Genomic DNA, 55,674 nt, shown 5'->3' with positions numbered 1-55,674 from the left:
CGGGTCGATGCAGAGCCCAGTGCCAGATGGCCCATGGACTTGCTGGCATTGCCGCCCGGCTGCGCCCAATCCGCATTTGCGCGCGGCGCGGGAACGATAACCGAAATACCGGCCAGCGCCGGATCAACTTCTGCACCGGTTTCCGCACCAAGGATGCTCGTACGCTCACCCAATGTCGGAGTGCTTTTTTTATCGTCTTTACCGCCCAGAATAGCGCAACCGGACATGAGGGAAACAGCCAGTAATCCAGCGCCAATCTTTGCAACACGTTTGTTTTTAGCCGAAATCATTAGTTTGCTTCTCCCTCACTCGCCGCTGTATCTGCTTCTTCCGCCGCGGGATTATTTTCTTCGTCCAGATCGGATTCGACAGCATCAATCCCCTGAATTCCGGCCATCTGCAAAGCACGTGACCGGATCGTAGGCGGAACGCCATCATCCTTTGCAAGCTGCGCAAACAAAGGTCCCGCCAGGTCCGCTTTCTCCATATTCAGATATGACAGCGCAACCATTTCTCCGGCGCTGCCAAACCACGGATTGCCAGGAACAGCCAGCGGTTTCAGCCGGTCAATAATTTCCTGGGGCTTCAATGTATCAAATTCAGCGGTGGTTTGCCGGACAAGCGCCAGATCGCGAAAAGGTTGCGGCAAGGATTTATCCGCCACAATCGTTTTATATCCGGCAATGGCAGCTTTCAGGTCCTGCTTTTCCAGCGCGATATTGGCCTGCATCATTCTGGCCGAAGCCCGATAGCCTATCTGATCCGCATTTTCGAGCTGTTTCAACGCACTTGCAGCGCCGTCCAGATTATTGCGCTTCATGCTGTCGATTGCGGCAACATATTCCTCGCTTCGCACTCCGGATTCTTCTTGCAGGTTGTTATTATAGAATATCCAGCCGGCAAGCGCCGCCAGAGCGACAACAAGGCCCAGACCGATCCAGATACCATAGCGATAGCCGAAGTTCTTGAGATCATCCTCACGAACAGCGGCATCGACCTCCTGCATGAACACTTGTTCTGAGCGATCCCCCTGTGGTTCCGGTGCTTTTTTATCGTCTTTGGCCAACTGGGCTTCCTTCAATATTGCAACTTGCTGGGGAACATTCATTCAATTCCCGAAAATACATCGCGTGTCTTTACCGATGATGTATGAAATGTCCAAGTATATCGTCCATTTCCAGATGCTGAACAACGGATGGTGATTACAGGCTGTCGGGATCAATCTTTGGGTTGATAAAGCTGGTCAGGCCCCGGAAAACTCCGGCTGCGGACTTCATGGGCATAGTCGGCCGCGGCTTGTTCGATATTTTCGGAAATATTATGATAGCGCTTCACGAAACGCGCCGTGCGATCAAACATGCCAAGCATATCATCCACCACCAATACCTGGCCATCGCACTTGGCAGAAGCGCCGATTCCAATGGTAACCGCCCCTACTTTTTCGGTGGCCTCTATCGCAATCGGTTCCAGAACACCTTCCAGCACAATCGCAAACGCCCCTGCCTGATCGAGAGCGACCGCATCGCCGACAATCTTTTTCGCCTCGGCATCACTGCGCCCGCGGGCAGCATAGCCGCCAAGCACATTGATAGCCTGAGGCGTCAAACCGACATGGCCGACCACCGGAATACCGCGATCAACCAGAAAACGGACGGTCTCCGCCATCACTTCGCCACCCTCCAGCTTTACAGCCGCAGCGCCGGTTTCCTTCAGGATGCGGGCTGCGTTTTCATAGGCTTGTTGCGGAGATGCTTCGTAAGAACCGAACGGCATGTCGATAACCACGACGCTGTGATAGCTGCCCCGCACAACCGCCGCGCCGTGATTGCACATCATTTCCACAGTCACCGGGATTGTGGACGGCAAGCCATAAATCACCTGGGCAAGGGAATCACCAACGAGCAGCATATCGCAGTGCGCGTCCAGCAACTGCGCCATCCGCGCGGTATAGGCTGTCAGCATCACCACGGGCTCTGCCGTCACGCCATCGACCTTGCGGCGCTGGATTTTGGGGACCGAGAGCCGCTTCATCGGCTGCGGCGTCGGGTTGGCACGGCTTGTTGACGTATCGAGTGTGTAAGTCGTGGACATAGATATTCTAATAGCCTCCATGTAACATTAAAACCAGACTAACATGAAATCACCATTTTCCAGACGCAAAATCAAATATTTATTGGCTGGAGCAAACTCGCCGCTTCATTGCCTGGCTGCGGAAACGGCTTCGCGCGGATTATCGCTGAAAAAACCGTCAATTCCCGTCGCCAGAAAGGCCTCTATCTCCGCCTTCATATCTCCCACGGTAGAGTCTGAACCATCGCTTTGAAAATCCTTTGGCAGAAAGGCATTTTCCGCCCGGAATGTCCAGGGATGCACCACCAGTCCCGCCCGATGCGCCGCAGCGACCAAGCCGGTTGGCTCGCCCAGATAGCCTAGGAGCGAGCGCGCGATGACCAGATCCTTGGCCGGTCCGATGCCATCTGCATAGCTTGCGATTTCTGCCAGCCCGTCCGCTGTCAGCATATCCGCATAGTCAAGGTCCGGCATGTCCGCTGGCCCGCCGCGTTCGGAAACAAGCTGCACCAGCCGGATATCGGTTATCTTGTCGATCGCGCGCAAATTGCCGACTTCGAATGACTGGATAAACACCGGATCGTCAGCGCCGCTAAACCCATATTTTCCAAGCAGTTCCAGCATCGGTTTTTCATGTGGCAGACCGATTGACGCGAAATAGGAGGGGTGCTTGGTTTCGGGATACACGCCCACGCGCTTACCAGTCTTTTCCTCATGCGCCTTGATGAGTTGCAACACTTCTTCAAAGGTCGGAATCTCAAACTGCCCGTCATGGCCGGTATTCGCCGCCCGCAACTCCGGCAGCCGTTCTTTGGCGCGCAGGGTTTTTAACTCGGCAAGCGTGAAATCCTCGGTAAACCAGCCGCTATAGTCGGTCCCGTCAATGGACTTGGTCGTTTTGCGGTCCGCAAATTCCGGCTTGTCGGCGACATTTGTCGTCTCGCTGATCTCATTCTCATGGCGAGCGACCAGAACGCCATCTTTTGTCAGCACCAGATCGGGTTCGATAAAATCAGCGCCCAGATCAATCCCCCGCTGATAGGCTTCCAGCGTATGTTCGATAACATTACCGCTCGCGCCGCGGTGCGCGATCACGATGGGCGGTTCTCCGGTCAATGTCGGCATCGGCTTTACTGGTCCATCATTAGCGCGGGATTGCATGTTGCAGGCGGTTGTTCCCGTCACAAGAAACAGGATCAGGAAAAACCGCTGCATCACATCCCTTCCCTAGCCGCCCGCTATCTATCCGTTACGCGCGGTAAGCCCGGCCGCTTCATAATCTGCGGCCTTGAACCCGACGACCAGTTCATCCCCATGCTCCAGCACAGGGCGTTTAATCATGCTCGGATTTTCCTGCATCAGCATGATCGCGGTATCTTCGCTGACATTTTCCTTCACCATATCCGGCAGTTTTTTGAAAGTCGTACCGCGCTTGTTTAACAAAGGCTCCCAGCCAACCTGCATCACCCACTCTTCCAGCTTGTCCTTGGTAATGCCGGATTTCTTATAGTCATGGAAAACGTAATTAATGCCGTTTTTCTCCATCCAGTTGCGCGCTTTCTTGATCGTGTCGCAATTGGAAATGCCATACATTTTCGTTTCGTTACTCATGAATCTGGTCCTGTTAATTGTCTGCACCGAGCATTTTTTCGCTCATAGATGCGGCTCTGCAACGGACTTAGCCCGCTTTATATTTTGCGCAAGAGGCAATCGATTCATGCTGATTGGAATTGGGTCCTTTTGCCCCCGTAAAACCAGGGTAATTTGGTTCTTAATCCAGTCTCTTGCCGATCGTGATGACAGGCTGCACTTCATAGCCTATCGCCTCGTAGAATTCGATAGCCTGTCGATTATCATCGCGTACCATCAACTGGATTTTCGGTGCATCGCGTTCCCGGAGCCATTTTTCTGCGGCTTCCATCATCATCCGCCCCAATCCTTGTCGGCGGCTTTCCGGCAAAATGCCGAGATAATAGACCCATCCGCGATGACCATCATCCCCCACCATGACCGTTCCGCTCAACTTTCCTTCCTGTTCAAAGCACAGGATCTCAGAGGCTGTTCCACCGACGGCGCGCCTGAAATCAGCAGTGGCATCATTCCACGGACGCGTAAGGCCGCAAACTTGCCAAATCGCCACAACTGCACCGCAATCAGCCTGGGTAGCGAAGCGTATCATCAGATATCCACAATGATCTTTCCGAAATGCGCGCCCGATTCCTGATGCCGGAATGCATCGGCCAAATCAGAGAGCGGGAAATGCTTGTCGAGAACCGGTTTGATACCATTGACCTCAATGGCCGCGATCATGTCGAGTTGATGCGCGCGGCTGCCAACGGTCAGGCCCTGCACCCGCAGGTTTTTGCCCATTAGCAGTCCGGTCTGTACTGGTCCGGCAAAACCGGTCAGCACACCGATCAGCGCAATATGACCGCCAATGCGCGTGGCCATCATTGATTGGTCGAGTGTTCCGGGTCCGCCAATTTCAACGACGCAATCGACACCGGTCCCGCCGGTGAGTTCCAACACTTTCGGTCCCCAGGCTTCAACCTCTTTATAATTGATCAGATGGTCCGCGCCCAAATCCTTGAGCCGGGCCAGTTTTTCATCCGAAGATGATGTCGCAATGACCTTCGCCCCAGCCGCCTTGGCAAATTGCAGGGCAAATATCGACACGCCGCCAGTCCCCTGCACCAGCACGGTATCACCAGGCTTCACGCAGCCATCAACAAACAGCGCGCGCCAGGCGGTAAGGCCCGCGCAGGTCAGCGTCGCCGCCTCTGCTGCGCTATATCCCTTGGGCGCACGGGTCCAGAAAGACGTCTCTCCGACCGCCTGTTCACAGGCATAGCCGTCAATTCCGTCGCCGGGCACTCGCTGAAAGCCGCTCTCTGGTGGCCCGCCTTCAAGCCAGTCGGGGAAGAAGGTCGAGACAACCGTGTCTCCGACTTTAAATTCTGTCACGCCCTCACCAACCGCCGTCACTTCGCCCGCACCATCAGACATCGGAATACGATTCTCGGCTGTCGGAATCATGCCCGTGACCACGGCATAGTCATGATAGTTAAGCGACGATGCACGCAGCCGAACCGCAATTTCACCCGGACCGGGGGCCGCAGGATCGGGGAGATCAACAAATGTAAGATTATCAAGCGATGCGGGCGCGTGAAGTTGGATGGCTTTCATGCTGGATCTCCGATTAATGATTTAGTACGCAATATTAGAGATCAAATATAGTATGATCTGTGTACTAAAACGCTGAACTGTCACTGGTACATATTCGTGCAGTCAAACCTTACTTACGTAACTTTCGAGATATATTTAACTAGATCGTCAAGTCCTTCTTGCAGCTCGTTAGAGTCAAATTTTGTGGCACGGTGAACGATTGAGTTTCTCATATTCAAAATTTCGTCCAATCGCCATCTTTCGTTTTTCGATATAACATTGTCCTTTACTAACTTTTCTAAAGTATCCCTTATAGATGGATTCAGGTCTAACTCATCAGCATTAAAAGCCATATTTTTGCTCGCTCGTTCAAAACTTTGCCAAGCATCGATAAAATTTCCCTCAGAAAAACTATCGCTGTGCTGCACCAGCGTAGAACTAACTAAATTTTGTTTCCGATAATACACCAGTAATGTTGATAACACAGCCAACAACAATCCAAAAAGAGACGATAACAGTGCTAATCCTTCAGAAGTTGAGAGATCAATATCCAGCCTGAGAAAGGTAAAAAATAATATGCCGCCAAAAAAGATTAATAACCCGGCGTAGCTATAAGCACGTAGAACTGTTTCAAGTCTGCTTGAGCGACCAAAAGTCTTGTTCTCATTCGTCGTTTTGGCATCTTTTTCCAAGCTAATCCCTCACATAAGCCATAGTTGTTGATAGTACAGCTAAGAGCAAACAACCGATAAAAAGGAGTACATGAATAATTTCTGTCATTTTTGCGACATCAAATAACAAACCAGTCGCTAAAACTGAAATCACAGAGACTATTCGCCAAACCGCCGAAATGCGTTTGGTACTTTTAAACAAAGAGCCTCGTGAGAAAAGCTTCTCAGCTTCTTTAACCATCGTGCTGGTAATTTCTGGGTTACCGGAGCCGCTGTTTTGGCCGGTTTCGATCCTTCCAATTTCAGCCAGTAGCTCTTTCTTGTGATCAGAAATAGAAGCAATAAAATCCAACTTTGCTTGCTCTGAAAACCCAACCAGCTCATGATCTTTTATTTCAACTAAATTAGGCATGTCATTCTGTTAGCACTATAAATTGGGAGTTAGCAATTCTTTACTCCCACTCAATAGTCCCCGGCGGTTTGCTGGTATAATCATAAACCACGCGGTTTATGCCCTTTACCTCGTTGACGATCCGGGTCGAAACGCGGGTCAGGAAGCCTGCGTCGAAGGGATAGACGTCAGCGGTCATGCCGTCGGTGCTGGTTACGGCGCGCAGGCCGCAAACGCTGTCATAGGTTCTTTGGTCGCCCATCACGCCGACTGTTTTGACAGGGAGCAGGACGGCAAAAGCCTGCCAGATCGCATCATATAATCCGGCATTTCTGATTTCTTCCAGATAGATAGCGTCGGCTTTGCGCAAGATGTCGCAGCGTTCCTTGGTCACCTCTCCGGGGATGCGAATCGCAAGGCCCGGACCGGGGAACGGATGGCGGCCAACGAATATTTCGGGCAGGCCAAGCTCGCGGCCAAGCTCGCGGACTTCATCCTTGAACAGTTCGCGCAAAGGCTCGACCAGCTTCATGTTCATGCGTTCGGGAAGACCGCCGACATTATGATGTGATTTGATCGTAACACTCGGCCCGCCGGTAAAGCTGACGCTTTCGATCACATCGGGATAGAGCGTGCCCTGTGCGAGGAAATCCGCGCCGCCAACCTTTTTCGCTTCAATTTCAAAGACATCGATGAAAGTCTTACCAATGAATTTGCGTTTCTTTTCCGGGTCCGTCTCGCCTTTCAGGCCGTTCAGGAACAATGTCTCGACATTCAGGTGCACCAGCGGGATATTATAATGCCCCTTGAACAGGCTCACTACCTGATCCGCCTCACCCATCCGCATCAATCCGTGATCGACAAAGACGCAGGTGAGCTGGTCGCCGATCGCTTCGTGGATCAGCACCGCTGCAACAGCGCTATCGACGCCGCCGGACAGGCCGCAAATGACTTTCCCGTCGCCAACCTGCTCGCGGATTTCCTTGATCTTGGCTTCTTTGAACTCTGCCATGGTCCAGTCGCCGGAACAGCCGCAGACGTGGCGCACGAAATTGGCAATCAAGCGACCGCCATCGGGTGTGTGCACAACTTCGGGATGGAATTGCATGCCGTAGAAGCGCTTTTCATCATCCGCGATAATCGCAAAGGGCGCGCCTTCGGTCGTTGCGACGATGCGAAAGCCGGGGGCAAATTCTGTTACCTTGTCGCCGTGGCTCATCCACACCTGGTGCTTCTCGCCGACTTTCCACAGGCCGTCGAACAGGACGCAGCTTTCCGAAATCTCGATAAAGGCACGGCCGAATTCGCCGCTCTCGCCGCCTTCCACCTGACCACCCAATTGCGTGGTCATAACCTGTTGGCCATAGCATATGCCAAGCACCGGAATGCCGGCATCCAGAAACGCCTGCGGGATGCGGGGGCTGCCCTCATCGGTGACGCTGGCGGGGCCGCCCGAAAGAATGATTCCCCTGGGCTTCAACCGCTCAAACGCCTCCTCGGCATTGTTGAACGGGGCGATCTCTGAATAGACCCCCGCTTCACGGACCCGCCGGGCGATAAGCTGCGTGACCTGAGAGCCAAAATCAACGATCAGGATGGTTTCTTCATGAGCTATAGACATGGCTATGCGCTTAATCTCGCGCGCGGAAAGAGTCTATAGCCTGCGTTGATGCGCGGGCGGTTATTTTGGATTTTGCGCCTCGGCCAGCTCCCGCAAGTCGGTTTTCAGGATCTTGCCAATATGGCTACGCGGCAGTTCATCGATCAGATGCAGCTCTGACAGGCGCTGTGTCTTGCCAAGCTGGGCATTGGTCGCCTCTCTCAGCGCTTCCAGATCAAGCGATGCGCCTGCCTCTGCCACAACAAAGCCGACGGGTGTCTCGCCCCATTGCCTTGACGCGATACCGACCACCGCAGCATCGGCAACATCGGGCTGGGCCATCAATGCTTCTTCCAGATCGCGAGGATAGATGTTGAAGCCGCCGGAAATAATCATATCCTTTGACCGGCCCATCAGGGTGATGAAGCCATCCTCGTCCACCTTGCCAATATCGCCCATGCGTTGCCAGCGATCACCATTTTCATCATACCAGCTCGCCTCCTCGGTTTTTTCCGGCTGGTTCTGATAACCGCTCATCATCGTTTGCGATCGCCCGACCAGCTCGCCTATTTCGCCGCGTGGCAAACGGTTCAGATCTTCATCCACGGTAATCACTTCACTGCCGCCCCAGGCAATGCCGACGGTGTGCAGCTTGTCCGGATGGGCATGGGCGAGCAATATGCAGACCACGCCGCCTTCGGTCATCGAATAAACCTCGATCAATCCGCCGGGCATGCGTTTTATGACTTCGGCCTTTAATTCGGCGGAAAATGGTGCGCTGGTGCAATATTTATGGGTGAGGCTGCTCAGGTCATAATCGTCAAAGCCTTCAAAATCCATCAACCGCTGATATTGCACGGGGACCAGCATGGTATGGGACACGCGGTTTTCCTGCGCCAGTTCCAGCCAGCGCTTGCAATCAAATTTCCGCATAAGGATGGCCGTCCCGCCATAAGCCATGGTGGGCAGGAAAACGGCAAGCGTCGTGTTGGAATAGAGCGGAGTGGACAAAAGCGACACCTTACCCGGCTTGCCATAGCCTGTGCTTTCGCCGACGGCTATTTGATACCAGCGCATCTGGCGGCTGTGGACAATCCCCTTTGGCGTGCCGGTCGTGCCGCTGGAATAGATGATGTTGAACGGGTCTTTGGGACCAGCGCCCATATCTTTCGGCATAGCACCTTCCGCAGCCATCCAGTCGTGCATCAACGGTGCATCGTCTTCTGCCACGTCCAGCATGACATGTTTGAGCGGCGGCAGGTCGATACCGCTGTCAAACAGCTCCGCCCGCTTCGCGCTATCGACAAACAAGTGCATCGCGCCGCTGTCGGCCATCATATTGGCAAGCTGTTTCGGCGTTGCCGAAGTTGTGAGCGGCGCCGCGCAGCCACCAGCCACGATCGCGGCAAGATAGGCAATGGCATAGCGAACCGTCGTTGTGCCGAGGATCGAAACCGCCTGCCCTTTTTTCAGTCCATCCGCCTGTAGCTGCGCCGCGACCCGGTTGACCAGATCGGCTGTCTGAGCCCATGTCAGCTTTTCCTCACTATCATCCAGAGCAATCCGATCCGGCTGGTTCTCGGCATGAGCGTTGATAAGCTCGGCCATTTGCCCGAAAGGCTGTTCCAGATAGGTGACAGGATTTAATGCCATATAATATTTCCCTGTTGCTAGAAGTGAGCGGAGTTAAGTTTTTAACCCGCTACCAATTTTACATAAGCACTATCGACCCAGCCGCTTTTGCAGGGGCCATCATAATTGCGCTTGGTGCGGACGGGGGAGGATACACCGCAATCTATTGCTTCCTCACCCTCTGCTGGCGTGGGGCTATAGACGACGCCCATCCATTGCTGGTCATGGCTGCGGCTGCATATATGGACGAATTGCCCGGCTGTCAGGCTATCCTTGGATTCAGCACTGGCAAAGGGCGCGATCAAAACCGCTAACTCCTCGTCCCCGCGCAGATTGGCCACCCTGCCCGCTCCCTGGCAAGCTGAAAAACGCGGACCGCCTTCACCGATACGGACCGGCTGTTCACCCGGGCTTGATCCCTCTCTTTCCAACCGGCCAGTTGGGTTTGCGGAATCCGTCTGGCTTTCCTCCAGATCATCGCTGACCTTCGTGGTTTCAGAACAGGCGCTGGCTGCAAGGCAAATCAACAGGGCGGTGCAAAGCTTTTTCATCATGAATATAGCCTAGACCAATAATCGTCCCGATGGAAAGATTTGAATGGCAACTGATTCAAAGCACAATCTGGGTCTGGGTCACGACCGCAACCAATGTTCCGTCATCCAGTGTGATCCGCGTTTGCCAAACCGATTGCCTTTTGCCGACTTTCAACGGGATGGATTCGCCGTAAACTGTCTGTCCTGCCGGTGCGCCGTTCAGGAAATTGGTCTTGCTTTCGGATGTCGTCGTCCCGCCTGATCCTTCCGGCAAGTTCACAAAGCCACCGAAAGCGCCCAGAACATCGGCAAAGGTCATCACGGCGCCGCCATGGATAGATAGCGCACCTCCTGCCTGCGCCGCCGTGCAAATCTCTGGCCGCACCAGCATTTCGCCAGTGACTTTCTCTTTGGTCATTTCAGTGATTTTAATGCCCATCGTCTTGGCAAAAGGCACAATATCGGCAGGGTTCGTCATATAGCAATCTCCTCCTCTAACAGGGGTCTAGTGCATCATTTCAGCGGCGAATAGCGCTGCTGAAAAGAACCCCCGGCCAAACTATCATAACTGACTGTAAAACATACAATTTATTATCTGTATTTCAAACAAAATCCTTGGGTTTCGGGCCTCAAACGGCTAAGAGGATCATATGAGTGAAAACATAGAAAACGGCACCCCGGAAGGTATGAAAAAACCTTCCGATAATCCCAATCAAAGCGAGTATGGCGCAGATTCTATCAAGGTCCTGAAAGGCCTTGATGCCGTGCGCAAACGGCCCGGCATGTATATTGGCGACACCGACGACGGTTCGGGCCTGCACCACATGGTGTTCGAGGTTTCCGACAACGCGATTGATGAAGCCCTGGCGGGTCATTGCGACCTTATTCAGATCACGCTGAACGCAGATGGCAGCGTCTCTGTCGAAGATAATGGCCGCGGTATTCCGGTGGGCATGCACACGGGTGAAGGCGTCAGCGCAGCCGAAGTCATCATGACCCAGCTTCACGCGGGCGGCAAATTTGAAAATACGTCCGACGACAATGCCTATAAAGTCTCCGGCGGTCTTCACGGCGTGGGCGTATCCGTGGTTAACGCTCTGTCCGAATGGCTGGAACTGAACATCTGGCGCGAAGGCAAAGAGCATAATATGCGCTTTGAATTCGGCAATACCGTGCGCTCACTGGAAGCTATCGGCGATTCCAATGGCAAAAAGGGTACGCGCGTCACATTTTTCCCGTCCCCTGCGACGTTCAAGATTACCGAGTTTGATTTCGAGAAGCTGGAACACCGTTACCGCGAGCTTGCCTTCCTCAATTCGGGTGTCCACATCCTGCTGCGCGACGAACGAGGTGAAGATACCAAGGAAGTCGATCTGTTTTACGAAGGCGGGATTGCCGCTTTTGTGCGCTACCTTGATCGTAACAAGACCCCTATTGTCCCGGATCCCATCGCTATTCATGGTGACCGCGACAATGTCACCATCGATGTCGCGCTGGAATGGAATGACAGCTATTATGAAAATGTGCTGTGTTTCACCAACAATATTCCGCAGCGCGATGGCGGCACCCATCTGGCGGCTTTCCGTTCGGCGCTGACACGCACGCTCAACAATTATGCCGAAAGCTCTGGCGCGCTCAAGAAAGAGAAGGTCAAGCTGACCGGCGATGATATGCGCGAAGGCCTGACCGCCATTGTGTCCGTCAAACTGCCGGACCCGAAATTCAGTTCACAGACCAAGGACAAGCTGGTCTCATCCGAAGTGCGGCAACCGCTCGAAAGCCTGATGGCGGACAAGCTGGCCGAATGGCTGGAAGAAAATCCGCAAAACGCTTCCATGGTCGTGCAGAAGGTGATTGACGCTGCGGCAGCGCGTGAAGCGGCGAAAAAAGCGCGCGAACTGACCCGGCGCAAAGGGGCGATGGATATTGCTTCCCTGCCCGGCAAGCTGGCCGATTGCCAGGAACGCGATCCGACAAAATCCGAACTGTTCCTGGTGGAAGGTGACTCCGCTGGCGGCTCCGCAAAACAGGGGCGCGACCGGCATTATCAGGCGATCCTGCCGCTCAAGGGTAAAATCCTGAACGTCGAGCGTGCACGCTTTGACCGGATGCTGTCGTCCAAGGAAGTCGGCACCCTGATCCAGGCCATGGGCACAGGGATTGGGCGCGAAGACTTCAACATAGAAAAACTGCGCTATCACAAAATCATCATCATGACCGATGCTGACGTTGACGGCGCACATATCCGCACGTTGCTGCTGACATTTTTCTATCGGCAAATGCCGGAAATCATTGAAAACGGTCATCTTTATATTGCCCAGCCTCCGCTTTACAAAGTCGGCAAGGGCAAGAGCGAAGTCTATCTGAAAGATGACAGCGCGCTTGAAAAATATCTGATCGATGCCGGTTTGCAGAACATGGTCCTTCAAACCAACGAAGGCGCACGGTCCGGTCAGGATTTACGCAATCTGGTCGAACATGCCCGCCGTATGCGTTCGCTGATGGCCTATGTTCCGCGCCGTTATGACAGCACTATTGTAGAGGCTATGGCCCTGACCGGCGCCCTTAACCCCGATTATGGCTTCTCTGACCGAGAGGCTGCGGTAGCGGCTGCCGCTGCATGGATGGATGCCGTTGACGAAGAGGGCCGCTGGTCCGGCAGCGTTTCCCAGGAAGGCGGTTATCTGTTTGAACGTGTGTGGCGCGGCGTTACCGACCATCATATCATCGAAGCCAAATTCCTTGAATCCGCAGAAGCGCGCAAGCTGCACAGCCTAGCCTCGCAGCAGAGCGAAACTTATACCAGCGGTAGCCGTCTCGTGAAGTCTGCAGCGGGTGACGCCGATGATGCGGACGAGGATGCACTCGCAGGGGCACAGGGCCTATTAATCACGCGGCCATCCGAATTGATCGATGCCATATTGGCTGCGGGCCGCAAAGGGCTGTCTTTCCAGCGGTATAAAGGACTGGGCGAGATGAATGCCGAGCAGCTTTGGGAAACCACGCTGGATCCTGAAGTCCGCTCGTTATTGCAGGTGACGGTCGAACAAGCCGACGTTACCGACGAAATATTCACCAAACTGATGGGCGACGTTGTCGAACCACGACGTGAATTTATCGTCGATAACGCGCTGAACGTCGCCAATCTGGATGTCTAGCAAGATATAGCCGGTACCGGATATTGCTGACTGGCGGAAAAGCTAGTCGGCAATATCCAGACCAACCGCATCGGCCAGAAAACCGTAAATATCGGAATATTCCTCGATCAGCTTGTCCGTGGGCTTGCCGCTGCCATGCCCTGCCCGTGTTTCTATACGGATCAGGTGCGGCTTGTCACCGGTGCCGAGCGCCTGTAGCCGCGCGGTATATTTGAAGCTGTGACCGGGGACTACACGATCATCCGTGTCGGCGGTTGAGACGATAAGCGCGGGGTAATCCGTGCCATCCTTTATGTTATGATAGGGTGAATATTCCCGCAAAACATGGAAATCCGCTTCTTTTCCGGGATAGCCGTAATCATCGACCCAGTAGCGTCCGGCGGTAAACCGGTCAAAACGCAGCATATCCATAACGCCCACGGCAGCATGACCGGCGGTGAAAAGATCCGGCCGCTGGTTCACTACCACTCCGACAAGCAGGCCGCCATTAGAACGCCCTTCGATCGCAAGGCCGTCTTGCGGTGTAATGCCTTCCTCGATCAGATATTCACCCGCAGCGATAAAGTCATCAAACACATTCTGTTTGTTATTCAGACGTCCACCGTCATGCCATTCTTTACCATATTCGCCGCCGCCGCGCAGATTGGCAGAGGCATAGACCCCGCCCGCTTCGATCCACGCCATTTTCGGAGCGCTATATTCAGGCAGAAGCGAGATGTTGAACCCGCCATAACCATAAAGCAGGGTTGGCGCGCCCTTGCTGGGGTCAATGTCTTTCCTGTGGACAAGGAACATCGGAATTTTGGTGCCGTCCTTGCTTTCGTAAAAGCGCTGCGACACCACAATATTTTCTGGATCGAACGGAATATCAGGCTTTGCCCAGACTTTTGGAGCGCCGACATCGCCAAAGCGGTAGATTGTGGAAGGCCGGTTAAAGCTGGTGAAGGCAAAAAATGCCTCGCTATCCTTGGCCGATCCATCAAGGCCGCTCACCTGACCCAGCCCCGGCAGGTCGACAATGCCTTTGGGAGTACCATCCAGTGCGAATAGCTCAAGCCGGCTTTTCGCGTCATCAATATAATCCACAGCCAATGTCTCGCCAACCAGTATGGCGCTGTCGATCGTGGCGACATGTTCCGGAACAATCTCTTCCCATTCGGGAGTTTCAGCGCTGACATCCGTTTTCATGATCCGCCGGCGCGGTGCGTCTTTATCGGTTGCGAAATAGAGTATATCGCCAATACCGTCGACCAGTGTCCAGTTATTCTCCAGCCCCTTTATCAGGGTGCGTGTTTCAAGTTCAGGCGCATCGACCTTGACCAGCGTGATTTCATATCGTTCATCTGTTCCGGAGGATGAGCTGATTACCACCCATTCGCTGTCCGATGTCAGCTCCGCCACATGGTTGAGGTCGGGCCGGTCGGGTGTTTCGTAAACTTTCATATCCTCTGCCTGCGGCCTTCCGATCAGGTGCAGGTAGATTGTCTGGTCCTTGTTCAGCGACTGAAACGTCTCGCCCTCTTCCGGAGCCGGAAAGCGGGAATAGAGAAATCCAAAATTCTTGGGCATCCATGCAAGGTTGCTGAATTTCACCCACTCAACCGTGTCGTCTAAAATCTTGCCGGTAGCGATCTCGATCACTTTCACGGTGCGCCAGTCAGAGCCGCCATCCTGAATAGCATATACGAGCAAGCTGCCGTCGTCCGAAGGCTTCCACTCCGCAAGCGCCGTCGCGCCATCATCCGACCATTTGGCCGGATCGATCAAAACGCGCTCCTCGCCATCTTCGCCTTCACGAACGTAAAGGACAGCCTGATTCTGGCCGCCGCTCTTGCGTTCGTAGAAATATTTCCCTCCTGCCTCGACCGGGACGCCCAGCGCATCATAATCAAACAGCTTTGTCATGGACGCGGCCAGAGCCTCTCGCCCGTCCAGCTTTTCAAGATAGGCGTTCGTCACAGCATTTTGGGCATCCACCCATGCCGCGACATCGCTATCCTCGCGGACATCATTTTCCAGCCAGCGATAAGGGTCTGTGATTTTCTCGCCAAATTGTTCTTCAACTACGTCAACAGTTTTGGTTTCGGGATAGGTCAAAGCATCGTCTTTCATTGTTGCACTGGCTTGGGCCAATGCAGATACGGGGGAGATTGCGGTGCTACTGGCCAACGCCAAAGCAAAAATAGTAGTGATGCGCATGAAGGATTTCCCGAAAACTGTGGATACAGACAAAAAAGAGGCCACAAGCTTATCGCTTGCAGCCCCTGATTTCAAATGAAACAAACTTTCAGAAAACGGACTTATGCGTCTTCGAAATCTTCTTCAGCGTTCTGGTCCGGACCGCTGTCCTGACCCTTGGCTTCTGTGTCACGGTCAACCAGCTCGATAATCGCCATTGGCGCAGCATCGGATGCACGGAAACCGGCACGGATGATCCGCGTATAGCCGCCGTTACGGTCGGCATAGCGTTCAGCCAGAATTTCAAAAAGTTTCTTTTCCTGAGCCTCGTCCATCAATCGTGCATGGGCGATGCGGCGATTGGACAAACCGCCTTTTTTCGCAAGAGTAATCAGCTTTTCAACATAAGGCCGCATTTCTTTGGCTTTAGGAAGTGTGGTCTGGATCTGCTCATGCTTGATCAATGCCGCTGCCAGGTTTTTCAACAATGCCTGACGGTGGGCACCGGTCCGCTGCATACGGCGGCCCTTCATTCTATGACGCATATTCTATACTCCGTTCGTATTGGGGCCGTATGAGGTACCCCGATGCAGGCCGGTTTAAGGGTCGGCCCAGTTTCCCGTTTAAGCCGGTTATTTGATTAACCGAGCAATTCCTGTTCGAGCTTCTTGGCCATTTCTTCAATATTTTCAGGTGGCCAACCGGGAATATCCATTCCCAGACGCAGCCCCATGCTGGACAGCACTTCCTTGATTTCGTTCAAGGATTTGCGGCCGAAGTTTGGCGTGCGAAGCATTTCCGCTTCGGTTTTCTGGACCAGGTCGCCAATATAGATAATATTGTCGTTCTTGAGACAGTTTGCCGAACGTACCGAAAGTTCCAGCTCGTCGACCTTTTTGAGGAGGTAACGGTTGAGCTGGTTGGCATCGCTTTCCTGCTGGCTTTGTGCAGAAGCCATGCCGATGGGCGATGTCACGCTTTCCAGAGCTTCTTCGAAATGCACGAACAGTTGCAACTGGTCCTGAAGAATACGGGCAGCATAAGCAATCGCATCTTCCGGTGTCACGGTGCCGTCTGTTTCGATGTTCAGGTTCAGCTTGTCAAAGTCAAGCTCCTGACCAACGCGGGCATTTTCGATTTTGTATGAAACCTGACGGATTGGCGAATAAAGCGAATCAACCGGGATCAGGCCGATTGGCGCATCAACCGGACGGTTGGCAACCGCAGGAACATAGCCCTTACCGGTATTAACCGTCAGCTCCATGTTAAACGATGCCCCTTCGTCAAGGTGACAGATGATCAGATCAGGGTTCATCACTTCAATGTCGCCGGATACAGCAATATCACCCGCTTTTACTTCGGCAGGGCCAGTTGCGGAAAGTTGAAGACGCTTGGCATCGTCGCCTTCCATTTTCAGCGCAATCTGTTTGACGTTCAGAACGATGTCCGTGACATCTTCACGAACGCCGGGAAGCGACGAGAATTCGTGCAGCGCGTTTTCGATCTTGATCGATGTAACTGCAGCGCCCTGAAGCGATGACAGCAAAACGCGGCGCAGCGCGTTACCAATCGTCAAGCCAAAGCCGCGCTCAAGAGGTTCAGCTACAAAAGTAGCTTTACGCTTGGGATCACCACCAGATTTTATATCGAGAACATTGGGCTTCTTCAGTTCTTGCCAGTTCTTCATATTGACAGTCATGGACTTCCCCTAGTGAGTTCAAAGAGTGGGTTGGACCGTTACCACTCCGAATTACCAAAAATTGGAAACTACCGGCCGGATAGCTTCCTTGAACAAAGTGGTTTAGACTCTGCGACGCTTGGACGGACGTACACCATTATGCGGAATCGGCGTTACATCGCGGATCGAGGTAATGGTAAAGCCGACTGCTTGAAGTGCCCGAAGTGCAGACTCACGGCCAGAACCAGGGCCTTTCACTTCCACTTCCAGGGTGCGGACACCATGTTCAGCCGCTTTTTTACCAGCATCTTCTGCTGCGACCTGCGCCGCGTAAGGCGTAGATTTACGAGAGCCTTTAAAACCCATCATACCTGCGGAGGACCAGCTAATCGCATTGCCCTGTGCGTCGGTGATGGTAACCATCGTGTTGTTAAAAGTGGCGTTGACGTGCGCTACGCCTGCCGAAATATTTTTGCGCGCGCTTTTTTTCAAGCGCTGCGGTTCGCGTGCCATGTTATCAATTCCTACCTAATATCCTGTGTTAAGCTGCCCGGTTAGCCTTGTGACTGGTTTGAGCAACCTCCGGTGGCGAAACAAGAAAAGCCGGTCCAAAAGGACCGCCTGCCTATCTTATTTCTTCTTACCGGCAATTGCCTTGGGCTTGCCTTTACGGGTGCGCGCATTGGTATGCGTACGCTGTCCGCGAACAGGAAGTCCCTTACGATGACGAAGACCGCGATAGCAGGCCAGATCCATCAGACGCTTGATGTTCATTGCTGTCTCACGACGCAAGTCACCTTCAACAGTCAAGTCTGAATCAATGGTTTCGCGTATCTGCAAAATTTCCTGATCGGTAAGGTCCTGAACCCGGCGGGCCGGATCGATTTTCAGTTTTTCGACAATTTCAGCCGCTTTGGTGCGTCCGATACCGTGAATATAGGTAAGCGAGATAATTACGCGCTTGTTTGTTGGGATATTTACCCCGGCAATACGTGCCAATATTTTTCTCCTGCTCCACAGAGACCGAGTCGCCGGTCTCTATCTCATCGCTAAGTGGTTAAAAACACATCCGAAACGCGCAAAACCAGCGCGCACCACGAAAGGTACTGCCGGTTCAACTCTGTTTCGAATGAGGTCCATCTAAGACTCATCAGGCCGGGAGTCAAGCACGCGATGCGGGCACCTGCCCTCAAAAATGACGTTAGTGTAACGCCAGTCGAGCCGAGGGCTGGCTAAAGATCACGAACGGCCTATTCCTTGGGCAAAGGCCGTACCCTTTACCCCTTCCCTTTGGTCTTTGTCTTACCGGGGCTGGCATTTGCTTCGATAAACTGGATGATCTGCCCCGCAATGTCCTTGCCTGTGGCATTTTCAATTCCCTCCAGTCCCGGCGAGCTGTTTACTTCCATAATCACCGGACCATGATTGGAGCGCAATATATCGACGCCCGCGACGTTAAGCCCCATGACTTTGGCTGCCCGCACAGCGGTGGAGCGTTCCTCCGGTGTGATCTTGACCATTGTTGCGGTCCCGCCGCGGTGCAGATTGGACCGGAAATCACCCTCCGCACCTGTGCGCTTCATTGCCGCGACCACTTTGCCGCCGACGACAAAGATGCGAATATCGCTGGAACCTGCCTCTTTGATGAACTCCTGAACAAGAATGTTCACGTTCAAGCCGCGAAAAGCCTCGATGACCGATTTGGCACTATTGGCCGTTTCGCCAAGCACAACGCCAATGCCCTGCGTTCCTTCAAGCAGCTTTATAACCGCAGGCGCTCCGCCGATAATCTTCAGCACCTCGTCAGTCTGTTTGGGGTCGTGGGCAAAAGCGGTAACCGGCAGGCCAAGGCCATGCTTGGCAAATATCTGCATCGAGCGCAATTTGTCCCGCGAGCGGCCAACCGCAACGCTTTCGTTCAGCGGCCACACGCCCATCATCTCAAATTGCCGCAACACCGCCAGACCATAATGGGTGATCGACGCCCCGATGCGCGGTATCACCGCATCAAAACCCTTCAGCGTCTCCCCATTATAAAGGATCGACGGCCGATGTGACGTGATGTTCATCGTGCAGCGAAGCGTGTTCAGGATTTGCAGCTGATGCCCGCGTTCTTCCGCTGCTTCTAACAGACGCCTGTGGGAATATAGCTTCGGATTGCGTGCGAGCATGGCGATCTTCATAAATTACACCTTCGCAATAGAATTGATGGCAGGTTGTCCCAGCATCCAGCGTTTGGCACTATTGACCAGAAAGCCCCGTTTCAGCGCTCGCCGCCCGATCAGCACTGGAAATGCCATAGATTGACGGTTGGCCAATGTCATATGGCCAACCCATGTAAGCGGTCCGAGTTGCATAATTGTTTCTATAACATATCTTTGTTGAGAGCGCCCGTTGGAACTTTTAACCAGGCGCTTTTCCAAAACTTTCGCTTCACAGCGTATCGCGGGTAATTCCGGTGACTTGGGGATCGTGAACCTGACCCATTGCTCACCATCACGCTCGAACGGCTTTATCCTGACAGCATGGAGCGATGATGTTGCCGCTCCGCTATCGATCTTCGCGTGAATATTCTCGATACCCAGTTCCGGCAGGCTGACAAGCTCGCACCAACCTATTTCACAAGGCTCTGTCAGCTTTTTGCGTAAGCGTGGCAGTTTTTCAGGTTTCATGTTTACCATCGGCCAATATGTGGTCGATGGTATCATGATAGGCAAGATTATTATCGCCCCCGCATCGACGGGCTAGTGGCTTCAGGCGTCAAACAACCCCGTAAGCCAGCATGGCATCTGCCACTTTCTTGAAGCCAGCGATATTCGCACCCTTCGCATAATCGACATAGCCATCGCCCTGATCGCCATATTCGACGCACTGACTATGGATACCCTTCATCAATTCGGTCAACATGGTGCCAAGCCGTTCGTGGTTCCAGCTAACCCGCTCAGCATTCTGGCTCATTTCCAGCCCGGATACTGCCACACCACCTGCATTGGCCGCTTTACCGGGACCATACATGATCCTTGCATCGTGGAAGACATGGACGCCTTCCAGAGTGGTCGGCATGTTCGCGCCTTCGGATACCGCCATCACGCCATTGTCTACCAGCATTTTGGCTTCGATTTCATTCAGTTCATTTTGCGTTGCGCATGGCATGGCAAGATTACAGGGAACACCCCACGGGCGCAGCCCTTCATGGTAAGTCGCCCCTTTAAACTCGTTGACATAATCCGCTATACAGCCGCGGCGATGGGTTTTATGAATTTTGACCCAGTCGATTTTCTCTTGGGTGAACCCTTCGGGATCATACACAAAACCGCTGCTGTCGGACAAGGTCAGCACTTTGCCGCCCTGTTTCAGAACCTGCTCTGCCGCGTGGGTTGCAACATTGCCAGATCCGGAAATAACTACGGTTTTGCCTTCAATGCTGTCATTCTTGTGGTTCAGCATGTCCTGCAGGAAATATACGGCACCATAGCCGGTTGCTTCAGGGCGCAGCTCGCTGCCGCCATATTCGCGGCCCTTACCGGTCAGCACGCCTTCCCAGCGATTGGTGATCCGCTTGTATTGACCGAACATATATCCGATTTCACGGCTACCCACGCCGATATCACCCGCAGGAACATCGGTATCCGGGCCAATATGACGGTAAAGTTCGGTCATAAAGGACTGGCAAAAACGCATGACTTCGGCGTCGGATTTCCCTTTGGGATCAAAATCCGCCCCGCCCTTTGCTCCGCCCATAGGCAAGCCGGTCAGAGAGTTTTTAAACGTCTGTTCAAAGGCCAGGAATTTCAGAATACTTTCAGTCACATTGGGGTGAAAGCGGATACCGCCCTTATAAGGGCCGATCGCATTATTGCTTTGGACCCGCCAACCCCGCTGGACACGAATACGGTGCGTGTCATCTTCCCAGCATACGCGAAAGGAAACCACGCGATCAGGCTCTGCCATACGGCGCAGAATCTGGGCAGTATGATATTGTTCCTTGTCTTCTATAAACTCGTAAATATCCTCGGCAACTTCCTGCACCGCCTGAATGAATTCGGTTTGACCAGGATTACGGCTTCTTACGCCTTCCATGAATGCAGCGAAATCCACATGATCGGAACCTATCATCGTCTTGTACCCCCTAAAAGATTATCTGCGTGCTACCTGTCGGCTGCAACGCTTAAGAATCGCGGGCCGACTATTGATTTAAGATAGAAGCTTTATAACAGATGCGCATAGCACTGAACTTCTAACTTAATAGATAAGTTTTATAACTAATCTGAATTTGGAAAGCCGGTTTTAACCGGAAGCAAGAGTGGTTGAAATCGCGTTGCTGACTTCATCCATGCTGGCCATGCCATCAACCTTCGTCACAATGCCGCGCTCCTCGTATATGGGAAGGATCGGCTGTGTTTTCGCGCGATATTCGGCCATGCGCGTCCGGACGGTTTCTTCATTATCATCCGGGCGGCGCTTAAAATCACTGGAACCGCAGACATCACAAACATTGTCCTTGGCGGGCTTTTTGAAAGTGTCATGATAACCTGCCCCGCAATTTCCGCAGGTAAAGCGTCCTGTAATACGTTCAACCAGAGCATCTTCATCCACAACCAGCTCAATCACATGGTCCAGCTTGCGGCCACGGGCGGCCAATATCTCGTCGAGCGAAACAGCCTGTGCAGCAGTGCGCGGATAGCCGTCAAAAATAACCCCTTGGTCAGGGCCAAGATCGTCCAGCTTTTCGCCTATGATCCCGGAAACAACTTCATCAGGTACCAGCTCACCGGCTTCCATCAATGCCTTGGCTTTCAGACCAACTTCCGTGCCGGCCTTGACCGCAGCGCGCAGCATGTCGCCAGTCGAAAGCTGAACCATGCCAAATTTGTCTTCAAGCAGTGCGGCCTGGGTGCCTTTACCAGCGCCCGGTGGTCCCAACAGGATGATATCCATATCTCATTGTCCCCTATAACCTATGAAAATACTGAAACCCGGTTCTAGCGTTTACGCCGACCACCCTTCAGTTTTGCTTTTTTAAGCAGATCGCCATATTGCAAGGCCAGCAAATGGCTTTGAATCTGGGTCACTGTATCCACGGTTACGTTGACGATAATCAGCAAGCTGGTCCCGCCGAGGAAAAACAGTGGTAGGTTGGTTTGTGCCATCACATATTCCGGCAACACACAAACCAGCGCCAGATAGGCAGCGCCAACGACCGTGATACGGGTCAGCACATAATCCAGATAGTCGGCTGTGTTTTTGCCCGGACGAATACCCGGAACAAACCCGCCATTTTTCTTAAGATTGTCAGCCGTTTCTTCCGGGTTAAAGACAACCGCTGTGTAGAAGAAACAGAAAAAGATAATACCGGCAGCATATAGCGCCATGTAGAGCGGCTGGCCGTGAGCAAGATATTGGTTCAGCGCGATGACAAAATCACCCATTGCGCTTTCACCCGCAGTCGTATTGCCTGCAAACTGGCTGACGGTCAGTGGCATCAAGAGCAGTGAGGAGGCAAAGATTGGCGGGATCACGCCTGCCGTATTTACCTTTAGCGGCAAGTGGCTGCGGTCCGCCTGCATCACGCCATTTTGCGTGGCGCGTTTGGGATATTGGATCAGCACGCGCCTTTGCGCCCGCTCCATGAAAGAGATGAACAGGACCAGGCCAATCACCATTGCGAGCAAGCCGATGATGGTGATAGCGCCGATCGAACCGGTCCGGCTGCCTTCCATCAGGTTGCCGACGAAAGTTGGCATCTGCGCGACAATACCGGCCATGATGATAAGGGAGATACCGTTGCCGATACCCCGGCTGGTGATCTGCTCACCCAGCCACATCAGGAACAAAGTACCGCCAACCAGACTGATAACCGCACCAACACGGAAACCAATGCCGGGATTAACCACGGCTTGCAGACCCGATTGCGAGGCAAAGCTTTCAAGGCCAACGGCAATAAAATAGCCCTGAACTGCGGTCAGGCCGACCGTACCATAGCGGGTATATTGGTTAAGCTTTTTGCGGCCCGCCTCGCCGTCTTTCTTGATCGCGGCCAATGTCGGGGACAATGCTGCGGCCAACTGGACGACAATCGACGCGGTAATATAGGGCATGACGCCCAGCGCGATAAGGCTCATCCGCTCCAGCGAACCGCCGGAGAATGTATTGAAAATGTCAAGAACGCCGCCGCGTGTCTGGTCATACAGATCCGCAAGCACTACAGGGTCAACGCCTGGTAGCGGAACAAAGCTTAGAAGGCGAAAAATCACCAAAGCGCCCAGTGTAAACCAAATCCGTTTGCGAAGCTCGGTTGCTTCTCCGAATTTTGCCAGGTTCAAATTTGCTCCGACCTGATCGGCTTTTGATGCCATACTAGACTTCCCTGCCTCACTATACCGTCATAATATAACGGCTATTAAATTCTGCACCCGCCGTAAAGTGACGGTGGGGCTGCCTTCTAGCAAGTCCTGTAAACCTTGCTACGAAAACGATTCCCGCATGGGCGGAAATATAACTGCCTTCATATCGGTTGTTGGGGAGCCAAAGACAAGAGGCAGAAGAAAAAGAGGTTCTGGCACCCAGAACCTCTTTCAGAATCAAGCTTTATTTTTGGCTCTGTTAGCCGCTTTTTTCTCTTTCGCAGGCTTGGAAGCAACTGCTTTTTTCTCGTTTTTCGGGCGGTGTGCGGCTGGGCCGGAAAGAATTTCCACTTTACCGCCAGCTTTTTCAACAGCTTCGATAGCCGCTTTGGAAGCACCAGCAACCGCGATCGTGATCTTCGCCTTGATTTCACCCTTGGCGAGCAAACGAACACCATCTTTGCCGCCACGTGTCAGACCAGCTTCATTCAAAGCAGCCTGATCGAGCGTGCCATCATTGGCAAGACGTTTGGTATCAATAAATTTCTGGATCATGCCCAGGTTGACTTCGGCATAATCGGTGCCGAACGGGTTGTTGAAACCGCGTTTCGGAAGCCGCATGTGAAGGGGCATCTGGCCGCCTTCAAAGCCTTTAATGGCTACACCGGAGCGGGATTTCTGACCTTTTTGGCCACGTCCGCCGGTTTTGCCTTTGCCGGAACCAATGCCGCGGCCAACACGGGTACGCAATTTGCGTGCGCCGTCATTGTCTCTAATATCGTTTAATTTCATGTCTTGTACTCGCTTTCGCTTTTATTCGCACGGTTGTTTCAGGGTTTAGCCTTCGACAACCTCTACTAGATGTTGCACTTTACGGATCATGCCACGCACTTCCGGTGTGTCTTCCAATTCGCTGACACGATGCATCTTGTTCAAACCCAGTCCGATCAGCGTCTTGCGCTGTTCTTCGGGGCGACGGATTGGTGAACCAACCTGTTTGATTTTCACTTTAGCCATTATGCCTTACTCCGTAACTGCTGCAGCATCGGCCTGAGCCTGTGCTTCAGAAGCGCCACCGCGACCGAGCAGGTCGGCAACTTTCTTGCCACGCCGCTGCGATACAGACTTGGGGCTGGTCTGTTCACCAAGCGCCACAAAGGTCGCCCGGATCATGTTATATGGGTTGGACGTTCCGTTGGACTTGGTCACCACATCGGCAACACCAAGGCTTTCGAAAACGGCACGCATCGGGCCACCGGCAATGATACCGGTACCTGGAGGTGCCGAACGCAACGTCACGTTACCTGCGCCGAACTGGCCTTTGCCATCATGGTGCAATGTCCGGCCTTCACGTAATGGAACGCGAACCATTTTCTTTTTTGCAGCAGCCGTTGCCTTGGTAATAGCTTCAGGCACTTCACGTGCTTTACCCTTACCGAAACCGGCGCGGCCCTTGCCATCACCAACAACAACCAAAGCTGCAAAACCAAAGCGCTTACCGCCTTTAACAGTTTTGGAAACGCGGTTGATGTGAACCAGTTTCTCGATCAGTTCTTCGCCCTGATCCTGATCCCGGTTACCACGTCCACGTCCACGTCCGCCATCACGGCCACCGCCGCGATTGTCACGTCCGCCGCGATTGCCACCGCGTGACTGACGTTCATTACCGCCGGTTTTGTTTTCAGGCGCTACAGCAGCTTCAGGCTGATTACCTTCGCCGGTCGTACCGGGCTGTGCTGCACCTTCTGGTGTTTTGTTTTCATCAGCCATATTAAAACTCCAATCCGCCTTCGCGGGCCGCGTCAGCCAAAGCCTTCACACGTCCGTGATACAGGAAACCGCCGCGATCAAAAATTACTTCCTTGATGCCAGCTTTTTTCGCTGCTTCCGCAACGCGCTTGCCAACATCGGCTGCCGCTGCGCTATCGGCACCGGTTTTCACTTTGGACGCTTTATCGATTGTCGAAGCAGAGGCAACTGTTTTGCCTGCTGAATCGTCAATGACTTGCGCGTAGATGTGACGGCCCGTGCGGTGCACAGACAAACGAGGCTTTGTAAGCCCGCGCTTACGCAATTTGGTGCGAACACGTTGCTGACGCCGTTTGAATAAAGAAAGATTAGCCATGGCTTATTTCTTCTTCCCTTCTTTGCGGTAAATATATTCACCGCGATATTTAATGCCCTTGCCTTTATAAGGCTCCGGTTTACGCCAGCGCCGAATTTCGGCAGCTACCTGACCAACCTGCTGTCTATCAATTCCCGAAATCTCGACCGTAGTCTGATCCGGTGTCTTGATCGTGATGCCTTCCGGAATATCGAAATCGACATCATGGCTGAAACCGAGTTGCAGGTTCAGGACTTTGCCCTTTACTGCCGCACGATAACCAACACCGTTGATTTCAAGCACTTGGGTGAAACCTTCGGTCACACCGTCAACAAGGTTCTGGACCAGCGTGCGCTGCATACCCCAAAAGGCGCGTGCGCGGGTGGTTTTATTTGCTGGCTTAACCTGCAAACCATCGTCGTTCAGCTCATAGGTCAGATCATCAACCATCGGGGTCGAAAGCTCGCCCTTTGGTCCTTTGACCTTAACCAGACCGTCTTCCATGGTGGCGGTAACGCCAGCAGGAATGCTCACTGTTTTCTTTCCGATACGCGACATGATCAGAACACCTCTGCGAGAACTTCGCCGCCGACATTCTGGCTGCGCGCTTCTGCGTCAGACAAAACACCTTTAGGCGTCGAAACAATTGTGATGCCCAGACCATTACGCACTGTCGGCAATTCTTGCGAACCGCTGTAGATACGACGACCAGGCTTTGAAACGCGGGCAACGTGGCGGATTGCCGGCTCGCCTTCAAAATATTTCAGTTCAATACGAAGACCGGGGTGCTTGTTCACCTCTTCTTCGCTGAAGCCACGAATATAACCTTCGCGCTGGAGAACTTCTAGAACAGCGCCGCGCAATTTGGAAGCAGGTGAAACCACACTGTCCTTACGCGCCTGCTGTCCATTACGGATACGGGTGAGCATATCACCCAAGGGATCGGTAAAAGCCATATTATCTTCCCTTTACCAGCTGGATTTCGTTACGCCGGGGATAAGACCTTTATTGGCCATATCACGCAGCTCGATGCGGCAGAGACGGAACTTGCGGTAATAGCCGCGTGGACGTCCTGTTGTTTCGCAGCGGTTACGCACGCGGGTAGGATTACCGTTGCGCGGAATTTCCGCCATTTTCAGACGCGCAATCAACCGTTCTGTCTCATCAAGAGACTGATCGTTGGCCATCGCCTTCAACTTCGCATAGCGGCCAGCATATTTCTTAACCAGCTTTTTGCGACGTTCGTTTTTATTAATGGAACTCAGTTTCGCCATGACTTAAGTTCTCTTCCTTTCTTGCGTGTCCCCGAAAACCATGGGGACTAATAAAGTTACGGGCGGAATTACGCCGCGGCTTTCTCTTCTTCTTCTTCCTTCGGGAACGGGAAGCCGAACAATTTCAGAAGCTCACGAGCCTCGTCATCTGTTCTTGCGCTTGTCGTCACGATGATGTCCATGCCGCGCACCACGTCGATGTCGTCATAGGCAATCTCAGGAAAAATAATCTGCTCTTTAATGCCCATGGCAAAGTTGCCGCGGCCATCAAAACTTTTCGGGTTCAGTCCGCGAAAGTCACGAATACGGGGCATTGCCACCGTGACCAGACGGTCCAGGAATTCATACATACGCTGACGGCGCAAGGTAACCTTACAACCGATCGGCATGCCTTCACGCAGCTTGAACGTCGCGATAGACGTTTTCGCTTTGGTAATGACAGGCTTCTGACCAGCGATCAGTTCCATTTCCTTCGCAGCCGTTGAGACTTTTTTCTTGTCCTGGCTACCTTCGCCCACACCCATGTTGATCACGATCTTTTCGATGCGTGGAACTTCCATGTGGTTCGAATAGTTGAACTTTTCCCGCATCGCTTTGACGATTTCATCGTCATATTTTTTGCGCATGCGCGGCAAATATTTATCAGCCATCGACTTTCTCCCCGGATTTCACGGCCACACGGACCATTTTACCGTCTTTCTCTTCAAAGCGAACCCGTGTCGGTTTGCCATCTTTAGGATCGGCCAGGGCAACCTTGCTGATGTGCATAGGTGCTTCACGGCGTTCCAGACCACCCTGAGGATTGGCCTGTGTCGGCTTGCGGTGACGAATAGCAACATTGGCGCCAGCGACGATAAGTTTACCGTCCTTTGGCATCACTTTGGTTACTTCACCGGATTTGCCCTTGTCCTTGCCGGACAGAACAACAACCGTGTCACCCTTTTTAATCTTTGCATTGGCCATGACTATAGCACCTCCGGCGCAAGACTGATGATTTTCATGTGCTTCTTGGCGCGCAGTTCACGAACCACAGGGCCAAAGATACGGGTGCCGATTGGCTCCTTCGCATTGTTGACCAGCACTGCGGCATTCGTATCGAAGCGGATAACCGAACCGTCTTTGCGGCGGATATCTTTACGTGTGCGAACGATAACGGCCCGGTGAACATCACCCTTCTTGACCTTACCGCGCGGTGCAGCTTCTTTAATCGACACAACAATAATGTCGCCAACGCCAGCGAACCGGCGCTTGGAACCGCCCAGCACCTTGATACACTGCACACGTTTGGCTCCGCTATTATCAGCGACCTCCAAGTTCGATTGCATCTGGATCATGGATCCAATTCCTTCTTCATTCCGCCCCGGACAAATGGAGCACAGTTAAACTTCGCTTGCTTCAGCTTTCGGCTTTGACTTCGCCTTCGTCTGCAGCAGTAATTTCAGCAACCTTCGGTGTTGCAGGGGCAGCAGCAGCGCCAACCCGTTCCAGCACCTTCCAAGTTTTCAGCTTGGAAATCGGTTTCGTTTCCTCAATACGCACGGTTTCGCCGGTGCGGATCTCGTTATTTTCATCATGCGCGTGATATTTCTTCGAGCGCCGCATAATCTTTCCGTAAAGCGGATGCTTGATTTTGCGTTCGACTTTAACGACAACTGTCTTGTCGCCTTTGTCTGACACTACCGTGCCGGTGAGAATACTTTTTGGCATATCGGTTCCTTACGCCTTTTCTGAGACGGCGGCTTTCGCACGTTCGCCCTGTAGTGTTTTGATCTTCGCAATCGTGCGGCGCACTTCACGCATCCGGCTAGGCTTTTCAAGCTGGTTGGTTGCGGCCTGGAAACGCAGGTTAAATGCCTCGCGCTTCAGTTCGCCCAGATCGCTTTCAAGCTGATCGTCGGTTTTGGTCCGCAAATCCTGAATCTTGCTCATGTCCTTAACCTTCCAAATGTGTGGTATCGCCAAGGCGCGCCACAACTTTTGTCTTAATAGGAAGCTTCATCGCTGCACGCTCGAAAGCAACCGCTGCAATTGGGCCGGGCACACCGTCAAGTTCAAACATGATCCGGCCAGGCTTTACGCGAGCCGCCCAAAATTCAACCGAACCCTTACCTTTACCCTGACGGACTTCAGCAGGCTTCTTTGAAACCGGCACGTCCGGGAAGATACGGATCCACAAACGACCTTGCCGTTTAATGTGCCGCGTGATCGCACGACGGGCTGCCTCGATCTGACGAGCCGTAATCCGCTCTGGCTCCATGGCTTTCAGGCCATATGTGCCGAAGTTCAGCGTCGTGCCGCCCTTTGCGCTTCCTTTAATCCGGCCCTTGTGAGCCTTCCGGAATTTTGTTTTTCTTGGTTGCAGCATGATGCTCTACCTATTCCCTAATCTATCAACGTGCCAATTAACGAGAGGGCCGAACACCGGAAGTTTGCGCTTCCACCATCAACCGATCCTGAGCCATCGGGTCGTGGCCCAATATCTCGCCTTTGAAAATCCAGACCTTGATACCGATAATGCCATAAGCGGTCAGTGCTTCATGCTCAGCATAGTCGATATTGGCGCGCAGCGTATGAAGCGGCACGCGGCCTTCACGGTACCATTCAACACGGGCAATTTCTGCTCCGCCCAAACGGCCACCACAAACAATTTTAATACCTTCAGCGCCCAGACGCAGAGCCGACTGAACAGCGCGTTTCATAGCGCGGCGGAAAGCAACACGGCGGATGAGCTGGTCACCAATGCCCTGTGCCACCAACTGTGCGTCAACTTCAGGCTTGCGAATTTCAACAATGTTCAAAGACACATCGCCAGAAGACATTTCGCTCAACTTGCGGCGCAGCTTTTCGATATCCGCACCCTTTTTACCGATGATAACACCGGGACGGGCAGCATAGATGGATACGCGGCAGGTTTTGGCCGGACGCTCGATCACAACCTTGGAAATTGCGGCCTGCGGCACGGTTTCCAGAATATATTTGCGCATCTTGATGTCTTCCATCAAGAGGTCGCCATAATTGGAACCATCCGCATACCAACGGCTATCCCAAGTCCGGTTAATCTGCAGGCGGAGCCCGATAGGATTACTCTTTTGACCCATGGTTTACGCCTCTTCTTCTTGCGCTTCGCGAACAACGATACGTACGCGGCTAAATGGCTTGATGATCTTGGCTGAACGACCACGTGCGCGGGCTTTCCAGCGCTTCATGGTCAGGCTCTTGCCAACGCTGGCTTCCTGAACAACCAATGCGTCAACATCCAGATTATGGTTGTTTTCAGCATTGGCAATGGCGGAAGCGAGAACCTTGCTCACATCTTTCGCCATAGCCTTTTTGGAAAAGGACAGGATGTTCAAAGCGTCTTCCGCTTTCTTGCCGCGGATAAGCTGTGCAACAAGATTCAGCTTTTGAGCAGAACCACGAATGGAATTGCCAACAGCCAAAGCTTCATTGTCGCCAACGCGGCGGGGTGATGATGCCTTACCCATTATTTCTTGCCTTTTTTGTCTGCGCCGTGGCCGTAATAGTTCCGCGTCGGTGCGAACTCGCCCAGCTTGTGGCCAACCATGTCTTCATTCACGGAAACCGGAATGAATTTCTGGCCGTTATAAACGTTAAAAGTAAGCCCGACAAAATCAGGAAGAACGGTGGAGCGACGTGACCAGGTCTTGATCGGCGCGCGCTTACTGGCTTCCTGAGCGTCCTGTGCTTTTTTCAGCAGATGGAGGTCAACAAATGGACCTTTTTTGATGGAACGAGCCATGCTTACCTCTTCTTCTTAGCGTGACGCGACCGGATGATCATCTTGTCCGTCGTTTTGTTCTTGCGAGTACGAGCACCCTTTGTCGGTTTGCCCCATGGTGTCACGGGATGACGACCACCGGAAGTCCGGCCTTCACCACCACCATGCGGGTGATCGACAGGGTTCTTGGCAACGCCGCGAGTAAGAGGACGACGCCCCTTCCAACGGGTGCGGCCAGCTTTACCGAAATTCTGGTTCGAGTTGTCGGGGTTTGAAACCGCGCCAACCGTGCCCATGCAATCGCTGCGGATATAGCGTTGTTCACCAGAGTTCAGGCGAACAATAACCATGCCGCGGTCACGGCCAACAATCTGGACATAAGTGCCGGCGGAACGAGCGATCTGGCCGCCCTTCCCTGGCTTCATTTCCACATTGTGGACGATCGTACCGATTGGCATTTGCGACAATTTCATCGCATTACCCGGCTTCACGTCAACTTTTTCGCCCGCAATCACTGAATCGCCAACTGCAAGACGCTGAGGAGCCAGGATATAGCTCAGCTCACCGTCTTCATATTTGATCAGTGCAATAAAGGCGGTCCGGTTAGGATCATATTCGATCCGCTCAACGGTTGCAGCCATATCGAACTTGCGGCGCTTGAAGTCCACCAGACGATATCTTTGCTTATGACCACCAGCGATACCGCGAGAGGTCACGTGCCCTTTATTGTTACGACCACCAGTCTTGCGCTTACCTTCAACAAGCGCTTTGACAGGCTTGCCTTTCCAAAGGCCGCTCTTATCCACCAGGATAAGGCCACGTTGCGCGGGACTTGTCGGTTTATAGGATTTTAATGCCATCTTCTATTCCCGCCCTAGATTCCGGTTGTGATGTCGATGGTCTGGCCTTCAGCCAAAGTAACGACAGCTTTCTTAACATCGTTGCGCGTGTAGGGGCGACCCTTCCAACGCTTGCTCTTGCCCTTTTGGACCAACGTGTTCACGCCCTTTACCTTGACATCAAACAATGCTTCGACAGCGGCTTTGATCTGGGGCTTCGTCGCGGTGTTAGCGACTTTGAAAACCACAGCGTTATGTTCGCTCAGCAAAGTTGATTTCTCGGTGATATGCGGGCCGACAATCACGTCATAGTGACGAATGTCAATTGCTTCTTTTTTAGCCATTGAAGCGTGCCTCCAGCTTTTCGACTGCGGCACGGGTAAGCACCAGAGTGTCGTGGTTCAAAATGTCATAAACATTGGCACCAGCAGCCGGCATGACGTTCAGGCGCGGGATGTTGGAAGAAGCTTTCGAGAAAGCGTCATTCACTGCATCACCGTCCATGACGAGAGCCGAGTTTCCGAAACCAAGGTTCGCGATAAGAGCCAAAAGCGATTTTGTTTTCGCTTCCTTAAGATCGATATTTTCCAGCACGATCAGATTGTCGTTCTTCGCTTTGTCGCTGAGCGCCATTTTCAAACCGAGCGCACGAACTTTCTTGTTCAGCGAAGGGTTGAAGTCACGCTTGCGAGGACCGTGGGCTTTACCACCGCCGACGAAGATAGGAGCCCGGCGTGAACCATGACGAGCGGTACCGCCGCCCTTCTGGTTACCGAACTTCTTGCCGGTGCGGGCAACATCGCCGCGTTCACGAACTGCACGAGCAGTGCCACGTGCGTTTTCACGCTGCCAGTTTACGACGCGGTGCAGAATATCTGCACGCGCTTCAAGGCCGAACACGTCATCATTCAACTCGATGTCAGCTTTAGCGCCAGTCAGGGCTTTACCGTCGAGGGATTTCACTTTGATTTTCATGGCTTAGCCCTCCTTCCCTGCGTCATCTGCGGCATCGGATTTTTCTTCTGCCGGCGTTTCTGCGGGAGCCGCTGCTGCTGCTTCTGCGATTTCCGCATCGGTTGGACCAACTGGCGTTTCAACCACTGCATCCGCTTCGATCATGCCCGCTGGAGCATCTTCGGTGGAAGTTTCATCCGCATTACGGCGCATCGCACCGGGGAATGGAACGCCCTCAGGAAGAGCAACTTTCACAGCATCTTTAACCAGAAGCCAGCCACCCTTTGAACCGGGAACGCTGCCGCGCACAAAGATCAGACCGCGAGCGGCGTCTGTGCGAACGATTTCAAGATTTTGCTGGGTGCGGTTTTTCGCGCCCATGTGACCGGCCATCTTCTTGCCTTTGAAGACCTTACCCGGATCCTGGTTCTGACCAGTCGAACCGTGTGCACGGTGCGAGATGGAAACACCGTGGCTGGCGCGCATACCGCCGAAGCCCCAACGCTTCATGGCGCCGGCAAAGCCTTTACCCTGTGTCACACCCTGAATGTCAACCATTTGACCAGCAATGAAGTGGTCTGCGGTGATGGTAGCACCAACGGGGAGCAGAGCATCTTCGCTCTCGACCCGGAATTCGGCAACACGTGCCTTGGGCTCTACTTCTGCTTTTGCAAAAGCTTCACGTTGTGGTTTGTTTACATTTTTCGCTTTACGGGCACCTGCACCAAGCTGGACAGCAAAATAGCCATCACGTTCCTGGTTACGGGCTCCAACAACCTGACATTCTTCCAGAGAAAGAACGGTTACCGGCACATGCCGACCATCTTCCTGGAACAAACGGGTCATTCCCATTTTCTTCGCGATCACGCCAGTACGCACGATCATTTCTCCTTACAGAGGCCCGGTCGCGGTATTGCTAGCGGGCGTGCTACAAAAAACTCAGCCCAATATTTTTGAATATCGCCCCGTCCGGGCCAAAGCGCTCAAATGATCCGAGGACCAAGTAAACTAAGACGGGGGACACATGACCCGGATAAGTCCGGCGGTTTCCCATGTCACCGCCACCCTGTTAAGGGGCAGCGTCATCACTCACATTAAGCGAGCTTAATCTCTACATTCACACCAGCAGCAAGGTCGAGCTTCATCAAAGCATCAACGGTTTGCGGCGTAGGCTGCACGATATCGAGCAACCGCTTATAAGTCCGGACCTCAAACTGTTCACGTGATTTTTTATCAACGTGAGGGCCGCGGTTTACGGTGAATTTTTCAATATGCGTTGGCAATGGTATCGGTCCACGGATAAGCGCGCCGGTACGGCGAGCTGTGTCAGCGATATCCCCTGTTGCCTGATCAAGAACCCGGTGATCGAATGCCTTCAGGCGTATGCGAATATTCTGCGTTTCCATATGAACCTTATACCAATGTCAAAGAGCCGTCCTTCGCCAAAGCTTAGGCAGATAAATCCGCCAAGTCGTAACGAAGGATTACTATGTTAAAACCTTCAAAATAAAAACCGCCCGATTTTGCCGGGCGGATTTTACGCCATGCCCATTCGGGCTGGAAGCAGCCGCCCGAATCACTAAATCCGAGCGGCGATGCAGTCCTATATTACTTTGTTACGGCGCTGACAACCCCAGAACCAACAGTCCGGCCACCTTCGCGGATAGCGAAGCGAAGACCCTGGTCCATAGCGATTGGTGCAATCAACTTGACGTTGATGGTCACGTTGTCACCAGGCATAACCATTTCCGTTCCTTCAGGAAGGATAACTTCGCCGGTTACGTCCGTTGTACGGAAGTAGAATTGTGGGCGATAGTTAGCGAAGAATGGCGTGTGACGTCCACCTTCGTCCTTGGACAGAACGTAAACTTCTGCTGTGAACTCGGTGTGCGGCGTAATCGAACCTGGCTTACAAAGAACCTGGCCACGCTCAACGTCTTCACGTGCAACACCGCGGATCAACGCACCAATGTTGTCGCCAGCCTGACCGGAGTCGAGCAGCTTGCGGAACATTTCAACGCCGGTAACAGTTGTTTTCGTGGTATCTTTGATACCAACGATTTCAACTTCGTCGCCAACATTCACGATGCCGGTTTCAACACGGCCGGTAACAACCGTACCACGACCAGAGATCGAGAACACGTCTTCGATCGGCATCAGGAAGTCTTGGTCAACAGGACGTTCTGGCTGAGGAATGAAGTCATCGACAGCTTTCATCAGCTCAAGGATTTTATCCTTGCCGATTTCATCGTCACGGCCTTCCAGAGCTGCAAGAGCAGAACCGGCAATCACAGGAATGTCATCGCCAGGATAGTCGTAAGAAGAAAGCAGTTCACGGATTTCCATTTCGACGAGTTCGAGCAACTCTGGATCGTCAACCTGGTCAACTTTGTTCATGAAAACAACAAGAGCAGGAACACCAACCTGACGAGCAAGCAGGATGTGCTCACGAGTCTGTGGCATTGGACCGTCAGCTGCGTTCACAACCAGAATGGCACCGTCCATCTGAGCCGCACCGGTGATCATGTTCTTAACATAGTCAGCGTGGCCTGGGCAGTCGACGTGCGCATAGTGACGCGCTTCGGTTTCATATTCAACGTGAGACGTTGAAATCGTGATGCCGCGCTCACGCTCTTCCGGTGCTTTGTCGATATTCGCGAAGTCTACGGCCGTACCACCTGAAGATTCAGCCAGCACTTTCGTGATCGCTGCGGTCAACGTGGTTTTACCGTGGTCAACGTGACCGATGGTGCCGATATTGCAATGCGGCTTATTGCGTTCAAACTTTGCTTTTGCCATTTTATCTACCTCTAATTTCTATCGTCTTGATAGTCTGTGCCGCGCTTTGGCGAGACTATCCAAATCTGTCAACACCCTTTCGGCTTCCAGGCTTTATTCTTAAGCCAGAAACAGAAAGTAAGCGCGGTTACTCGTAAAAAGAGCAGCAGCGGTTAAGCCAGCTTCTCCTTCAATTCTTCTGCAACATTCCGTGGCACTTCTTCGTAATGAGAGAATTGCATGGTATATTGTGCACGTCCCTGTGTGAAAGAGCGCAGCTCGTTCACATAGCCGAACATATTTGCCAGCGGCACCAGTGCGTCAACCGACTGTGCGTTGCCGCGTGTATCGGTGCCCTGGATCTGGCCACGACGTGAGTTAAGGTCGCCGATAACGTCACCCAGATAATCTTCCGGTGTAACCACTTCGACCTTCATGACCGGCTCAAGCAGCTTGATACCGGACTTCTGGGCGGCTTCACGCATCGCAGCGCGCGCCGCAATTTCAAAAGCCAGAGCCGAAGAGTCAACGTCATGATAGGCGCCGTCAAACACGCGAATGTTAAAGTCGATGATCGGGAAGCCGATCAGGCTGCCGGTTTCAGCAGTTTCACGCATACCTTTTTCGACTGACGGGATATATTCCTTCGGAATGTTACCGCCCTTGATTTCGTCTTCAAAGGTAATGCCTGAACCGCGCTCACCGGGAGTGACTTCAAATTTGATACGAGCAAACTGTCCGGAACCGCCGGATTGTTTCTTATGGGTGTAGTCAACTTCAACGGCTTTACCGAGGGATTCACGATAAGCCACCTGCGGAGCACCAACATTGGCTTCCACTTTGAATTCGCGCTTCATGCGGTCAACCAGAATGTCGAGGTGAAGTTCGCCCATGCCCTTGATGATCGTCTGACCGGATTCGTGGTCGGTCGACACCTGGAATGAAGGATCTTCCGCTGCCAGACGGTTCAGCGCAACGCCCATTTTTTCCTGGTCGGCTTTGGTTTTTGGTTCAACCGAAAGCTCGATTACGGGATCGGGGAACTCCATCCGTTCAAGAATGATCGGATGAGCAGGATCACACAGCGTGTCACCGGTCGTGGTCGCCTTCATACCAGCAAGAGCAATGATGTCGCCGGCAAAGGCTTCATCAATATCTTTCCGGTCATTCGAGTGCATCTCGAGGATACGGCCGACTTTTTCTTTCTTGTCCTTGACCGAGTTCAGCACGGAACCTTTTTCCAGCTTGCCGGAATAGATACGGGCAAAGGTCAAGGAACCCACAAACGGGTCGTTCATGACTTTGAAAGCCAGCGCAGCAAATGGTGCGTCATCGCTGGACGGACGGGAATCTTCGGTTTCGCCATCAAGCTTGACGCCCTTGATATCTTCAACATCAATCGGGCTTGGCATATAGTCCACGATAGCGTCGAGCAAAGGCTGAACGCCTTTGTTCTTGAACGCGGAACCGCAAAGCACAGGAACGAAGCTCTGGTTCAGCGTGCCCTTGCGGATGAGCGACTTCAGGGTCGCTGCGTCAGGCTCGTTGCCTTCCAGATATTGTTCCATCACGTCATCGTCCTGCTCAACAGCAAGCTCGATCAGCTTTTCGCGATATTCAGTAGCCTTGTCGACCAGATCTTCGGGGATTTCGCCATAAGTATATTCAGCGCCAAGGTCTTCGTTCTTCCATACGATCGAACGCATGTTCACGAGATCGACCAAGCCGATAAGCGACGATTCGATACCGATAGGAATATACAGAACAGCGGGTGTCGCACCAAGGCGGTCGATGATCGACTGCACACAAAATTCAAAATTGGCGCCGGTACGGTCGAGCTTATTGATGAAGCACATCCGTGGCACTTTATATTTATCGGCCTGACGCCAAACAGTTTCGGACTGCGGCTCAACGCCGGCAACGCCGTCGAAACAGGCTACCGCGCCGTCAAGCACACGCAGCGAACGTTCCACTTCAATGGTGAAGTCAACGTGGCCTGGCGTATCAATAATGTTGATCCGGTGCTCAGGACCTTTGCGGTCCTCGGCGTTCCAGAAACAGGTGGTCGCAGCAGAGGTGATGGTAATACCACGCTCCTGCTCTTGCTCCATCCAGTCCATCGTCGCCGTACCCTCATGGGTTTCGCCGATCTTGTAAGATTTGCCCGTATAAAAAAGGATACGTTCCGTGGTGGTAGTTTTACCAGCATCAATATGGGCCATAATGCCGATATTACGGTATCGTTCGAGCGGATGGCTGCGTGCCATAATCTTTACTCCAGAATCTTGAGGGGCCCCAATTAGCGCCGCCCATATAGTGAAACAGGCCAGCGTTGACCAGACCTGATTAACAGGAAATTTAACAAATAAATCCGTTAGCGCCAAACCTGCAAAAATGTGTCATTCGACAACAAGGTTGCGGCCGGTTTACCGCTAACGGTATACTATAATTGTGCCTACCGGCGGTACTGGCTTCAAGCCTACCAGCGGTAGTGGGCAAATGCGCGGTTGGCATCAGCCATTTTATGCGCATCTTCACGCTTCTTCACCGCGTTGCCGCGATTGTTGGAAGCGTCAAGAATTTCACCGGACAGGCGCGCTGCCATTGTGGTTTCACTGCGAGCGCGAGCCGCCGCAATGACCCAGCGAATAGCAAGAGCCTGAGCACGTTCCGGCCGAACTTCAACCGGAACCTGATAGGTTGCACCACCAACACGGCGAGAACGGACTTCGATGCCCGGCTTCACATTGTTGAGGGCATCGTGGAACAACTGCAGCGGATCTTTTTTCGCCTTGGCTTCCACGCTATCCAGCGCACCATAAACAATACGCTCAGCGGTGGATTTTTTACCATCCATCATGAGGTTGTTCATGAATTTCGAAAGAATCTGATCCTTAAACTTTGGATCAGGAAGAATTACCCGTTTCTCGGGACGACGACGACGTGCCATATTATATAACTCCAGTTAGCCGGATATTGGCCAAATTGTTTAGCCCAATTACTTAGGACGCTTGGCGCCGTATTTGGAACGGGATTGTCTCCGGTCCTTAACGCCTTGTGTATCGAGAACGCCGCGAACTACGTGATAACGCACACCGGGAAGGTCGCGCACACGGCCGCCGCGGATCAGAACGACACTATGTTCCTGAAGGTTGTGGCCTTCACCGCCAATATAGCTGATAACCTCACGCTGGTTGGTCAGGCGAACCTTCGCAACTTTACGCAAAGCGGAGTTTGGTTTTTTCGGAGTCGTTGTATAGACACGGGTACAAACGCCGCGCTTTTGCGGATTTGCTTCCAGTGCCGGTCCGTTGGACTTCGTCTTCTGAGCCACACGCCCTTTACGGACGAGCTGGTTAATCGTTGGCATAAAGTCTTCACCTTATTGGATCTAGATAAACTAGGGTTACTCTATCGACGCAAATCGCCGAAAGTGTTTTGCCTATGTGTTTTTCCGGAAGCGAGGGATGTCACCCTGACAGGCAGAAATAGCATTCCCACTAACAGAAGCGCGGCCCTTAGCGGGGATTCGCCAAAACGTCAACAGTGGATCGGGACGAATATGGCTCGTTCACAAGCTTGTTACGACAGTAACACAGGCTCCCGCCCCTGCACAGAGCGATTTGTAGCGATGTGTGTAGCGGAATACTATTCATCCTGAAATATTTGCCTACTTATATAAGGGCCCTAACTGCGCCCTGCCCCATCCCTCCGACAATGCACAATGTTGCAAAGCAGCGTCCCCTTGCCCTTACCGGACATGAGGCCGTCAATTGACCGTACAATTAACGGCTGAATTCCTCGCTATTAAGCTTATCTGATGAATCCCCGCAATTGCCTTTCGGCTTATTGTGCACTGCAACATTTTTCTTGACTTGGACGCCATCCAGGCATATTTGTGCACTGCAACAAAATATGGAAGCAAAGATGGCTGATACAAACACCAACGACAGACAGGCTGTTACGGCTGATGCAAAGCCCGTTAGCCACTCTGCTGAACCCCCTACTACTGCGGCTGCGCCCTCGACGCCTGTAATTTCCCAGCCACAGGTTGAACCGAAACCGACGGAGAAGACGGTGGCTGCCGAAAAGCCTGCCGCTGAAAAAACTGTCGCCAAGAAAACCGCAACGAAGCGCAAGGCCGCTCCAAAACGCGCCGCCACAACGGCCCGCAAGACTGCAAATAAAGGAACCACCAAAATGACCACAGCAACAAAGCGCGTAGCGCAGAACGCCAAGACCGCTAATACCAAGGCCGCCAACAAAGCAAAAACGGCCGCTGATACGCTCGGCGAGCGGTTCGAGAAACTGGCCGCCGAGGCTCAAGAACGCGCGAAAGAAGCTGCCGACCGTGCTGTTAAGCTGTCCAAGGATACCGTTGAGTTTAACCGCGAAAATATCGAAACCCTGATCGAAAGCGGCAAAATCACTGCCAAAGGCGCTCAGGAACTTGGCAAGACCAACCTGAAATATACCCGCGAAAACCTGGTCGAAGCCAGCCGTGCACTGCGCGGAGTATTCAGCGTTGCTACGCCGAAAGACTTTTTTGAAAAGCAGACCGATCACCTGCGCACCGGCGTTGACCGTATGAAGGATCAGACATCTCACAACATTGACGCCATGACCAAACTGGCCGGAGACGCCTATCAGCCCATCGCTGATCGCCTCAGCGCCATCCGCAAGGAAATCAAGAAAGCCGCTTAAGCCGCTTTTGTATAACGACTTCGCAAAAGGGCTGCTTCCAGCGGGAGCGGCCCTTTCATTTAGCCCATAACGGGCGGCTTATGGCAAAATCGTGATCAAATCACGACCAAATCAACCCCAACTAATGAAACCGCCACTTGCCCTACGGGGCAAAAATACCATATCTTGTGCAACATGATGAAAGCACAGATTCTCTTCCCGAACCCTCCCGGTGCTGACCCGCTTGCTCCCCAGGCTGGTAAAACCATGCCGCGGGGCGTCCATGCAGGAGATGACGATAAAGATAGCGGCGGCGATGGTGACGGCAATGATACGAATATCGGTATCGCCACCAAGACGCGCGCCAAAACAAAAAAGCCCAATCCTTATAAAGTGCTGCTGCTCAACGACGATTACACGCCGATGGAATTTGTCGTGCTTGTGCTCAAGCGCTTTTTCCAGATGGATATTGACCAGGCCACTCGGGTGATGCTCCATGTCCATCAAAAGGGCGTCGGCGTCTGCGGGACTTTCAGCTATGAAGTCGCAGAGACCAAAGTCACTCAGGTGATGGACTTTGCGCGCAAGAACCAGCATCCCCTGCAGTGCACATTAGAGAAAGCCTGAACCGGCAACCGCTATAACGCCAAAACAAGGAACAAAGCCATGTCAGAGACTCCGGTCATTACCGTCGATATCGTCTCGGACGTAGTCTGCCCCTGGTGCATTATCGGTTATAAAAAACTGGAACAGGCCATGCAGCGTTTTGAGGGTCAGGCGCAATTCGCCCTCACCTGGCACGCGTTCGAGTTGAACCCCGGCATGCCGCCGGAGGGGCAGGATATAAACGAACATATGGCGCAGAAATATGGCGTCACCCCCGCACAGAGCAAAGACAATCGTGACCGGCTGCGCAGCGCGGGCGCCAATCTTGATTTCACGTTCAACTATCATGACAATATGCGAATGGTGAACACCTTCGATGCTCACCGCCTGCTCCACTGGGCCGGAGAAATGGTCGATGATCCGGACAAGCAAACGGCGCTTAAACTCGCGCTGTTCAAAGCACATTTTACCGATGGCAAAAATGTCAGCGACTATGATACACTTGTCACGATTGCGCGCGAAGTAGGTCTTGATGCCGCTCGTGCGCAGGCCATTCTCGCCAGTGATGAATATGCATCACAAGTGCGCGCTGTTGAAGCCGGATGGGAAGACCGCTTTATCTCCGGCGTTCCGGCTTTCATCTTTGACAAGAAATTCATGGTTCCCGGCGCTCAGGACAGCGATGTATTCGCCCGCATAATCGAGAATAAGGTGCTTCCCAAGATCCTGTCAGCCGAAAGCGCGGCTCAATAATTTCCAACCAATAAAGCCTAGAAAGACCCTTCTTTCAGCGATGGATAGCGGGTCACGATATGGTCAAAGACAGCCGGGTATAAAGTCGTCGCAAACTGGCAGCCATATAAGTCGCCATTGTGCCAGCAAATCTTGCTCTCCTGTGCGGCAAAAGATGGCAATGTCATGAAAATATGCTTTTCAAAGCTCAGCCGGGTCATACAGCGCATACGAAATCCGGTCAGCGACAGATCGATTACCATCACCCCGACCTTGCCAAGCCCAAGCTGACGGACATCTGCTGGAATCTCTACACCCTTGCGCGAAGCGAGCCGGTGGTCACCCAGTCGGAACTGCTTGTCCAAAGCACGATGAAAAGATTTGTTGACCATCTCCAAAATAATCCCGCCCTGAATAACCCCGCCCGTATTTCGCCCGAAATCACTCTGATGGTGTCATTGGCGCATGCTGACGGCGGGGGTCTGACACAGGCCGATAATAGCGCCTGATGTTTATGCAAAGGTTAAGAGAGTCAATTTTAGGTGATGAAGCCCTTTGGCAAGAGACCATACATCCCAAACTCTCAACCACAATTGGTTTGGCAATACTCCGCTTCTTCGTCCTCCAGCTCGATCTGGATCGTGATGTGGTGAATGGAAAAACGCTCTTTCACCATATTCTGCACATCTGCCAGAAACCCCTTGCCGGGATGCCCGTCGGGAACGACAAGATGCGCTGTCATCGCGGTTTCGCTGGTGCTCATGGGCCAGATATGAAGGTCATGCACAGCCGCGACGCCGGGCAATTCGGACAGGGCTTTCAGCACGTCCTCGACATCAATATCCTGCGGCACACCCGCCAGTGACATTCGCACGGCATCGGTCAGTAATCCCCATGTGCTCCAGAAAATCAGAGCGACGATCAACAGGCTGATGAGCGGATCAATCCAGTCAATTCCGGTATAAAAGATTATGATACCGCCAATGACAACACCGGCAGACACTCCGGCATCCGCCATCATGTGCAAAAAGGCACCGCGTATGTTGATGTCTTCCTTCTGTCCGCGAATGAAAAGCATTGCGGTTCCGAAATTGATAACGATACCGATGGAAGCAACGATGATGACGGTTGTGGAGGCCACTTCGCTGGGCGAATTAAACCGCCCTATGGCTTCCCACGCAATCGCGCCGCAAGCGACCAGCAGGAACAGGCCGTTCAGGAGCGCCGCCAAGATTGACGACCCGCCCAGACCATAAGTGAATTGGGCACTAGGCGGCCTTTTCGACAGCTCTGCCCCCGCCCATGCGACGGCAAGGCCCAGAACGTCTGAAAGATTATGCCCCGCATCGGCCAGCAAAGCCATGGAACCGGACAGCAGGCCATAGACCACTTCAACGACAATATAGATTATGTTCAGAGTGATACCGATGGCAAATGCACGGCCAAAATCGGTAGGTATATGCCCATGGGGCCCATGACGGTCGTGATGACTGTGATGGATATGCCCGTGATTATGATTATGCTTGGCCCCGGCGGACATATGCACTCCAATGGTTACGCGGTCCATATTGGACTAATAAACACTGCTATGCAAATATACGGATTATCCGGGATGGTCCAGATTTATTTAATGTTTTCTGTATGTTATATCATTAAGATGATGGATTATCTATCAATCGACGATCAGGCCGATGGCAAGATAAACAATAATCGCAGAACCAAAACCAAATATTGTTGCGAGCACAAAGATGATACGCAGAATATTTCTGTCAATCCCGCTCCAATTGGCGAGGCCAGAGCATACTCCCATCAACTTTCCGTTGGCTTTATCGAGATGTAATTCTTGCTTCATGGTTCTATTTTTCCTTTTTGGTGATGCAACCGGTTCCGGCCAACTGGATGGTGAGGAACCGGTGCTGTTTTTCCTGCCTGCCATCAGATGAACAACGTGCCGGCAGTGTTTACGGCTGGGCCTACGCTGGCGGTAATGGCAATTGCGGCTGAAACGATGGCGGCGAAAGCGGCGGCGATGTTGCTAGAGCTATTGATAAACATTGTAATGTCCTTCCTTGAAAAATTTGGGCTTCGTCGTTGTGTCGGCGAAGATGTTTCTTACTTTGCACAGGGCGTGCCAGTTTTACGAAACCCATAAATTACAATATGTTATGCCTAATTGCCCACCCTAGTGATTTTGACTGAAACTTATATTTAGGATTTTTCCCCAACTTTTGGGATTGAATGAATGGAATATGAACAGCCCGAAACGGTCACACCGCTGAACAGGGCTGCACAGCGCGATTTTCCTTCTCATCCCCTTCCGGCAGGGCTAGAGCTTCATCCTGTCATGACGATTTCCCGGCTCACTTTGCAAAATTTCAGGAATTACCCGCAATTACGCCTGGAAGCCGCGCCGGGCTTTGTAGTGTTGAGCGGTGAAAACGGGGCCGGAAAGACCAATATTCTGGAGGCCGTATCTCTTTTGTCACCTGGCCGCGGCTTGCGGCGCGCCTCTCTCAAAGATATTGCCTATGAAAACGGGTCCGGTGATTTCGCTGTGGCCGCTGAAATGGGTGATGTCCAGTTGGGCACCGGGACCAGCGCGACCTATCCGGAGCGGCGCAAGACGCGCGTCAACGGTGCCGCAGTGCCGACCAATGACCTCGCGCAGTGGCTTTCCATATTATGGCTGACCCCTGCGATGGACCGTCTGTTCATGGAAGGCCCGTCGGGGCGGCGCAATTTTCTCGACCGGCTGGTTACCGCGCTAGAGCCCGAACATGCGCGAAACTGCACCCGCTATGATGCGGCGCGGCGAGAGCGAAACCGGTTACTGGCGGATGACTATATGCCGGATAGCGAATGGCTGGACGCGCTGGATGGCCAACTGGCGCGCTTTGGAAGTGCCGTCGCTCAGGCGCGTTTACGCATTACACAGGCTTTGAACGCGATGCTGGAGGGCACTGCCGACGGGCTATTTGCTGCGGCCAAGCTGAATCTGGAGGACGGCGGGTATCACGACCCAGGGGCTTTGCTCCACAGCCTGAGAGCGAGCCGCCGGGACGACAGGGCGGCGGGGCGCACGCTGAAAGGGCCGCACCGCGCTGACCTCACCGTTTTTCATGCAGAAAAGGATCAGGCGGCGGAAAAAAGCTCGACCGGCGAGCAAAAGGCCCTGCTCTTTTCGATGATCTTGGCGCATGCCGACTTGATCGCGCAGCAGCGGGGAAGCCGCCCGATCCTGTTACTTGATGAAGTGGCGGCCCATCTCGACCCCAAAAGGCGGGCCGCTTTATTTGGAAAATTGTCGGAAAAAGGTGGTCAGGTCTGGTTGACCGGTACCGAACCGGGGCTGTTTGACGATGCTCCTGATGATGCGCTGCATTTCCGGGTTGCGGACGGGAGTGTAACGATACGTTAACCAACAATATTATCGGAAAATTTGCCTCTTTTGCTTAGGTTTTTGACCATGCAAAAGTCCGCTCCCTATATTCCAAATGTCGCAACCAACGGGTTGCTGAAAATGGGCAGCGCCGTCATCCCGATCCTGTTGGTGCTTCAGGCAATATTATTTCCGGTCCACTGATTTATCCGGGAATTGCTGGACAGAATGCGCGGCTAAAGCCAGAATGGCACAAACTGCTTTTCCGGCCGGAGCGATAGATAATGAACGATAATCCACCGGTTTGCCTGGTCATTCTAGCAGGCGGCCAGTCGCTCAGGATGGGCCAGGACAAAGCCACGATCCGGCTTGATGGAGCGCGGCTGATCGACCGGGCGATTGCGCGCTATCAATCTTCTGCCGACCGGATATGGCTATCGGCGGAAAGCGATTTTGACACCGGAATCGATATTATCTCCGATGATCCTGATATGCCCGGCGGGCCGGTTGGTGCGATTTTCACAATTGCAGCGCATTTGCCAATATTATGTCCGGAAGCCGTGGGCTTTGTGACGATCCCGGTCGATGCACCCTTTGCACCGGATGATCTTATCCCCCGGTTAAGCGCCGTTCCCGGTTGCTCGGTTGCCCAGAGCCCTCGGCAGCTACATCCGGTTTTTGGCTATTGGCGCTGCGATATTGTGCGCGATGTATCCGAAACATACCGGAACAATAAACAAACCGAATCGCTGCACCAGCCGGCGCCATCGCTTCAATGGCTGGTCCGGCAATGCAATTCCCAACTGGTTAGCTGGCCCGATGAGCAGGCTTTTATGAACATTAATACGCCCGAAGATCTGGCCTTGGCAGAAGCCACCATTATAAAAGCACAAATATAAAAGCCAGCGAACGACAAGCGCGCGCTGGCTTTTAATATCAGTGACTGAAAATCCAGTCGCTGATTAACGGCTAACCTAGTTCAGGCCACGAATTTCTTTTTTGGTCAATGTCGTCGCCAGTTTGCCGTCGGTTTTTGAGAGGGTTTCAGCCTGGATGCGGCGTACTTTACCTTTGTAGATAACCAGCACGTCGCCATCATTTTCAACGCGGCTAACTTTTGCAACGCTTGAGCCGGACGCGTCATAGAGACGTTCGTTGCGTTCGACTTCTACATCTGCCGCAAATGCAGCAGGAGAGGTGAGAGAAAACGCAGCTGCGCCAAGAATGATAGCAGAAAATTTCTTCATTATGAGACTCCAGTAAAAGTAATAAGATTTGGAGTGGCTATAAGCTGATGTTAAAATCAGTATCAATTTGAAATGCTGCACCTGCGAGTTTCATTTTTGCAACTCGCTTGCATTTTCTGCAAAAAGCCTGGCCTTTTGTAATATTATTATGCGAAAAACAGAGGATTGCTGCCAAAAATGATAGCAGAACATCTGTCTGATAAGCCCGGATTGCGCGCCGGGTTATTGGAATCCAGCGCGCCCGGCTAACTCACTCCCACCAATAAGCAGCCCTTTGACGGGTGCCCGTTGTAACTTCGTTCATGGTTACAGGGTCATACATCCGGCCGTTCACCATCACCCGGTGGATCTTGTCGCTGTTGCGGATATCGGCGGTGGGATCGGCATCCAGAACGACCAGATCGGCAAGCTTGCCCGCTTCCAGTGATCCGATTTCCTCGTCCATCCCCAGAGACTTGGCGGAATCAATTGTTCCGGAACGCAGCGCCTGTAGCGGGGACATGCCGCCGCGCACGAATGACCAAAGCTCCCAATGGGTTCCGATACCCGCCTGCTGCCCATGCGCGCCAATGGATACCAGAACGCCCTTATCCGCCAGTTTCTTGGCTTCGCGGGCATTGTCATCATCGACAAAATCCTCGTCCGGCGCCATGGTCCGGCGCACGGTTGCGGCCGCCAGCTGCTTGGGCGGTGTGTGGATCATCAACGGATGCTTGAAAACGTCAGTCGCCTGCCGCCAATAAGGATCACCCGCCAGCCCGCCATAGCTGACCACCAGAGTTGGCGTATAGTTAGTCTGTGATTGCGAGAACATCTGGACCACGTCGTCATAGAAAATATCAAGCGGGATATTATGCTCCAGCGTACTGTTGCCATCGGCGACCAGTGTCATGTCCATGCCAAAAAGCGAACCGCCTTCCGCCACGACCAGCATATTTTCCTGACGCGCCGCTTCGACGACCTGCTGGCGCTGTTCACGGCGCGGCTGGTTATAATTTTTCACGCTGTGCCCGCCCTGCGCCTTTAACCGGCGAACATGGGCGAGCGCATCGTCAAAATTATTGATTTCGGCATAAACATCAGCGGCTTTCGCACCATAGACAACTTCGCCAGTGGAAAAGATTCGTGGTCCGATGAGCTGCCCTGCCCGCTGCATTTCCGCAGCGACAAAAATCTCGCTCGCTCGGCTGGAAGGGTCATGGATAGTCGTCGTGCCAAGCGCCAGGTTCTGGATCAGCGACCAGTTTTGCTGCGGCACCAGTTCATCCGTGCCTTGCGGGCCATGAGCATGAGCGTCAATATAGCCGGGGACAATGGTCTTGCCGGTAAGATCAACCACGCTCGCGCCCGCTGGCACAGCAACAGAGCCACGCGGCCCGATGGAGACGATCTTGTTCTCCCTCACGACAATCGTGCCATCCTCGACAATCCCGCCTGCTTCATCGCCCATTGTGATTAGCCGCGCACCGACCAGCGCCAATGTGCCGCTGGGTTTGTCCGCCGCGATCGTCCGCTCCAGAGACACGCCGCTACTTGACGGGGTGAACTTGGGCGCGTCCTTGCCAGCGGGTGCAGCGGGGAAAAGCGCGTTGGTCTGGACCGTGTAAACCGTTGGCCCCACGCTCCAGTGGAGCTGCTGACCATCTTGTGACCAGTGAATATAATCCGCGCCGCCGCTGCTAACCGCTGTTACGGGCATTGATTTGCTGTCCGGTGCCACCGCAACCGCTTGGGTGCCGGGCAAAAGCGGCATGACAAAGGCTTCGTAATTCTGGCGGAAGGCGACATATTGGCCATCTGGCGAGACAATATAATCGGTGGTCAGCTCACCCGTCGCATGGGTGCGCTTGGCCTCGCCATTCATGTCGCTGCTCGTCAATATGCGCTTGTTATCTTTTTCCTCCATCATGAAGATGCGGTCGCTATTCGCGCCATATTGCGGCCCAGCCGCATCCTTGGCAATGCGCTGCGGTGTGCCACCGGATGCAGCGACGCGGTAAATCCCGTCATCCATCGAATAAGCCGGAGACGTAAGATAGCCCCCATCCTTCATTTCAAAGATGATCGTGCGGCCATCGGGTGAAAAGCGGGGCCGGGCATAATGGCCGGGTCGATCCGTCACGGTGCGGGCGGAGCCCCCCGACGCACTGACCGTCTTTATCTGGCCCAGTTCCTTGTCGGTCCAGCCGACAAAGACTATCGAGCGGCCATCACGGGACCATGAGGGGAATAGCTCACGCTCACCATTGCTGTTCGTCAAACGCTTTGGCGCTCCGCCGCCCATCGGTTTGATATATAGCTGTCCCAGGCTTTCATACACCACTTGCCGACCATTGGGCGATACCGCTGCAAAGCGCGGCATTTTGGCGGTGAAACTGTCCGATGCCACTGAGATCCTGGGGTGCGGAGCATTGGCCACGCCGCGCGTGTCGTTTATTGTGAACGGAATTACCGTCGCGCCGGAACCATCAGCGGCCACCTTGCGTATCTTGCCGCCTGCCCAGAAAACAATGCTGCGGCTATCAGGCGTCCAGTCCATATTGGGATATACGCCCGTGACCGCCCAGGTTTCCTGCACATCCTGATCCAGATCATCATAGATTTTGCGCTCAATACCGGTGGTCAGGTCTTTGACATACAGCTTTGACTGGGTTCGTTCGCGCCGGACAAAGGCGATGCTTTTGCCATCGGGCGAAGGGGTCGGCCGCACGGACCCGCCAAGGCCGGAAACCGCAGTGCTGATTTCGCCGGTTTCCAGATCATATTCCTCGATATTGAACAGATCGGTATTGGAATCCTGCGCATAGATAAACTGGCCGCCGGGCGTGATGTTGCGCGTGTAATAGAGCGATTTGCCATCGGGCGCATAAATCGGCTCACCCAGTTCTTTTTGATGGGTGTCATTGGGCTTTTTGACCAATACCACGCCTGCCCCGCCGGAAACATGGTAGACCCAAACCTCTCCGGTGCCGAGCGACCGGCCAGTGGTGAAATGTTTCTTGGCAATTATGTAACGGCCATCCGGGCTCCAGCTCGGCTGGTTGAGCAAGCGGAACTCTTCCTTGGTCACTTGCTTTTTGTCGCTGCCATCGCGGTTCATAATCCAGATATTATCCCCGCCGCCGCGATCCGACGTAAAGGCGATGCGTTTCCCGTCGGGGGAGAAACGCGGCTGGACTTCCCAAGCCAGCCCTTCGGCAATGCGAGTCGGATTCCCGCCGGAAATTGGCATGGTGTAAATATCACCGAGCAGAGCAAAAGCGATGCTGCCGCCATCCGGGCTGACATCGACATCGATCCAGCTTCCCTCATCGGTATTGATCGGAACCTGCTTGATCGTAGCGCCCTTTGGCGCGTTAACGTCCCATTTTTCCTCTTTGGCTTTATCGTCAGACGGCTGAGCATAAACCTGTCCGGCAAATGAAATGGCGGCAAGAGCTGTAATAAGGCGATATTTCATGAAAACTCCGATGACCCGTTTATTTTATGTCGCCAATAAACAACAAAATTACCAAGATGAACAGGGGAATATTGACGCCCTGTGCCTCCCGCTATTGTCACAGGCTATCAAAAACAGTTCATGTTTTCTATCAAAGCCCTAGTTAAACAAAGGGTGTTCGGGGATGCACCCTCGTGCCAATCACTGCGTAATGGCAGTTCTTGAAACCCGATCCGAAATCACCCCAGCGGTGTCCAATCAATACCCCAATTATGTGATTGGCGTGTTGTTCATGCTCACCATGCTGAACTTCCTTGACCGGCAGATCATCACCATATTGGCGGAGCCGGTGAAACAGGATCTCGGTTTGTCAGATACGCAAATTGGCTTGATGACCGGCCTGTCCTTCGCCATTTTCTACACAACGCTGGCCATTCCTGTGGCGGCGCTGGCGGATAAATGGAACCGTAGCCGGATCATTGCCATATCTATTGCGATTTGGTCAGCGATGACAGTGTTCTGCGGATTGGCGGCCAATTTCACCCAGCTCTTTCTCGCGCGTGTAGGCGTCGGAATTGGCGAAGCGGGGTCAGGGCCTGCATCCCACTCGTTAATTGCCGATCTTTTCCCGCCAGAACGCCGGGCTGGCGCGCTCGGCATATTGGGTATGTCCATACCGATCGGGGCATTCATTGCTTATGCTGGCGGTGGCTGGATCGTCGAGCGTTTCGACTGGCGTATCGCATTTTTCATGGCGGGATTGCCCGGTATCATTATCGCACTGGTTGTCTGGTTCACTGTTCGCGATCCGCGCGGCAATATCCCCCTGGCCCAGGCGTTCAAACGTGATCCCAGCAAGATTAGTTTGAAAGAAGCACTGCGCACCCTGTCAGCCAAACCGGCTTATTGGCATCTGGTCGCTGCGGGTATTCTCGTGCAATTTGTTGCTTATGGTATTGCCAGTTTTTACGGCAGCCTGTTCGTTCGTGTCCATAATATGGGCTATGGGGAACTGGGCTGGAAACTTGGTATCATGGTCGGGCTGTCCGGTGCGCTAGGGGCCTGGCTAGGCGGAAAGGCCGGTGATCGTTTCGGTTCGCTTCGCGCCACGCTGCCCCTTGTGCTGACTTCTCTGGTCATGCTTGTCTCAGTTCCGGGCATGATCTTGGCCCTTTATGCACCAAGCGGCAATCTGGCCATGCTACTACTGGCCATCCCTACATTCGCTGCGACATTCTATTATGGCCCCAATTTCTCCGCTATACAGAGATTGGCAAGCGACGAAACCAGAGCGATGGCGGTTGCCATCTACCTCTTGCTTGCCGGAATAATCGGGCTTGGCATTGGTCCAGTCTTTGTCGGTATGCTGTCTGATATGTTTAGCAGCGACCTGAGCGACAGCGCCGCGTTGCAGCGGGCTCTCGCCTGGCTCGCGCTGTTCAACATCTGGGCTGGATTTCACTTCTGGCGGGCTGCGCGCAGATTGCAGGATTGATATTCTAAACCGTTCGCCCAGTCATAAAATTGACCTTCCCCACTTTAACGGTTCCGTTCGCCCGCTCCTCTGGGTAGGACAGCCGGATGATCGAGAATCTCCTTCCCCTCCTGAAATCGACCTTTGGCTTTAACGCATTTCGCGGGGTGCAGGCCGAAGTTCTGTCGCGGGTGATGGAGCGCAGGAATACCTTGGCGGTCATGCCGACGGGTGCCGGGAAATCCTTGTGTTATCAGCTTCCCGCCATAGCCAATGAAGGCACGGTGGTGGTTATCTCTCCGCTAATTGCGCTCATGCACGATCAGCTACGCAGCGCAGAAGCCGTGGGTATCCGCGCCGCGACGCTTACCTCTGCTGATGACAATCGGGCAGAGACTATTGCGCGGCTGAAAGCGGGCGAACTGGACTTGCTTTATGCTGCCCCTGAACGCGCTTCGGGTGATCATTTTCGCAGCCTGCTTGAACAGACACGCATTTCCCTTTTTGCCATAGATGAAGCGCACTGCGTATCGGAATGGGGTCATGATTTTCGCCCCGATTATCGCTTGCTACGTCCATTGCTCGACCATTTCCCGGATGTACCGCGCATTGCGCTGACGGCCACTGCGGACAAACATACCCGCGAAGATATATTGGTGCAGCTTGGCATAGAGCAGGACGGTTTGATCGTTGCCGGTTTTGACCGGCCCAATATCCGGTACAATATCTCACCGCGCAAGGGGCTGGCGAAGCAGATTACCGACCTTGTGGAGCGCATTCCCGGCCCCGGCATCATATATGCCCCGACCCGCAATGCGACAGAGAAAATGGCGGAGCAGATCGCCCGCACGGGCCGCAGCGCACGCGCATATCATGCCGGACTCCCCCCCGAAATGCGTCAGCGTAACCAGGCTGATTTCGTGGCATCCGAAGATATGGTGATGGTCGCGACCATTGCCTTTGGAATGGGCATCGACAAGCCGGACGTCCGCTTTGTCGCCCATGCCGGACTGCCCAAATCCATCGAGGCTTATTATCAGGAAACCGGCCGCGCAGGCCGCGATGGCGACCCGGCGGAGGCCCATATGTTCTGGGGCGCAGAAGATTTCGCGCGTGCCCGTCAAAGGTTGGCCGAAGTCGATGAAGCGCGCCTTGCCAGCGAAAGGACTAGGCTTGCCGCTCTGGGCGGGCTGGTCGAGGCGGCGGGGTGTCGCCGCGCGATCCTGCTCAAACATTTTGGGGAAGACCCACCACAAAGCTGCGGCAATTGCGATAATTGCCTGAACGCGCCGGTCACACGCAATGTTACGGAGCTGGCCCGCAAGTTCCTGTCGGCTGTTTACCGCACCGGCCAAAGCTTTGGCGTCGGCCATTTGGAAGCGGTCCTTACCGGCAAGCAAGAAGATAAAGTGCTGTCACGCGGGCATGACCAGCTCTCCGTCTTTGATATTGTCGATGCCGAAGAGGCGCCGCTGATCAAACCTGTCTCACGCTCCCTGTTGCTGCGTGATGCGCTACGCAATACCGAACATGGCGGATTGATGTTCGGGCCAGAGGCACGCAGCATTTTGAAAGGCGAAACCGAGGTAGCGATTGTCGAGCCGCCTGTGCGCGAACCTAAAAGACGTCGCGGCGCAAGCGCCTCCCCCAATCCGGTTGGCGATCCGTTATTCGACGCGCTGCGGGCCAAGCGTATGGAGCTTGCCAAAGAACAAGGCGTCCCGCCTTATGTCATTTTCCACGACAGCGTGCTGCGCGACATGACCGGTTTCAAACCGCGCAATTTATCAGCACTGGCTGAGCTGCCCGGTATTGGTGCGGCCAAGCTGGAGAAATATGGCCCCCAATTTCTTGGTGTGATTCAGGACATTACCGAAGCGCAGGAAGAGAGAGCATAAAAGGGCCGTGCAATTTACGCTTCAATGATGATAATTGCCGTTCACACTCGATAAAAACGCCGAGTCCGTTCAAGATATACTGACCAAGACAAAAGAGGAAAACCAAGCCATGTTCCGTCCGATTAATGATAAAATCAGCGTATCTCCGCAGATCGAATTGGCGGATATAGAGGCCGCCAAGGCCGAAGGCGTGGCGATGATTATCAATAACCGTCCGGATGGCGAAGACCCCGGCGCACCGCAAAGCGCCGAAATCGAAGCGGCGGCCAAGGCTGCCGGGATTGATTATGTCGGTATTCCTATCTCTCACAGCGGTTTTTCCGCGCCGCAAGTCGATGCTATGATCGCCGCTCTTGATGGCGCCAAAGGCAAAACGCTGGCTTACTGCCGGTCGGGAACCCGCTCCGCCTTTTTGTGGTCGCTGGCACAGGCGAAGCAAGGTGTATCGCCGGATGAAATTGCCCGCCTTGCCGGTAATGCCGGATATGACATCACTCCCGTCCGCGCGATGGTCGAAGCTTTAGCAGGCGGAAACGCATAGGCTCTAGACAGCAACTAACATTCATGTAAACAATGGGGCATGGAGAGCTTTCCTTCCCCGACGCTTTGGGCGATTCCCTTTTTCGTGGCGACAGTCGCGGGCGAATGGCTATGGAGCCGAAGGAACAGAAATATCCGCTATGAAACCAGGGATGCGGTAACATCGCTATCCCTTGGATTAGGCAGTCTGGTCGCGGGATTTGCGACAGCCGGGATTGTGTTTGCGCTTGCGCTATGGGCCTATGACCACCGGATTATCGATTTGCAGATCGGCTGGCCCCAGGCGCTATGGCTTTTCCCCCTTGCTTTCGTTCTGGATGACCTGGCCTATTACTGGTTCCACCGCACCGCGCATCGTGTCCGCTGGTTCTGGGCCGCGCATGTCATTCATCACAGCAGCCGGCATTATAATCTAACGACCGCGCTGCGTCAGACATGGACCGGATTTTTCGCGCTAAGCTTCATCTTTCGCATGCCTCTGTTTTTTCTCGGCTTTCCGCCTGCGTTGATCTTCTTTCTCGCGGGGCTCAATCTGGTTTATCAATATTGGATACATACCGAGGCGATTGGCCGGATGCCGCGCTGGTTTGAAGCGGTGATGAACACCCCCTCGCACCACCGCGTCCATCATGCCACCAATCCCCGCTATCTGGACCGCAACTATGCCGGGGTCTTCATCATCTGGGACAAGATGTTCGGCTCGTTTGAGCCGGAAACAACAGACGAAAATATCGAATATGGCATCGTCAAGAACCTGACCAGCTACAATATTTTCTGGGCCGCCTTCCACGAATGGGTCGGCATCGCGCAGGATTTGTGGTCGGCGCCCTGGCGCTACAAATTAAACTATCTAATCAAACCGCCCGGATGGAGCCATGACGGCTCCAGAGAAAGCAGCGAATCCATAAAGGCACGCTGGACGCAACAGAGGGCACAACAGGAGAGAGTTACATGGCAGAATATGACATCATCGTTATCGGCGGCGGATCGGCAGGAAGCGCGGTTGCCGGGCGACTCAGCGAAGATGGAAAACGGTCGGTCTGTCTGATCGAAGCCGGAGGCACGAATAATAATTTCCGCGTGAAAACACCGGGAATGATGCCGTTTCTGCCACAAAACACCAACTGGCGATTTGATACCGTCCCCCAAAAGGGGCTGAACGGACGCATCGGCTATCAACCGCGCGGGCGCGGCCTTGGCGGGTCGAGCGCGATCAACGCCATGGTCTATATTCGCGGTAACAAATGGGATTATGACAATTGGGCAGCGCTGGGCTGTGATGGCTGGAGCTATGATGATGTCCTGCCCTATTTCAAGAAATCCGAAAGCAATGAACGGGGCGGCGATGAATTTCACGGCAGCGACGGGCCGCTATCGGTGTCCGACCAGAAATGGCCCAACCCCGGCAGCGTCGCCTTTGTAGAAGCCGCGCGGAATTTACAGATCCCCGTAATCGACGATTTCAACGGTGCGAAACAGGAAGGCATGGGCCTTTATCAAGTGACCCAGAAAGGCGGCGAACGCTGGACTTCAGCGCGTGCCTATATCGAACCGGCGCGCGGCAGATCGAATCTCGATATCAAAACCGATTCTCTGGTTGAGAAGCTGATCATCGAAAATGGCCGGGTCACGGGCGTTCAGGTCTTACGCGGCAAAAAACGGGAAATCCTGTCCGCCAAAGGCGCTGTCGTCCTTTCCGCCGGTGCATTCGGCTCACCGCATATCCTGCAACTGTCCGGCATTGGCCCCGCGGAGCACCTTAAGGAAAAAGGCGTTGATGTCGCTTGTGACAAGCCGGAAGTCGGTGCGAACCTGAAAGACCATATCGACTTTGTTTCCGGCTATAAAACGGAATCCACAGAGCTGATTGGCGATTCCTTTCAGGGCACGCTTCGCATGGCAAAGGCGATTTTGCAGCACCGGATGAAACGCACCGGGATCATGACCACCCCTTATGCCGAAGCCGGTGGTTTCTGGACCTCTGGCCCCGACATTCCGGCCCCCGATATCCAATATCATTTCGTGCCCGCCATGCTGGAAGATCATGGCCGCGAAAAAGTCAGTGGCCACGGCTTTAGCTGCCACGCCTGCGTCTTGCGCCCACACAGCAAAGGCACGGTGCGCCTAGCATCAACCGATCCCGCAGCGCCGCCTGCCATCGACCCCAATTTCCTTGATGACGATCGCGATATTGAGACTTTGCGTAAAGGCGTGCGCCATATGCAGCGGATCATGGAAGCCCCGCCGCTGACCGATTTCAAACCCACAAACCGCTACCCCATCGACATGAGCGATGACGCCGCACTCGATGCCCTGATCCGGCAGCGCGCTGATACCGTTTACCACCCTGTCGGCACTTGCCGCATGGGCAGCGACGACAACGCTGTGGTGGACAGCCGCCTGAAATTCAAAGGTCTGGACGGCCTTTATATTGCAGACGCATCAATCATGCCGGAAATCGTCAGTGGCAACACCAACGCGCCCAGCATCATGATCGGTGAACGCGCGGCGGACTTTATCAAGGCGGATTTGGGGTAGTTGTTCAGGGCGCTCCAAACCCGCCCTAAG

65 protein-coding genes (2 of these 65 only partly in view) are annotated in these 55,674 nt (G+C 53.5%); 11 read left to right on the top strand and 54 right to left on the bottom strand.

Annotation, left to right across the window (positions count from 1 at the left end):
* The 13 genes from VIN76_RS05670 to VIN76_RS05610 all read right to left on the bottom strand — a co-directional run.
* A protein-coding gene (locus VIN76_RS05670) for a PQQ-like beta-propeller repeat protein (protein WP_332040846.1) crosses the window boundary here: on the bottom strand, positions 1-290 show its 5' end (the start). The gene continues 1,054 nt to the left of window position 1, outside the view; only the first 290 of its 1,344 coding nucleotides appear in the window; the start codon lies at positions 288-290; its stop codon lies off the left edge, out of view.
* Positions 290-1,108, bottom strand: a complete 819-nt coding sequence (locus VIN76_RS05665; protein ID WP_332040845.1) for a tetratricopeptide repeat protein — start codon at positions 1,106-1,108, stop codon at positions 290-292. The genes VIN76_RS05670 and VIN76_RS05665 overlap by 1 nt, the downstream gene beginning before the upstream one ends.
* Before the next feature lie 110 nt (positions 1,109-1,218).
* Positions 1,219-2,091 (bottom strand): 3-methyl-2-oxobutanoate hydroxymethyltransferase, encoded by an 873-nt coding sequence (gene panB / locus VIN76_RS05660; RefSeq protein ID WP_332040844.1) that lies wholly within the window; start codon positions 2,089-2,091, stop codon positions 1,219-1,221.
* 105 nt (positions 2,092-2,196) lie between these two features.
* Positions 2,197-3,231, bottom strand: coding sequence for a glycerophosphodiester phosphodiesterase (locus tag VIN76_RS05655; RefSeq protein WP_332040900.1), 1,035 nt, complete (start codon positions 3,229-3,231; stop codon positions 2,197-2,199).
* Between the two features lie 81 nt (positions 3,232-3,312).
* Positions 3,313-3,681, bottom strand: a complete 369-nt coding sequence (locus VIN76_RS05650) for an ArsC family reductase (RefSeq protein ID WP_332040843.1) — start codon at positions 3,679-3,681, stop codon at positions 3,313-3,315.
* A 160-nt stretch (positions 3,682-3,841) separates the two neighbouring features.
* The gene (locus VIN76_RS05645; protein ID WP_332040842.1) at positions 3,842-4,249 is read right to left on the bottom strand and encodes a GNAT family acetyltransferase; all 408 of its coding nucleotides are present in this window, start codon (positions 4,247-4,249) and stop codon (positions 3,842-3,844) included.
* Complete coding sequence (locus VIN76_RS05640; protein WP_332040841.1) at positions 4,249-5,256, bottom strand: NAD(P)-dependent alcohol dehydrogenase; 1,008 nt, start codon at positions 5,254-5,256, stop codon at positions 4,249-4,251. The genes VIN76_RS05645 and VIN76_RS05640 overlap by 1 nt, the downstream gene beginning before the upstream one ends.
* 113 nt (positions 5,257-5,369) lie before the next feature.
* Positions 5,370-5,927 carry a hypothetical protein gene (locus tag VIN76_RS05635; RefSeq protein ID WP_332040840.1) on the bottom strand — a complete coding sequence of 186 codons (558 nt, stop codon included), beginning with the start codon at positions 5,925-5,927 and terminating at the stop codon, positions 5,370-5,372.
* A gap of 1 nt (position 5,928) precedes the next feature.
* A complete protein-coding gene (locus VIN76_RS05630; protein ID WP_332040839.1) occupies positions 5,929-6,318 on the bottom strand; it encodes a hypothetical protein in 390 nt (129 codons plus the stop codon).
* Between the two features lie 40 nt (positions 6,319-6,358).
* Complete coding sequence (gene guaA / locus VIN76_RS05625) at positions 6,359-7,918, bottom strand: glutamine-hydrolyzing GMP synthase (protein WP_332040838.1); 1,560 nt, start codon at positions 7,916-7,918, stop codon at positions 6,359-6,361.
* A gap of 60 nt (positions 7,919-7,978) precedes the next feature.
* Positions 7,979-9,550, bottom strand: coding sequence for a class I adenylate-forming enzyme family protein (locus VIN76_RS05620; protein WP_332040837.1), 1,572 nt, complete (start codon positions 9,548-9,550; stop codon positions 7,979-7,981).
* Between the two features lie 41 nt (positions 9,551-9,591).
* Positions 9,592-10,083, bottom strand: a complete 492-nt coding sequence (locus VIN76_RS05615; protein WP_332040836.1) for a hypothetical protein — start codon at positions 10,081-10,083, stop codon at positions 9,592-9,594.
* 55 nt (positions 10,084-10,138) lie between these two features.
* Positions 10,139-10,540, bottom strand: a complete 402-nt coding sequence (locus tag VIN76_RS05610; protein WP_332040835.1) for a PaaI family thioesterase — start codon at positions 10,538-10,540, stop codon at positions 10,139-10,141.
* A gap of 172 nt (positions 10,541-10,712) precedes the next feature.
* On the opposite strand from VIN76_RS05610, the gene gyrB reads away from it, so the two are divergent.
* Positions 10,713-13,220 (top strand): DNA topoisomerase (ATP-hydrolyzing) subunit B, encoded by a 2,508-nt coding sequence (gene gyrB, locus VIN76_RS05605; RefSeq protein ID WP_414696286.1) that lies wholly within the window; start codon positions 10,713-10,715, stop codon positions 13,218-13,220.
* Between the two features lie 42 nt (positions 13,221-13,262).
* On the opposite strand, the gene VIN76_RS05600 is transcribed toward gyrB, so the two are convergent.
* The 35 genes from VIN76_RS05600 to rpsL form a co-directional block, all read right to left on the bottom strand.
* Positions 13,263-15,419: a prolyl oligopeptidase family serine peptidase gene (locus VIN76_RS05600; protein WP_332040834.1), complete on the bottom strand. Its 2,157-nt coding sequence runs from the start codon at positions 15,417-15,419 to the stop codon at positions 13,263-13,265.
* Between the two features lie 101 nt (positions 15,420-15,520).
* Positions 15,521-15,943, bottom strand: a complete 423-nt coding sequence (gene rplQ / locus VIN76_RS05595; RefSeq protein ID WP_332040833.1) for a 50S ribosomal protein L17 — start codon at positions 15,941-15,943, stop codon at positions 15,521-15,523.
* A gap of 95 nt (positions 15,944-16,038) precedes the next feature.
* Positions 16,039-17,097 (bottom strand): DNA-directed RNA polymerase subunit alpha, encoded by a 1,059-nt coding sequence (locus tag VIN76_RS05590; RefSeq protein ID WP_332040832.1) that lies wholly within the window; start codon positions 17,095-17,097, stop codon positions 16,039-16,041.
* Between the two features lie 102 nt (positions 17,098-17,199).
* A complete protein-coding gene (gene rpsK / locus VIN76_RS05585) occupies positions 17,200-17,589 on the bottom strand; it encodes a 30S ribosomal protein S11 (protein ID WP_332040831.1) in 390 nt (129 codons plus the stop codon).
* Positions 17,590-17,706: 117 nt separating this feature from the next.
* Positions 17,707-18,075, bottom strand: a complete 369-nt coding sequence (rpsM, locus tag VIN76_RS05580; protein WP_332040830.1) for a 30S ribosomal protein S13 — start codon at positions 18,073-18,075, stop codon at positions 17,707-17,709.
* A gap of 278 nt (positions 18,076-18,353) precedes the next feature.
* Complete coding sequence (rimK, locus tag VIN76_RS05575) at positions 18,354-19,259, bottom strand: 30S ribosomal protein S6--L-glutamate ligase (RefSeq protein ID WP_332040829.1); 906 nt, start codon at positions 19,257-19,259, stop codon at positions 18,354-18,356.
* Between the two features lie 3 nt (positions 19,260-19,262).
* Positions 19,263-19,748, bottom strand: a complete 486-nt coding sequence (locus VIN76_RS05570; RefSeq protein ID WP_332040828.1) for an ATP-dependent zinc protease — start codon at positions 19,746-19,748, stop codon at positions 19,263-19,265.
* Between the two features lie 88 nt (positions 19,749-19,836).
* Entirely contained in the window at positions 19,837-21,192 is a 1,356-nt protein-coding gene (gene gdhA, locus VIN76_RS05565) for an NADP-specific glutamate dehydrogenase (RefSeq protein WP_332040827.1), read from the bottom strand.
* A gap of 171 nt (positions 21,193-21,363) precedes the next feature.
* On the bottom strand, positions 21,364-22,014 hold the full coding sequence (locus VIN76_RS05560) for an adenylate kinase (protein ID WP_332040826.1): 651 nt from the start codon (positions 22,012-22,014) through the stop codon (positions 21,364-21,366).
* 44 nt (positions 22,015-22,058) lie between these two features.
* Positions 22,059-23,432, bottom strand: a complete 1,374-nt coding sequence (secY, locus tag VIN76_RS05555; protein WP_332040825.1) for a preprotein translocase subunit SecY — start codon at positions 23,430-23,432, stop codon at positions 22,059-22,061.
* A 225-nt stretch (positions 23,433-23,657) separates the two neighbouring features.
* Positions 23,658-24,212 carry a 50S ribosomal protein L15 gene (rplO, locus tag VIN76_RS05550; RefSeq protein WP_332040824.1) on the bottom strand — a complete coding sequence of 185 codons (555 nt, stop codon included), beginning with the start codon at positions 24,210-24,212 and terminating at the stop codon, positions 23,658-23,660.
* 45 nt (positions 24,213-24,257) lie between these two features.
* Positions 24,258-24,437 carry a 50S ribosomal protein L30 gene (gene rpmD / locus VIN76_RS05545; RefSeq protein WP_332040823.1) on the bottom strand — a complete coding sequence of 60 codons (180 nt, stop codon included), beginning with the start codon at positions 24,435-24,437 and terminating at the stop codon, positions 24,258-24,260.
* A gap of 6 nt (positions 24,438-24,443) precedes the next feature.
* Complete coding sequence (gene rpsE / locus VIN76_RS05540) at positions 24,444-25,190, bottom strand: 30S ribosomal protein S5 (protein WP_332040822.1); 747 nt, start codon at positions 25,188-25,190, stop codon at positions 24,444-24,446.
* Position 25,191: 1 nt separating this feature from the next.
* Positions 25,192-25,545, bottom strand: coding sequence for a 50S ribosomal protein L18 (gene rplR, locus VIN76_RS05535; RefSeq protein ID WP_332040821.1), 354 nt, complete (start codon positions 25,543-25,545; stop codon positions 25,192-25,194).
* Positions 25,546-25,548: 3 nt separating this feature from the next.
* Positions 25,549-26,082: a 50S ribosomal protein L6 gene (gene rplF, locus VIN76_RS05530; RefSeq protein WP_332040820.1), complete on the bottom strand. Its 534-nt coding sequence runs from the start codon at positions 26,080-26,082 to the stop codon at positions 25,549-25,551.
* A gap of 2 nt (positions 26,083-26,084) precedes the next feature.
* Positions 26,085-26,480 carry a 30S ribosomal protein S8 gene (rpsH, locus tag VIN76_RS05525; RefSeq protein ID WP_332040819.1) on the bottom strand — a complete coding sequence of 132 codons (396 nt, stop codon included), beginning with the start codon at positions 26,478-26,480 and terminating at the stop codon, positions 26,085-26,087.
* A gap of 12 nt (positions 26,481-26,492) precedes the next feature.
* On the bottom strand, positions 26,493-26,798 hold the full coding sequence (gene rpsN / locus VIN76_RS05520) for a 30S ribosomal protein S14 (RefSeq protein WP_332040818.1): 306 nt from the start codon (positions 26,796-26,798) through the stop codon (positions 26,493-26,495).
* Between the two features lie 68 nt (positions 26,799-26,866).
* Positions 26,867-27,448 (bottom strand): 50S ribosomal protein L5, encoded by a 582-nt coding sequence (gene rplE, locus VIN76_RS05515; RefSeq protein WP_332040817.1) that lies wholly within the window; start codon positions 27,446-27,448, stop codon positions 26,867-26,869.
* Positions 27,441-27,761, bottom strand: a complete 321-nt coding sequence (rplX, locus tag VIN76_RS05510) for a 50S ribosomal protein L24 (RefSeq protein ID WP_332040816.1) — start codon at positions 27,759-27,761, stop codon at positions 27,441-27,443. The genes rplE and rplX overlap by 8 nt, the downstream gene beginning before the upstream one ends.
* 2 nt (positions 27,762-27,763) lie before the next feature.
* Positions 27,764-28,132 (bottom strand): 50S ribosomal protein L14, encoded by a 369-nt coding sequence (rplN, locus tag VIN76_RS05505; RefSeq protein WP_207987484.1) that lies wholly within the window; start codon positions 28,130-28,132, stop codon positions 27,764-27,766.
* A gap of 61 nt (positions 28,133-28,193) precedes the next feature.
* Entirely contained in the window at positions 28,194-28,505 is a 312-nt protein-coding gene (rpsQ, locus tag VIN76_RS05500; protein WP_332040815.1) for a 30S ribosomal protein S17, read from the bottom strand.
* A 9-nt stretch (positions 28,506-28,514) separates the two neighbouring features.
* Positions 28,515-28,727 (bottom strand): 50S ribosomal protein L29, encoded by a 213-nt coding sequence (gene rpmC / locus VIN76_RS05495; protein WP_332040814.1) that lies wholly within the window; start codon positions 28,725-28,727, stop codon positions 28,515-28,517.
* A gap of 4 nt (positions 28,728-28,731) precedes the next feature.
* On the bottom strand, positions 28,732-29,163 hold the full coding sequence (gene rplP, locus VIN76_RS05490) for a 50S ribosomal protein L16 (protein ID WP_332040813.1): 432 nt from the start codon (positions 29,161-29,163) through the stop codon (positions 28,732-28,734).
* A 37-nt stretch (positions 29,164-29,200) separates the two neighbouring features.
* Positions 29,201-29,896 (bottom strand): 30S ribosomal protein S3, encoded by a 696-nt coding sequence (gene rpsC / locus VIN76_RS05485; protein WP_332040812.1) that lies wholly within the window; start codon positions 29,894-29,896, stop codon positions 29,201-29,203.
* 3 nt (positions 29,897-29,899) lie between these two features.
* Positions 29,900-30,283: a 50S ribosomal protein L22 gene (rplV, locus tag VIN76_RS05480; protein WP_332040811.1), complete on the bottom strand. Its 384-nt coding sequence runs from the start codon at positions 30,281-30,283 to the stop codon at positions 29,900-29,902.
* A complete protein-coding gene (rpsS, locus tag VIN76_RS05475) occupies positions 30,283-30,558 on the bottom strand; it encodes a 30S ribosomal protein S19 (RefSeq protein ID WP_332040810.1) in 276 nt (91 codons plus the stop codon). Before rpsS ends, rplV begins: the two co-directional genes overlap by 1 nt.
* Before the next feature lie 2 nt (positions 30,559-30,560).
* A complete protein-coding gene (rplB, locus tag VIN76_RS05470) occupies positions 30,561-31,397 on the bottom strand; it encodes a 50S ribosomal protein L2 (protein WP_332040809.1) in 837 nt (278 codons plus the stop codon).
* A gap of 14 nt (positions 31,398-31,411) precedes the next feature.
* On the bottom strand, positions 31,412-31,720 hold the full coding sequence (locus VIN76_RS05465) for a 50S ribosomal protein L23 (RefSeq protein ID WP_332040808.1): 309 nt from the start codon (positions 31,718-31,720) through the stop codon (positions 31,412-31,414).
* Positions 31,713-32,351: a 50S ribosomal protein L4 gene (rplD, locus tag VIN76_RS05460; protein WP_332040807.1), complete on the bottom strand. Its 639-nt coding sequence runs from the start codon at positions 32,349-32,351 to the stop codon at positions 31,713-31,715. The genes VIN76_RS05465 and rplD overlap by 8 nt, the downstream gene beginning before the upstream one ends.
* A 3-nt stretch (positions 32,352-32,354) precedes the next feature.
* Positions 32,355-33,209 carry a 50S ribosomal protein L3 gene (rplC, locus tag VIN76_RS05455; protein ID WP_332040898.1) on the bottom strand — a complete coding sequence of 285 codons (855 nt, stop codon included), beginning with the start codon at positions 33,207-33,209 and terminating at the stop codon, positions 32,355-32,357.
* Between the two features lie 215 nt (positions 33,210-33,424).
* Complete coding sequence (rpsJ, locus tag VIN76_RS05450) at positions 33,425-33,736, bottom strand: 30S ribosomal protein S10 (protein ID WP_066744965.1); 312 nt, start codon at positions 33,734-33,736, stop codon at positions 33,425-33,427.
* A 202-nt stretch (positions 33,737-33,938) separates the two neighbouring features.
* Positions 33,939-35,129: an elongation factor Tu gene (tuf, locus tag VIN76_RS05445; RefSeq protein ID WP_332040806.1), complete on the bottom strand. Its 1,191-nt coding sequence runs from the start codon at positions 35,127-35,129 to the stop codon at positions 33,939-33,941.
* Between the two features lie 152 nt (positions 35,130-35,281).
* Entirely contained in the window at positions 35,282-37,375 is a 2,094-nt protein-coding gene (fusA, locus tag VIN76_RS05440) for an elongation factor G (protein WP_332040805.1), read from the bottom strand.
* A 212-nt stretch (positions 37,376-37,587) separates the two neighbouring features.
* Positions 37,588-38,058, bottom strand: a complete 471-nt coding sequence (gene rpsG / locus VIN76_RS05435) for a 30S ribosomal protein S7 (RefSeq protein ID WP_332040804.1) — start codon at positions 38,056-38,058, stop codon at positions 37,588-37,590.
* A gap of 48 nt (positions 38,059-38,106) precedes the next feature.
* On the bottom strand, positions 38,107-38,478 hold the full coding sequence (gene rpsL, locus VIN76_RS05430) for a 30S ribosomal protein S12 (protein ID WP_332040803.1): 372 nt from the start codon (positions 38,476-38,478) through the stop codon (positions 38,107-38,109).
* A 557-nt stretch (positions 38,479-39,035) separates the two neighbouring features.
* Here rpsL and phaP point away from each other — a divergent pair.
* The 3 genes from phaP (at position 39,036) to VIN76_RS05415 (ending at position 41,150) form a co-directional block, all read left to right on the top strand.
* Positions 39,036-39,812, top strand: a complete 777-nt coding sequence (gene phaP / locus VIN76_RS05425) for a TIGR01841 family phasin (protein WP_332040802.1) — start codon at positions 39,036-39,038, stop codon at positions 39,810-39,812.
* A 246-nt stretch (positions 39,813-40,058) separates the two neighbouring features.
* Positions 40,059-40,418: an ATP-dependent Clp protease adapter ClpS gene (gene clpS, locus VIN76_RS05420; protein ID WP_332040897.1), complete on the top strand. Its 360-nt coding sequence runs from the start codon at positions 40,059-40,061 to the stop codon at positions 40,416-40,418.
* A gap of 39 nt (positions 40,419-40,457) precedes the next feature.
* The gene (locus VIN76_RS05415) at positions 40,458-41,150 is read left to right on the top strand and encodes a DsbA family oxidoreductase (RefSeq protein ID WP_332040801.1); all 693 of its coding nucleotides are present in this window, start codon (positions 40,458-40,460) and stop codon (positions 41,148-41,150) included.
* A gap of 17 nt (positions 41,151-41,167) precedes the next feature.
* Here the strand turns inward: VIN76_RS05415 and VIN76_RS05410 are convergent, their stop codons facing one another.
* From VIN76_RS05410 to VIN76_RS05400, 3 genes are all read right to left on the bottom strand, one after another.
* Positions 41,168-41,521, bottom strand: a complete 354-nt coding sequence (locus VIN76_RS05410) for a PilZ domain-containing protein (RefSeq protein ID WP_332040800.1) — start codon at positions 41,519-41,521, stop codon at positions 41,168-41,170.
* Positions 41,522-41,712: 191 nt separating this feature from the next.
* Positions 41,713-42,669, bottom strand: a complete 957-nt coding sequence (locus tag VIN76_RS05405) for a cation diffusion facilitator family transporter (protein ID WP_332040799.1) — start codon at positions 42,667-42,669, stop codon at positions 41,713-41,715.
* 132 nt (positions 42,670-42,801) lie between these two features.
* Positions 42,802-42,981: a PspC domain-containing protein gene (locus VIN76_RS05400; protein ID WP_332040798.1), complete on the bottom strand. Its 180-nt coding sequence runs from the start codon at positions 42,979-42,981 to the stop codon at positions 42,802-42,804.
* A 492-nt stretch (positions 42,982-43,473) separates the two neighbouring features.
* Between VIN76_RS05400 and recF the strand changes: the two genes are divergently transcribed.
* Together recF and mobA are read left to right on the top strand one after the other, a co-directional pair.
* A complete protein-coding gene (gene recF, locus VIN76_RS05395; RefSeq protein WP_414696291.1) occupies positions 43,474-44,547 on the top strand; it encodes a DNA replication/repair protein RecF in 1,074 nt (357 codons plus the stop codon).
* Positions 44,548-44,792: 245 nt separating this feature from the next.
* On the top strand, positions 44,793-45,407 hold the full coding sequence (gene mobA / locus VIN76_RS05390; protein WP_332040796.1) for a molybdenum cofactor guanylyltransferase: 615 nt from the start codon (positions 44,793-44,795) through the stop codon (positions 45,405-45,407).
* 75 nt (positions 45,408-45,482) lie between these two features.
* Here mobA and VIN76_RS05385 read toward each other — a convergent pair whose 3' ends face one another.
* On the bottom strand, positions 45,483-45,755 hold the full coding sequence (locus tag VIN76_RS05385) for a hypothetical protein (RefSeq protein ID WP_332040795.1): 273 nt from the start codon (positions 45,753-45,755) through the stop codon (positions 45,483-45,485).
* Positions 45,756-46,005: 250 nt separating this feature from the next.
* Positions 46,006-49,215: an amidohydrolase family protein gene (locus VIN76_RS05380; RefSeq protein WP_332040794.1), complete on the bottom strand. Its 3,210-nt coding sequence runs from the start codon at positions 49,213-49,215 to the stop codon at positions 46,006-46,008.
* A gap of 190 nt (positions 49,216-49,405) precedes the next feature.
* On the opposite strand from VIN76_RS05380, the gene VIN76_RS05375 reads away from it, so the two are divergent.
* The 5 genes from VIN76_RS05375 to VIN76_RS05355 all read left to right on the top strand — a co-directional run bounded on the left by VIN76_RS05375 (position 49,406) and on the right by VIN76_RS05355 (position 55,644).
* On the top strand, positions 49,406-50,689 hold the full coding sequence (locus VIN76_RS05375; RefSeq protein WP_332040793.1) for an MFS transporter: 1,284 nt from the start codon (positions 49,406-49,408) through the stop codon (positions 50,687-50,689).
* 86 nt (positions 50,690-50,775) lie between these two features.
* Positions 50,776-52,566, top strand: coding sequence for a DNA helicase RecQ (gene recQ, locus VIN76_RS05370; RefSeq protein ID WP_332040792.1), 1,791 nt, complete (start codon positions 50,776-50,778; stop codon positions 52,564-52,566).
* A 109-nt stretch (positions 52,567-52,675) separates the two neighbouring features.
* Positions 52,676-53,107: a TIGR01244 family sulfur transferase gene (locus VIN76_RS05365; RefSeq protein WP_332040791.1), complete on the top strand. Its 432-nt coding sequence runs from the start codon at positions 52,676-52,678 to the stop codon at positions 53,105-53,107.
* 39 nt (positions 53,108-53,146) lie between these two features.
* Positions 53,147-54,154 carry a sterol desaturase family protein gene (locus VIN76_RS05360; RefSeq protein WP_332040790.1) on the top strand — a complete coding sequence of 336 codons (1,008 nt, stop codon included), beginning with the start codon at positions 53,147-53,149 and terminating at the stop codon, positions 54,152-54,154.
* Positions 54,058-55,644, top strand: a complete 1,587-nt coding sequence (locus VIN76_RS05355) for a GMC family oxidoreductase (RefSeq protein ID WP_332040789.1) — start codon at positions 54,058-54,060, stop codon at positions 55,642-55,644. The genes VIN76_RS05360 and VIN76_RS05355 overlap by 97 nt, the downstream gene beginning before the upstream one ends.
* A gap of 25 nt (positions 55,645-55,669) precedes the next feature.
* On the opposite strand, the gene VIN76_RS05350 is transcribed toward VIN76_RS05355, so the two are convergent.
* On the bottom strand, positions 55,670-55,674 hold the 3' portion of the coding sequence (locus VIN76_RS05350; protein WP_332040788.1) for a hypothetical protein. The gene runs 1,036 nt beyond the window's last position; the window shows 5 of its 1,041 coding nt (coding positions 1,037-1,041); the start codon falls outside the window, past its right edge — the gene reads right to left on this strand; it ends in the stop codon at positions 55,670-55,672.

It is taken from the genome of Parasphingorhabdus sp. (assembly GCF_036568145.1).
In the GTDB taxonomy this organism is placed as follows: Bacteria; Pseudomonadota; Alphaproteobacteria; order Sphingomonadales; family Sphingomonadaceae; genus Parasphingorhabdus.
Note: the sequence above shows the minus strand (reverse complement) of the source record. Positions and strands in the feature narration are given on the sequence as shown.

Excerpts from the sequence above, each read along its gene's own strand:
- VIN76_RS05665 (WP_332040845.1), bottom strand. The coding sequence starts at position 1,108 with ATGAATGTTCCCCAGCAAGTTGCAATATTGAAGGAAGCCCAGTTGGCC.
- panB (WP_332040844.1), bottom strand. The coding sequence starts at position 2,091 with ATGTCCACGACTTACACACTCGATACGTCAACAAGCCGTGCCAACCCG.
- VIN76_RS05655 (WP_332040900.1), bottom strand. The coding sequence starts at position 3,231 with ATGCAATCCCGCGCTAATGATGGACCAGTAAAGCCGATGCCGACATTG.
- VIN76_RS05650 (WP_332040843.1), bottom strand. The coding sequence starts at position 3,681 with ATGAGTAACGAAACGAAAATGTATGGCATTTCCAATTGCGACACGATC.
- VIN76_RS05645 (WP_332040842.1), bottom strand. The coding sequence starts at position 4,249 with ATGATACGCTTCGCTACCCAGGCTGATTGCGGTGCAGTTGTGGCGATT.
- VIN76_RS05640 (WP_332040841.1), bottom strand. The coding sequence starts at position 5,256 with ATGAAAGCCATCCAACTTCACGCGCCCGCATCGCTTGATAATCTTACA.
- VIN76_RS05630 (WP_332040839.1), bottom strand. The coding sequence starts at position 6,318 with ATGCCTAATTTAGTTGAAATAAAAGATCATGAGCTGGTTGGGTTTTCA.
- guaA (WP_332040838.1), bottom strand. The coding sequence starts at position 7,918 with ATGTCTATAGCTCATGAAGAAACCATCCTGATCGTTGATTTTGGCTCT.
- VIN76_RS05620 (WP_332040837.1), bottom strand. The coding sequence starts at position 9,550 with ATGGCATTAAATCCTGTCACCTATCTGGAACAGCCTTTCGGGCAAATG.
- VIN76_RS05615 (WP_332040836.1), bottom strand. The coding sequence starts at position 10,083 with ATGATGAAAAAGCTTTGCACCGCCCTGTTGATTTGCCTTGCAGCCAGC.
- VIN76_RS05610 (WP_332040835.1), bottom strand. The coding sequence starts at position 10,540 with ATGACGAACCCTGCCGATATTGTGCCTTTTGCCAAGACGATGGGCATT.
- gyrB (WP_414696286.1), top strand. The coding sequence starts at position 10,713 with ATGAGTGAAAACATAGAAAACGGCACCCCGGAAGGTATGAAAAAACCT.
- VIN76_RS05600 (WP_332040834.1), bottom strand. The coding sequence starts at position 15,419 with ATGCGCATCACTACTATTTTTGCTTTGGCGTTGGCCAGTAGCACCGCA.
- rplQ (WP_332040833.1), bottom strand. The coding sequence starts at position 15,943 with ATGCGTCATAGAATGAAGGGCCGCCGTATGCAGCGGACCGGTGCCCAC.
- VIN76_RS05590 (WP_332040832.1), bottom strand. The coding sequence starts at position 17,097 with ATGACTGTCAATATGAAGAACTGGCAAGAACTGAAGAAGCCCAATGTT.
- rpsK (WP_332040831.1), bottom strand. The coding sequence starts at position 17,589 with ATGGCACGCGAACCGCAGCGCTTGAAAAAAAGCGCGCGCAAAAATATT.
- rimK (WP_332040829.1), bottom strand. The coding sequence starts at position 19,259 with ATGAAGATCGCCATGCTCGCACGCAATCCGAAGCTATATTCCCACAGG.
- VIN76_RS05570 (WP_332040828.1), bottom strand. The coding sequence starts at position 19,748 with ATGAAACCTGAAAAACTGCCACGCTTACGCAAAAAGCTGACAGAGCCT.
- gdhA (WP_332040827.1), bottom strand. The coding sequence starts at position 21,192 with ATGATAGGTTCCGATCATGTGGATTTCGCTGCATTCATGGAAGGCGTA.
- VIN76_RS05560 (WP_332040826.1), bottom strand. The coding sequence starts at position 22,014 with ATGGATATCATCCTGTTGGGACCACCGGGCGCTGGTAAAGGCACCCAG.
- secY (WP_332040825.1), bottom strand. The coding sequence starts at position 23,432 with ATGGCATCAAAAGCCGATCAGGTCGGAGCAAATTTGAACCTGGCAAAA.
- rplO (WP_332040824.1), bottom strand. The coding sequence starts at position 24,212 with ATGAAATTAAACGATATTAGAGACAATGACGGCGCACGCAAATTGCGT.
- rpmD (WP_332040823.1), bottom strand. The coding sequence starts at position 24,437 with ATGGCTAAAGTGAAAATCAAACAGGTTGGTTCACCAATCCGTCGCCCC.
- rpsE (WP_332040822.1), bottom strand. The coding sequence starts at position 25,190 with ATGGCTGATGAAAACAAAACACCAGAAGGTGCAGCACAGCCCGGTACG.
- rplR (WP_332040821.1), bottom strand. The coding sequence starts at position 25,545 with ATGGCTAATCTTTCTTTATTCAAACGGCGTCAGCAACGTGTTCGCACC.
- rplF (WP_332040820.1), bottom strand. The coding sequence starts at position 26,082 with ATGTCGCGTATCGGAAAGAAAACAGTGAGCATTCCTGCTGGCGTTACC.
- rpsH (WP_332040819.1), bottom strand. The coding sequence starts at position 26,480 with ATGGCTTTTACCGATCCCTTGGGTGATATGCTCACCCGTATCCGTAAT.
- rpsN (WP_332040818.1), bottom strand. The coding sequence starts at position 26,798 with ATGGCGAAACTGAGTTCCATTAATAAAAACGAACGTCGCAAAAAGCTG.
- rplE (WP_332040817.1), bottom strand. The coding sequence starts at position 27,448 with ATGGCTGATAAATATTTGCCGCGCATGCGCAAAAAATATGACGATGAA.
- rplX (WP_332040816.1), bottom strand. The coding sequence starts at position 27,761 with ATGGCCAATGCAAAGATTAAAAAGGGTGACACGGTTGTTGTTCTGTCC.
- rplN (WP_207987484.1), bottom strand. The coding sequence starts at position 28,132 with ATGATCCAGATGCAATCGAACTTGGAGGTCGCTGATAATAGCGGAGCC.
- rpsQ (WP_332040815.1), bottom strand. The coding sequence starts at position 28,505 with ATGCCAAAAAGTATTCTCACCGGCACGGTAGTGTCAGACAAAGGCGAC.
- rpmC (WP_332040814.1), bottom strand. The coding sequence starts at position 28,727 with ATGAGCAAGATTCAGGATTTGCGGACCAAAACCGACGATCAGCTTGAA.
- rplP (WP_332040813.1), bottom strand. The coding sequence starts at position 29,163 with ATGCTGCAACCAAGAAAAACAAAATTCCGGAAGGCTCACAAGGGCCGG.
- rpsC (WP_332040812.1), bottom strand. The coding sequence starts at position 29,896 with ATGGGTCAAAAGAGTAATCCTATCGGGCTCCGCCTGCAGATTAACCGG.
- rplV (WP_332040811.1), bottom strand. The coding sequence starts at position 30,283 with ATGGGTAAGGCATCATCACCCCGCCGCGTTGGCGACAATGAAGCTTTG.
- rpsS (WP_332040810.1), bottom strand. The coding sequence starts at position 30,558 with ATGGCTCGTTCCATCAAAAAAGGTCCATTTGTTGACCTCCATCTGCTG.
- rplB (WP_332040809.1), bottom strand. The coding sequence starts at position 31,397 with ATGGCATTAAAATCCTATAAACCGACAAGTCCCGCGCAACGTGGCCTT.
- VIN76_RS05465 (WP_332040808.1), bottom strand. The coding sequence starts at position 31,720 with ATGGCTAAAAAAGAAGCAATTGACATTCGTCACTATGACGTGATTGTC.
- rplD (WP_332040807.1), bottom strand. The coding sequence starts at position 32,351 with ATGAAAATCAAAGTGAAATCCCTCGACGGTAAAGCCCTGACTGGCGCT.
- rpsJ (WP_066744965.1), bottom strand. The coding sequence starts at position 33,736 with ATGGAAACGCAGAATATTCGCATACGCCTGAAGGCATTCGATCACCGG.
- tuf (WP_332040806.1), bottom strand. The coding sequence starts at position 35,129 with ATGGCAAAAGCAAAGTTTGAACGCAATAAGCCGCATTGCAATATCGGC.
- fusA (WP_332040805.1), bottom strand. The coding sequence starts at position 37,375 with ATGGCACGCAGCCATCCGCTCGAACGATACCGTAATATCGGCATTATG.
- rpsG (WP_332040804.1), bottom strand. The coding sequence starts at position 38,058 with ATGGCACGTCGTCGTCGTCCCGAGAAACGGGTAATTCTTCCTGATCCA.
- rpsL (WP_332040803.1), bottom strand. The coding sequence starts at position 38,478 with ATGCCAACGATTAACCAGCTCGTCCGTAAAGGGCGTGTGGCTCAGAAG.
- phaP (WP_332040802.1), top strand. The coding sequence starts at position 39,036 with ATGGCTGATACAAACACCAACGACAGACAGGCTGTTACGGCTGATGCA.
- clpS (WP_332040897.1), top strand. The coding sequence starts at position 40,059 with ATGCCGCGGGGCGTCCATGCAGGAGATGACGATAAAGATAGCGGCGGC.
- VIN76_RS05415 (WP_332040801.1), top strand. The coding sequence starts at position 40,458 with ATGTCAGAGACTCCGGTCATTACCGTCGATATCGTCTCGGACGTAGTC.
- VIN76_RS05410 (WP_332040800.1), bottom strand. The coding sequence starts at position 41,521 with ATGGTCAACAAATCTTTTCATCGTGCTTTGGACAAGCAGTTCCGACTG.
- VIN76_RS05405 (WP_332040799.1), bottom strand. The coding sequence starts at position 42,669 with ATGTCCGCCGGGGCCAAGCATAATCATAATCACGGGCATATCCATCAC.
- VIN76_RS05400 (WP_332040798.1), bottom strand. The coding sequence starts at position 42,981 with ATGAAGCAAGAATTACATCTCGATAAAGCCAACGGAAAGTTGATGGGA.
- recF (WP_414696291.1), top strand. The coding sequence starts at position 43,474 with ATGACGATTTCCCGGCTCACTTTGCAAAATTTCAGGAATTACCCGCAA.
- mobA (WP_332040796.1), top strand. The coding sequence starts at position 44,793 with ATGAACGATAATCCACCGGTTTGCCTGGTCATTCTAGCAGGCGGCCAG.
- VIN76_RS05385 (WP_332040795.1), bottom strand. The coding sequence starts at position 45,755 with ATGAAGAAATTTTCTGCTATCATTCTTGGCGCAGCTGCGTTTTCTCTC.
- VIN76_RS05380 (WP_332040794.1), bottom strand. The coding sequence starts at position 49,215 with ATGAAATATCGCCTTATTACAGCTCTTGCCGCCATTTCATTTGCCGGA.
- VIN76_RS05375 (WP_332040793.1), top strand. The coding sequence starts at position 49,406 with ATGGCAGTTCTTGAAACCCGATCCGAAATCACCCCAGCGGTGTCCAAT.
- recQ (WP_332040792.1), top strand. The coding sequence starts at position 50,776 with ATGATCGAGAATCTCCTTCCCCTCCTGAAATCGACCTTTGGCTTTAAC.
- VIN76_RS05365 (WP_332040791.1), top strand. The coding sequence starts at position 52,676 with ATGTTCCGTCCGATTAATGATAAAATCAGCGTATCTCCGCAGATCGAA.
- VIN76_RS05360 (WP_332040790.1), top strand. The coding sequence starts at position 53,147 with ATGGAGAGCTTTCCTTCCCCGACGCTTTGGGCGATTCCCTTTTTCGTG.
- VIN76_RS05355 (WP_332040789.1), top strand. The coding sequence starts at position 54,058 with ATGGCAGAATATGACATCATCGTTATCGGCGGCGGATCGGCAGGAAGC.